51 protein-coding genes and 1 pseudogene (2 of these 52 running past the window's edge) are annotated in these 55,938 nt (G+C 73.7%); 29 read left to right on the top strand and 23 right to left on the bottom strand.

What is annotated here, in order from left to right; translation table 11 throughout:
• The 7 genes in view from ACH414_RS32265 to ACH414_RS32235 are tightly spaced (at most 20 nt apart) and all read left to right on the top strand, a layout consistent with a single transcriptional unit that may run on beyond the window.
• Positions 1–1,154, top strand: the 3' portion of a protein-coding gene (locus ACH414_RS32265) for an exopolysaccharide biosynthesis polyprenyl glycosylphosphotransferase (RefSeq protein WP_382548216.1). 277 nt of this gene lie to the left of the window's left edge; 1,154 of the gene's 1,431 nt are visible here — the last part of the coding sequence; its start codon lies off the left edge, out of view; its stop codon occupies positions 1,152–1,154.
• A gap of 2 nt (positions 1,155–1,156) precedes the next feature.
• Positions 1,157–2,476 carry an O-antigen ligase family protein gene (locus tag ACH414_RS32260; protein WP_398944577.1) on the top strand — a complete coding sequence of 440 codons (1,320 nt, stop codon included), beginning with the start codon at positions 1,157–1,159 and terminating at the stop codon, positions 2,474–2,476.
• Positions 2,469–4,829 (top strand): murein biosynthesis integral membrane protein MurJ, encoded by a 2,361-nt coding sequence (murJ, locus tag ACH414_RS32255; RefSeq protein WP_398944575.1) that lies wholly within the window; start codon positions 2,469–2,471, stop codon positions 4,827–4,829. Before ACH414_RS32260 ends, murJ begins: the two co-directional genes overlap by 8 nt.
• Positions 4,744–5,535: a polysaccharide deacetylase family protein gene (locus tag ACH414_RS32250; RefSeq protein ID WP_386568128.1), complete on the top strand. Its 792-nt coding sequence runs from the start codon at positions 4,744–4,746 to the stop codon at positions 5,533–5,535. Before murJ ends, ACH414_RS32250 begins: the two co-directional genes overlap by 86 nt.
• 20 nt (positions 5,536–5,555) lie before the next feature.
• Entirely contained in the window at positions 5,556–6,692 is a 1,137-nt protein-coding gene (locus ACH414_RS32245) for a glycosyltransferase (RefSeq protein WP_398944625.1), read from the top strand.
• Between the two features lie 12 nt (positions 6,693–6,704).
• Positions 6,705–7,355 (top strand): lipopolysaccharide biosynthesis protein, encoded by a 651-nt coding sequence (locus ACH414_RS32240; protein ID WP_382548679.1) that lies wholly within the window; start codon positions 6,705–6,707, stop codon positions 7,353–7,355.
• On the top strand, positions 7,352–8,497 hold the full coding sequence (locus ACH414_RS32235; protein ID WP_382548677.1) for a GNAT family N-acetyltransferase: 1,146 nt from the start codon (positions 7,352–7,354) through the stop codon (positions 8,495–8,497). Before ACH414_RS32240 ends, ACH414_RS32235 begins: the two co-directional genes overlap by 4 nt.
• Before the next feature lie 471 nt (positions 8,498–8,968).
• Here ACH414_RS32235 and ACH414_RS32230 read toward each other — a convergent pair.
• Positions 8,969–10,204, bottom strand: a pseudogene (locus ACH414_RS32230) (glycoside hydrolase family 26 protein); the annotation flags it as partial.
• 159 nt (positions 10,205–10,363) lie between these two features.
• Between ACH414_RS32230 and ACH414_RS32225 the strand changes: the two are divergent.
• A complete protein-coding gene (locus tag ACH414_RS32225) occupies positions 10,364–11,686 on the top strand; it encodes an ATP-grasp domain-containing protein (RefSeq protein ID WP_382548676.1) in 1,323 nt (440 codons plus the stop codon).
• 104 nt (positions 11,687–11,790) lie between these two features.
• On the top strand, positions 11,791–13,053 hold the full coding sequence (locus ACH414_RS32220; RefSeq protein WP_382548674.1) for an FAD-dependent oxidoreductase: 1,263 nt from the start codon (positions 11,791–11,793) through the stop codon (positions 13,051–13,053).
• A gap of 70 nt (positions 13,054–13,123) precedes the next feature.
• Here ACH414_RS32220 and ACH414_RS32215 read toward each other — a convergent pair whose 3' ends face one another.
• Both ACH414_RS32215 and ACH414_RS32210 read right to left on the bottom strand, forming a co-directional pair.
• Entirely contained in the window at positions 13,124–13,357 is a 234-nt protein-coding gene (locus ACH414_RS32215; protein WP_382548672.1) for a chaplin, read from the bottom strand.
• 138 nt (positions 13,358–13,495) lie between these two features.
• A complete protein-coding gene (locus tag ACH414_RS32210) occupies positions 13,496–13,669 on the bottom strand; it encodes a hypothetical protein (RefSeq protein ID WP_382548670.1) in 174 nt (57 codons plus the stop codon).
• 148 nt (positions 13,670–13,817) lie between these two features.
• On the opposite strand from ACH414_RS32210, the gene ACH414_RS32205 reads away from it, so the two are divergent.
• Complete coding sequence (locus ACH414_RS32205; RefSeq protein ID WP_398944573.1) at positions 13,818–14,840, top strand: LCP family protein; 1,023 nt, start codon at positions 13,818–13,820, stop codon at positions 14,838–14,840.
• On the opposite strand, the gene ACH414_RS32200 is transcribed toward ACH414_RS32205, so the two are convergent.
• Both ACH414_RS32200 and ACH414_RS32195 read right to left on the bottom strand, forming a co-directional pair.
• Entirely contained in the window at positions 14,837–16,873 is a 2,037-nt protein-coding gene (locus ACH414_RS32200; protein WP_382548666.1) for a thioredoxin domain-containing protein, read from the bottom strand. The two genes, ACH414_RS32205 and ACH414_RS32200, sit on opposite strands and share 4 nt — an antisense overlap.
• A 155-nt stretch (positions 16,874–17,028) precedes the next feature.
• Positions 17,029–17,424 carry a rodlin gene (locus ACH414_RS32195; RefSeq protein WP_132912798.1) on the bottom strand — a complete coding sequence of 132 codons (396 nt, stop codon included), beginning with the start codon at positions 17,422–17,424 and terminating at the stop codon, positions 17,029–17,031.
• Positions 17,425–17,718: 294 nt separating this feature from the next.
• On the opposite strand from ACH414_RS32195, the gene ACH414_RS32190 reads away from it, so the two are divergent.
• Complete coding sequence (locus ACH414_RS32190) at positions 17,719–20,895, top strand: tetratricopeptide repeat protein (RefSeq protein ID WP_398944571.1); 3,177 nt, start codon at positions 17,719–17,721, stop codon at positions 20,893–20,895.
• Between the two features lie 93 nt (positions 20,896–20,988).
• Here the strand turns inward: ACH414_RS32190 and ACH414_RS32185 are convergent, their stop codons facing one another.
• Positions 20,989–21,219, bottom strand: coding sequence for a hypothetical protein (locus ACH414_RS32185; RefSeq protein WP_398944569.1), 231 nt, complete (start codon positions 21,217–21,219; stop codon positions 20,989–20,991).
• On the bottom strand, positions 21,212–22,093 hold the full coding sequence (gene mca / locus ACH414_RS32180; protein ID WP_382548660.1) for a mycothiol conjugate amidase Mca: 882 nt from the start codon (positions 22,091–22,093) through the stop codon (positions 21,212–21,214). The genes ACH414_RS32185 and mca overlap by 8 nt, the downstream gene beginning before the upstream one ends.
• Positions 22,094–22,203: 110 nt before the next feature.
• Here mca and ACH414_RS32175 point away from each other — a divergent pair, with 110 nt between their 5' ends.
• The 4 genes from ACH414_RS32175 (at position 22,204) to ACH414_RS32160 (ending at position 28,124) form a co-directional block, all read left to right on the top strand.
• Positions 22,204–22,605 carry a DUF4307 domain-containing protein gene (locus tag ACH414_RS32175; RefSeq protein WP_382548658.1) on the top strand — a complete coding sequence of 134 codons (402 nt, stop codon included), beginning with the start codon at positions 22,204–22,206 and terminating at the stop codon, positions 22,603–22,605.
• A 190-nt stretch (positions 22,606–22,795) separates the two neighbouring features.
• A complete protein-coding gene (gene greA, locus ACH414_RS32170) occupies positions 22,796–23,293 on the top strand; it encodes a transcription elongation factor GreA (protein WP_382548656.1) in 498 nt (165 codons plus the stop codon).
• A 116-nt stretch (positions 23,294–23,409) separates the two neighbouring features.
• Positions 23,410–25,800, top strand: a complete 2,391-nt coding sequence (locus ACH414_RS32165) for a PQQ-binding-like beta-propeller repeat protein (protein ID WP_398944567.1) — start codon at positions 23,410–23,412, stop codon at positions 25,798–25,800.
• Between the two features lie 14 nt (positions 25,801–25,814).
• Complete coding sequence (locus tag ACH414_RS32160; RefSeq protein ID WP_398944566.1) at positions 25,815–28,124, top strand: protein kinase; 2,310 nt, start codon at positions 25,815–25,817, stop codon at positions 28,122–28,124.
• A 17-nt stretch (positions 28,125–28,141) separates the two neighbouring features.
• Here ACH414_RS32160 and ACH414_RS32155 read toward each other — a convergent pair whose 3' ends face one another.
• The 3 genes from ACH414_RS32155 to ilvA form a co-directional block, all read right to left on the bottom strand.
• The gene (locus ACH414_RS32155; RefSeq protein WP_386568103.1) at positions 28,142–28,987 is read right to left on the bottom strand and encodes an ABC transporter permease; all 846 of its coding nucleotides are present in this window, start codon (positions 28,985–28,987) and stop codon (positions 28,142–28,144) included.
• Entirely contained in the window at positions 28,984–30,060 is a 1,077-nt protein-coding gene (locus ACH414_RS32150) for an ATP-binding cassette domain-containing protein (protein WP_398944564.1), read from the bottom strand. Before ACH414_RS32150 ends, ACH414_RS32155 begins: the two co-directional genes overlap by 4 nt.
• A gap of 132 nt (positions 30,061–30,192) precedes the next feature.
• Positions 30,193–31,425: a threonine ammonia-lyase gene (gene ilvA / locus ACH414_RS32145; RefSeq protein ID WP_382548648.1), complete on the bottom strand. Its 1,233-nt coding sequence runs from the start codon at positions 31,423–31,425 to the stop codon at positions 30,193–30,195.
• Between the two features lie 212 nt (positions 31,426–31,637).
• Here ilvA and ACH414_RS32140 point away from each other — a divergent pair, with 212 nt between their 5' ends.
• Genes ACH414_RS32140 through ACH414_RS32130 form a run of 3 tightly spaced genes read left to right on the top strand, consistent with a single transcriptional unit; the run spans position 31,638 to position 32,957 of the window.
• Positions 31,638–32,231 (top strand): MarR family transcriptional regulator, encoded by a 594-nt coding sequence (locus ACH414_RS32140; protein WP_398944563.1) that lies wholly within the window; start codon positions 31,638–31,640, stop codon positions 32,229–32,231.
• Between the two features lie 31 nt (positions 32,232–32,262).
• On the top strand, positions 32,263–32,709 hold the full coding sequence (locus tag ACH414_RS32135) for a sigma factor-like helix-turn-helix DNA-binding protein (RefSeq protein ID WP_382548644.1): 447 nt from the start codon (positions 32,263–32,265) through the stop codon (positions 32,707–32,709).
• Entirely contained in the window at positions 32,706–32,957 is a 252-nt protein-coding gene (locus tag ACH414_RS32130) for a hypothetical protein (protein ID WP_382548642.1), read from the top strand. Before ACH414_RS32135 ends, ACH414_RS32130 begins: the two co-directional genes overlap by 4 nt.
• 260 nt (positions 32,958–33,217) lie before the next feature.
• Here the strand turns inward: ACH414_RS32130 and ACH414_RS32125 are convergent, their stop codons facing one another.
• Positions 33,218–34,372: a cystathionine gamma-synthase gene (locus ACH414_RS32125; protein ID WP_382548640.1), complete on the bottom strand. Its 1,155-nt coding sequence runs from the start codon at positions 34,370–34,372 to the stop codon at positions 33,218–33,220.
• Positions 34,373–34,445: 73 nt separating this feature from the next.
• Here ACH414_RS32125 and ACH414_RS32120 point away from each other — a divergent pair, with 73 nt between their 5' ends.
• Positions 34,446–35,552 carry a hypothetical protein gene (locus ACH414_RS32120; protein WP_382548638.1) on the top strand — a complete coding sequence of 369 codons (1,107 nt, stop codon included), beginning with the start codon at positions 34,446–34,448 and terminating at the stop codon, positions 35,550–35,552.
• A 103-nt stretch (positions 35,553–35,655) separates the two neighbouring features.
• Entirely contained in the window at positions 35,656–36,318 is a 663-nt protein-coding gene (gene msrA, locus ACH414_RS32115) for a peptide-methionine (S)-S-oxide reductase MsrA (protein WP_382548636.1), read from the top strand.
• Here the strand turns inward: msrA and ACH414_RS32110 are convergent.
• Positions 36,315–36,881, bottom strand: coding sequence for a hypothetical protein (locus tag ACH414_RS32110; RefSeq protein WP_398944562.1), 567 nt, complete (start codon positions 36,879–36,881; stop codon positions 36,315–36,317). The two genes, msrA and ACH414_RS32110, sit on opposite strands and share 4 nt — an antisense overlap.
• A gap of 266 nt (positions 36,882–37,147) precedes the next feature.
• On the opposite strand from ACH414_RS32110, the gene ACH414_RS32105 reads away from it, so the two are divergent.
• Positions 37,148–38,089, top strand: a complete 942-nt coding sequence (locus ACH414_RS32105) for an RNA polymerase sigma-70 factor (RefSeq protein ID WP_382548633.1) — start codon at positions 37,148–37,150, stop codon at positions 38,087–38,089.
• Between the two features lie 82 nt (positions 38,090–38,171).
• On the opposite strand, the gene ACH414_RS32100 is transcribed toward ACH414_RS32105, so the two are convergent.
• Together ACH414_RS32100 and ACH414_RS32095 are read right to left on the bottom strand one after the other, a co-directional pair.
• Positions 38,172–38,519 (bottom strand): DUF1330 domain-containing protein, encoded by a 348-nt coding sequence (locus tag ACH414_RS32100; protein ID WP_386568091.1) that lies wholly within the window; start codon positions 38,517–38,519, stop codon positions 38,172–38,174.
• Between the two features lie 233 nt (positions 38,520–38,752).
• Positions 38,753–39,796 carry an NAD(P)-dependent alcohol dehydrogenase gene (locus ACH414_RS32095; RefSeq protein WP_382548629.1) on the bottom strand — a complete coding sequence of 348 codons (1,044 nt, stop codon included), beginning with the start codon at positions 39,794–39,796 and terminating at the stop codon, positions 38,753–38,755.
• Between the two features lie 129 nt (positions 39,797–39,925).
• On the opposite strand from ACH414_RS32095, the gene ACH414_RS32090 reads away from it, so the two are divergent.
• A complete protein-coding gene (locus ACH414_RS32090; RefSeq protein ID WP_382548627.1) occupies positions 39,926–40,789 on the top strand; it encodes a helix-turn-helix transcriptional regulator in 864 nt (287 codons plus the stop codon).
• Between the two features lie 181 nt (positions 40,790–40,970).
• Here ACH414_RS32090 and ACH414_RS32085 read toward each other — a convergent pair whose 3' ends face one another.
• Together ACH414_RS32085 and ACH414_RS32080 are read right to left on the bottom strand one after the other, a co-directional pair.
• Positions 40,971–42,242: an Ig-like domain-containing protein gene (locus ACH414_RS32085; protein WP_382548625.1), complete on the bottom strand. Its 1,272-nt coding sequence runs from the start codon at positions 42,240–42,242 to the stop codon at positions 40,971–40,973.
• A gap of 217 nt (positions 42,243–42,459) precedes the next feature.
• Positions 42,460–42,801, bottom strand: coding sequence for a hypothetical protein (locus ACH414_RS32080; RefSeq protein WP_382548623.1), 342 nt, complete (start codon positions 42,799–42,801; stop codon positions 42,460–42,462).
• Positions 42,802–42,910: 109 nt separating this feature from the next.
• On the opposite strand from ACH414_RS32080, the gene ACH414_RS32075 reads away from it, so the two are divergent.
• Entirely contained in the window at positions 42,911–43,180 is a 270-nt protein-coding gene (locus tag ACH414_RS32075) for a hypothetical protein (RefSeq protein ID WP_382548621.1), read from the top strand.
• Positions 43,181–43,317: 137 nt separating this feature from the next.
• On the opposite strand, the gene hutH is transcribed toward ACH414_RS32075, so the two are convergent.
• Both hutH and ACH414_RS32065 read right to left on the bottom strand, forming a co-directional pair.
• The gene (gene hutH, locus ACH414_RS32070; RefSeq protein WP_382548685.1) at positions 43,318–44,859 is read right to left on the bottom strand and encodes a histidine ammonia-lyase; all 1,542 of its coding nucleotides are present in this window, start codon (positions 44,857–44,859) and stop codon (positions 43,318–43,320) included.
• 79 nt (positions 44,860–44,938) lie between these two features.
• Complete coding sequence (locus tag ACH414_RS32065; protein WP_398944558.1) at positions 44,939–45,877, bottom strand: NmrA/HSCARG family protein; 939 nt, start codon at positions 45,875–45,877, stop codon at positions 44,939–44,941.
• A gap of 183 nt (positions 45,878–46,060) precedes the next feature.
• Here ACH414_RS32065 and ACH414_RS32060 point away from each other — a divergent pair, with 183 nt between their 5' ends.
• Positions 46,061–46,606, top strand: coding sequence for a YciI family protein (locus tag ACH414_RS32060; protein ID WP_382548617.1), 546 nt, complete (start codon positions 46,061–46,063; stop codon positions 46,604–46,606).
• Between the two features lie 49 nt (positions 46,607–46,655).
• Here ACH414_RS32060 and ACH414_RS32055 read toward each other — a convergent pair whose 3' ends face one another.
• The 4 genes from ACH414_RS32055 to ACH414_RS32040 form a co-directional block, all read right to left on the bottom strand.
• Entirely contained in the window at positions 46,656–47,771 is a 1,116-nt protein-coding gene (locus ACH414_RS32055) for a diguanylate cyclase domain-containing protein (protein WP_382548615.1), read from the bottom strand.
• A 131-nt stretch (positions 47,772–47,902) separates the two neighbouring features.
• A complete protein-coding gene (locus tag ACH414_RS32050; RefSeq protein WP_382548613.1) occupies positions 47,903–48,709 on the bottom strand; it encodes an enoyl-CoA hydratase/isomerase family protein in 807 nt (268 codons plus the stop codon).
• 41 nt (positions 48,710–48,750) lie between these two features.
• Positions 48,751–49,917 (bottom strand): adenylate/guanylate cyclase domain-containing protein, encoded by a 1,167-nt coding sequence (locus tag ACH414_RS32045; protein ID WP_391770167.1) that lies wholly within the window; start codon positions 49,915–49,917, stop codon positions 48,751–48,753.
• 282 nt (positions 49,918–50,199) lie between these two features.
• The gene (locus ACH414_RS32040; RefSeq protein ID WP_398944554.1) at positions 50,200–51,051 is read right to left on the bottom strand and encodes a biotin--[acetyl-CoA-carboxylase] ligase; all 852 of its coding nucleotides are present in this window, start codon (positions 51,049–51,051) and stop codon (positions 50,200–50,202) included.
• Between the two features lie 134 nt (positions 51,052–51,185).
• Here ACH414_RS32040 and ACH414_RS32035 point away from each other — a divergent pair, with 134 nt between their 5' ends.
• Both ACH414_RS32035 and ACH414_RS32030 read left to right on the top strand, forming a co-directional pair.
• A complete protein-coding gene (locus ACH414_RS32035; RefSeq protein ID WP_386568078.1) occupies positions 51,186–52,787 on the top strand; it encodes an acyl-CoA carboxylase subunit beta in 1,602 nt (533 codons plus the stop codon).
• Between the two features lie 20 nt (positions 52,788–52,807).
• Positions 52,808–53,020 carry an acyl-CoA carboxylase epsilon subunit gene (locus ACH414_RS32030; RefSeq protein WP_382548605.1) on the top strand — a complete coding sequence of 71 codons (213 nt, stop codon included), beginning with the start codon at positions 52,808–52,810 and terminating at the stop codon, positions 53,018–53,020.
• Between the two features lie 97 nt (positions 53,021–53,117).
• On the opposite strand, the gene ACH414_RS32025 is transcribed toward ACH414_RS32030, so the two are convergent.
• Positions 53,118–54,518: an MFS transporter gene (locus ACH414_RS32025; RefSeq protein WP_398944552.1), complete on the bottom strand. Its 1,401-nt coding sequence runs from the start codon at positions 54,516–54,518 to the stop codon at positions 53,118–53,120.
• A 70-nt stretch (positions 54,519–54,588) separates the two neighbouring features.
• Between ACH414_RS32025 and ACH414_RS32020 the strand changes: the two genes are divergently transcribed.
• The 3 genes from ACH414_RS32020 to ACH414_RS32010 form a co-directional block, all read left to right on the top strand.
• Positions 54,589–55,236: a TetR/AcrR family transcriptional regulator C-terminal ligand-binding domain-containing protein gene (locus ACH414_RS32020; protein ID WP_382548601.1), complete on the top strand. Its 648-nt coding sequence runs from the start codon at positions 54,589–54,591 to the stop codon at positions 55,234–55,236.
• Positions 55,237–55,307: 71 nt separating this feature from the next.
• Positions 55,308–55,436 carry a morphogenic membrane protein MmpB gene (mmpB, locus tag ACH414_RS32015; protein WP_382548599.1) on the top strand — a complete coding sequence of 43 codons (129 nt, stop codon included), beginning with the start codon at positions 55,308–55,310 and terminating at the stop codon, positions 55,434–55,436.
• A gap of 39 nt (positions 55,437–55,475) precedes the next feature.
• A protein-coding gene (locus ACH414_RS32010) for a Maf family protein (protein ID WP_386568070.1) crosses the window boundary here: on the top strand, positions 55,476–55,938 show its 5' portion. Its footprint extends 143 nt past the window's final position; the window shows 463 of its 606 coding nt (coding positions 1–463); it begins with the start codon at positions 55,476–55,478; the stop codon falls past the right edge of the window.

Below are 55,938 nucleotides of genomic sequence, written 5' to 3'. Positions count from 1 at the left end.
GTCTGTACCGGCCGTCCGCGGTGCTCTCCGGGGTCCTCGACGAGCTGCCCGCGCTGGTCTCCCGCGCCGGAGTCGCCTGGTGCGTGACGGCGGCCGCGGTCGCCGCGTACGCCCCGGGGCTCGCGATCGGCCCGCTGCGGCTGTGCGCCGCGTACGGCACGCACCTCGTGGCGGTGGTCGCGGTGCGCGGGCTCGTGCACACGCGGCGGCGGCGGGCGGCGCGGGCGCATCCGCGGTCGGCGCTCGTGGTCGGTGCCCCGGGCCCGGCACGGCGGTTCGCCGCGGCGCTCGCGCAGCACCCCGAGTACGGCATCCGGCCGGTGGGGATCGTGGGCGGCAGGCCCGACGGCGAGCGGGGGCTCCCGGTGCTGACCTCGGCCGAGGAGATCCACCGGGCGGTCATCCAGAACACGGTCCGCGACGCCGTCTTCCTCACCGAGGACGAGGGGCTCGTGACGCTGTTCCAGCACTACGGCTGCACCACCTGGCGGGTGGGCGGCGAGCCGCGCCCGGGGGCCATGCGCGAGCACCTGTGGGGGTACGGCACCCACGAGCTGGTGCCGATCGCCGAGCGGCGCGGGCTGACCGCCAAGCGGCTCCTCGACGTGGCGCTCGCCGGTCCCGCGCTCGCGGTGGCGCTGCCGGTGCTGCTGCTCTGCGCGCTGGCGGTGCGGCTCTCCGACGGCCCCGGGGTGCTGTTCCGGCAGGAGCGGGTGGGCCAGAACGGACGCCTCTTCACCCTGCTGAAGTTCCGCACCCTGCGGCCCGCGGACGAGACGGAGTCGGCGACCCGCTGGAGCGTCGCCGACGACCACCGGATGAGCGCCGCCGGGCACTTCCTGCGGAAGACCTCGCTGGACGAGCTGCCGCAGCTGTGGAACGTGCTGCGCGGGGACATGAGCCTGGTCGGCCCGCGGCCCGAACGCCCCTACTTCGTCGCCCAGTTCAGCCGGGTGCACGCGGGGTACGCGGCCCGGCACCGGATGCCGGTGGGGCTGACCGGCCTCGCCCAGGTGCACGGCCTGCGCGGCGACACCTCGATCGAGGACCGCTGCCGCTTCGACAACCACTACATCGACCACTGGTCGCTCTGGCAGGACGTGTGCATCCTGCTGCGCACGGCGGCCGGGCTCGTGCGACCGACGGGGAGCTGACGATGGCGACGGCCGTTTCGCTGCCGAGGACCGGCCCGGCCGGTCCCGGGGTACGGGAGTGGGCGGGCAGGGCCGGGGCGCTGGCCCCGGTGCTCGCCGTGATCGCGCTGCTGCTGGTCCCGGGCGGCGGTGGCGCACAGGGCGGAACGGGCGGTACGGGCACGGTCGCCGACGCCGCGTCAGGGCTGCTCGTGCTCGTCTGCCTGGTGCGGGTGGTGCGCAGCGGGGCCCGGCCGTTGAGCCGCGCGGCGGCGGTCGTGCTCGGGCTTCCGGTGCTCGGCATCTGCCTGGCCGCGATCACCTCCCACGACCCCGGCGCCAGCCTGCCGGGCGTCGCCCGCTACGTACAGATCTTCGTGCTCGTCCCCGCGGCCGTGCTGCTGACCATCCGCGACCGGCGGGACTTCGCCCTGGTGGCGTGGGCGCTCGTCGGCCTGGCGCTGCTGGAGGGCGGGGTGGGCGTCGTGCAGTTCCTGACCGGCACCGGCGCCTCGTACCAGGGCGAGGACATCCGCGCGGTCGGCACCTTCGGGGCGACCGACGTGATGGGCATGGCGACGGTCGTCGCGTACGGCCTCGTCATCACCACCGGTCTGGCCCTCGGCGGGACGGCCGGCCGGGCCCGGACGGCGGCCCTGGTCTGCACCGGGCTGCTCTTCGTCCCGCTGGTGCTGTCCTTCAGCCGGGGTGCGTGGATCGCGACCGTGCTGACCTGCGCCCTGCTGCTGCTCCTCTCGGGGCTGCGGCGGGCCGGGCGGGTGGCGCTCGCGGCGGGCGCGCTCGGGGTCGTCCTGGTGGGCGGCCTCGGCATCGGCTCGGAGATGGTGAAGGAACGCGTCACGAGCATCACCCAGGTCGCGGCGGCGCCCGACCAGTCGGTGACCGACCGCTACACGATGTGGGCGGCGGCGGGCCGGATGTGGCGCAGCGAGCCGCTGACGGGCGTGGGCCTGAAGGGCTTCCCCGCCTACCGCGACTCCAACGCCTCGCTGGCGCTGTCCTCCGGCAGCGACACGGCGGGCGCGGGCGCCGTCTTCCAGCGGCAGCCGCTGCTGTCCCCGCACAACATGTACCTCCTGGTCCTCAGCGAGCAGGGGCTCATCGGCCTGCTCGCCCTCGCGGGCAGCTGGGCCGCGCTGCTGGTCGCGGCGGTCCGGCGGCGCCGGCACGGCGCGGACTGCGCGCTGGTCGCGGTGGGCCTGCTGTCCTGGCAGCTCATCGACTTCTTCTACGCGGACATCGGCGGCCCCTCGACGGTCCTGATGTCGGTGGTCCTCGGCCTGGCCGCCTGGTGGTCGCTGGCGGAGGTGCGCCGTGCGTGACCCGTGGTCCCGCCCACCGGACCCGACGGACGCTTCCCCGGTCCCGCCCGCCCCCGTCGACGGCGCGCGGGACCACCGCGTGCCCGTGGCGGGCGCCCCGGCCGGGTCGGCCCCGGTCGCCGCGGCCGGACCCGCGGGGGGTCCGGCCGCGCGCGGCGCGGAGGGCGGTACGACGGATCCATGGGCGGGCGGCCCGGCGGGCGACCCGCTGTGCGGGCTGCCCCCGGTCGGCGCGGACGGGCCGCCGCCGGTCGCGGCAGCCGGACCCGCGGGGGGTCCGGCTGCCCCGGGGGCGCCCGACGGCGCCACCGATCCGTGGGCGGGCGCCTCGATCGAGGACACCCTCGACCTGCTCTGCGGGCTGCCGCCCGGCGGCCCCGCCGGGACCGAGGCGCGGCGGTACGCCGGTGCCCGCGGGCACGGCGCGCGGACACAGTCCGGGACGCCCGCGGCGCGGGCCGCCACGGTGGCCGGGCGGGCGCCGCACCCGGCCGGGCCCCGGCCGCCGGCCGGGGCCCGGCCGGCGCGCAGGCCGTGGGAGCACGGGACCGCGCTCCTGGGCGGGCGCCCGCTGGCCGGCGGCGCCCGGCCGGTCCAGCCCCCCGCCCGGCCGGCCGCGGCCGCGACGGCGAACACCGCGCGCGGCTGGACGCCCTCGGCGGGCGCGCCGCGCACCGCGGCGGCCCCCCGCCGGCACGCGCGGCGCAGGAAGGCCTGGTCGCCGCCCGGCAGTTTCCTCTTCCGCGCCGCCGCCGTCACGGCGGGGCTCACGGCCGTCGGGGCGGTGCTCGGGCTCGTACGGGACCAGATCCTGGCCCGGTACTTCGGGGCGGGGGCCGAGACCGACGCGTTCCTGGTGGCGTGGACGGTGCCGGAGTTCGCCTCGACGCTGCTCATCGAGGACGCGATGGCGCTGATCCTGGTGCCCGCGTTCTCCCGGGCCCTGGCGCGGCGCGCGGGCAGCCTGTTCGGGGATCCGGTCAGGAACCTGGTGCGCGCCACCCTGCCCCGGCTCGTGCTGACCGTCGCCGCCGTCTCCGCGCTGCTCGTCGCCCTCGCACCGCTGCTGGTCTCGGCGCTCGCGCCGGGGCTGCCCGACCCGCGGCTCGCCGTCGACTGCACCCGTCTCACGGCGACCTGCGTGCTCTCCTTCGCACTCGCCGGATACTGCTCGGCCGCTCTGCGCGCGCACGGCTCGTTCCTGCCGCCGGCCGCGATCTACGTGGCGTACAACGTCGGCATCATCGGCACGATCCTCGTCCTGCGCGAGCCCTTCGGGGTGCGGGCGGCCGCCGCCGGGGTCGCCGTCGGCGGGCTCCTGATGGTGCTGGTGCAGGCGCCCACGCTGGTGCGGGAGCTGCGCCACCGGCCGGTGCCGAAGGAGGAGCCGAAACCGGTGGCCGGCGGCGACGGGCGGCTGCTCTTCCTCGGGATGATCGCCCCGGTCATCGTCTTCGCGCTCACCCGCCAGTCGCAGATCCTCATCGAGCGCTTCCTCGCCTCGCCGCTCCCGGCCGGCGCCATCTCGCATCTGAACTACGCGCAGAAGGTCGCGCAGATGCCGATGATCCTCTCGCTGATGCTGTGCACCGTCAGCTTCCCGGTCGTCGCCCGCGCCCTCGCCTCCGGCGACGCGGAGGGGGCCCGCCGCCGGGTCGAGCGGGACCTGCTGCTCGCCGCGGTGGTCGTCCTGGTCGGCGCGTCCACGGTGATCGCCGCCGCCCCGCAGATCGTCGCGCTGCTGTTCCAGCGGGGGGCGTTCGACGCCTCCGACACGGCCGCGACCGCCGCCGTGATGCGGGTGTACGCGCTCGGGCTGCTCGGCCAGACGATGGTCGGCGCCCTGGTCCGCTGCTACTTCTCCGCGGCCCGCCCGCTCTGGTACCCGGCCGCCGCCATGGCGACCGGGCTCGCCGCGACCGGGATCGCCGGGGCCGTCGGCGCCCGCCTGTGGGGCGCCACCGGCATCGCCGGCGCCAACGCGCTCGGCATCACCGTGACCGCCGTGATGCTGCTGCTCGGCGCGCACCGCCAGTCCGTGCCCATCGACGTGCGCCGGCTCGGCGAGGGCCTGCTGCGGCTCACCACCGCGGGTGCCTGGGCCACCGGCGTCGGCTGGCTCTCCTCGGTCGCGATCGACGCACCCGTGCTCTCCCTCGCCGTCGCCGTCCTGGCGGTCGTCGGCGTCTTCCTGCTCTTCATCGCCTGCGCCGCCAAGGCGCCCGAGATCCCGCCCCTCCCCCGATCCGCCTGCCGAAGGACCCCCCATGCCCGCCGCCGTGCTGCGTCGACTGCTGCCGAAGCCCCCCCTGTGGGTGGCGATGTACCACTCGATCGCGGACACCCCCGATGATCCGTACAAGGTGACCGTCTCGCCCGTGCGGTTCGCCCGCCAGCTGCACTGGCTGGGCGACCGGGGGCTGCGCGGGGTGTCCGTGCGGGAGCTGCTCGCGGCGGCCGCCGAGGGCCGGGCCCGCAATCTGGTCGGGCTCACCTTCGACGACGGCTACGCGGACTTCGTCGAGTCGGCGGTCCCGCTGCTGCGCCGGCACGGCTTCACCGCGACGGTGTACGTGCTGCCCGGGCGGCTCGGCGGCGACAACACCTGGGACGATCTCGGCCCGCGCAAGCCGCTCCTCGACGAGGACGGCATCCGGCGGGCCGCGGCCGCCGGCATGGAGATCGGCTCGCACGGCCTGCACCACGTCGACCTGGTGGAACTCGCGGACACCGACGACGAGGGCCTCGCCGCCGAGACCCGACGCAGCCGGGAGCTGATCGAGGAGATCACCGGCGACCCGGTGGACGGCTTCTGCTACCCGTACGGGAAGGTCGACGCCCGCGTCGTACGCGCCGTCCGCAAGGCCGGCTACACCCACGCCTGCGCCATCGACCCGGGCCCGCTGACCAGCGCGTACGCCCTGCCGCGTGTCCATGTCGGCGAGGAGGACACCTCGTGGCGGCTGACCGCGAAGCGGATCCTGCACCCGCTGCGGCGCAGGCAGCCGCTCGACGTGATCCCCGCGCAGAGCGGCCCGGCCCGGGCCGTCCTGTCATGAGCGCGGAACCCCGCGGCGACCTGAAGGTGCTGCACGTCATCACCGGGCTGGGCATCGGCGGTGCCGAGCAGCAGCTGCGGCTGCTGCTGCGCCATCTGCCGGTGCGCAGCCGGGTGGTGACGCTGACCAACCCCGGGGCGGTCGCCGCCGGCATCGAGGCGGACGGCACCCCGGTGACCCACCTCGGCATGAGGGGCAACCGCGACCTGGGCGCGCTCCCGAGGCTGACGCGTCTCGTCCGGCAGGGCGGCTACGACCTCGTCCACACCCATCTGTACCGGGCGTGCGTGTACGGCAGGGCGGCCGCCCGGCTCGCCGGGGTGCGCTCCGTCATCGCGACCGAGCACTCCCTGGGCGAGGCCCAGATCGAGGGCCGTCCGCTGTCGGCCGGGACCCGGGCGCTGTATCTGGCGTCCGAGCGGCTCGGCACCTCCACGGTCGCCGTCTCGGCCAGCGTGGCCCGCCGGCTCGCCCGCTGGGGGGTGGCGCCGTCCCGCATCCGGGTGGTGCCGAACGGCATCGAGACCGGCCGCTTCGCCTACGACCCGCGGGCGCGGGCCGCGACGAGGGCGGCGCTCGGCCTGCCCGAGGACGCGTTCGTGGTCGGCGGGGTGGGGCGGCTCGCGGTCGGGAAGCGCTTCGACAGGCTGGTACGGGCGGTGGCCTCGGTCCCGCAGGCGCGGCTGCTGCTCGTCGGCGAGGGCGACCGGCGGGCGGAGCTGCTGCGGGTGGCCGAGGAGTGCGGCGCCGCCGAACGGGTCCTGCTCGCGGGGGCGGTCGAGGACCCGCCGGCCCGTCCGGCGGCCGGACGCCCGGACCTTCCCTCGCTGCTCGCGGCGATGGACGTCTTCGTGTCCACCTCCCCCGACGAGACCTTCGGGCTCGCGGTCGTCGAGGCGCTGGCGGCGGGACTGCCCGTGCTGTACGCGGCGTGCCCCGCGATCGACGACCTGCCGCCGGGCGCGGCGCCCGGCGCCCGCCGCATCGGCGAGTCCGTGCCCGAGCTGATCGGCGCCCTGCGCGAGGTGCGGGGCGCCCCGACCGGCCGGCTGCCGCAGCCCGAGGCCGCCCGCCACTACGACATCGCGCACAGCGCCCGGAAGTTGCTGTCCCTCTACGACCAGGCCGTCCACGGCACCCCCCTTCCCGTGAAGTGAGAGCTGAGCACCATGACCACGACCCCGCCACGTTCCCCGTTCCTCACCCCCGCCCGCTGGATGGTGCTGCCGGCCGCCGCGCTGGCCGGCGCGGTCCTCGGCGGCGGCTACGGCGCCCTCAAGGCGCCGCAGTACGCGGCGACCAGCTATGTCATCGTCGTCCCCGCCGAGAAGTCCGACCCGGCCTCGGCGCTCGGGTTCGCCCAGGCGTACGGGCGGGTCGCCACGGACATCGCGGTGACCGGCGACGCCCAGGTGTGGGCGGGGGTGTCCGCGGACACCCTGCGGGCCAGTGTGCAGACCGCGACCTCGCCGGACGCGCCGATGATCTCGATCACGGCCCGCTCCGCGAAGCCCTCCCAGGCGGTGTCGATGGCCGACGGCGTCGCCCGCGCGCTGGTCCTGGACAGCTCGCACGTCGCCGGCAACACCGGTGTGAAGGTCGTCCAGTTCTCCCGCGCCACCAAGCCGGTCTCCCCGGTGTCGCCCTCGGCTCCGCTGTCGGCGCTGGTCGGCGCCTGTGCGGGCGGGCTGCTCGGCGGCCTCGTGCTGCTGGTCCGGCCGAAGCGCTCCGCGCGGACCGAGGCACGCCACTCGCGGCAGGGCGCCGCCGTGCCGGGTCCCGCCGGGGCGGCGCAGCAGCCGGAACCGGAGGCGGTGTGAGCGGCAGACCACCCCTGTACGCCGAGATCTGCCGGGACGGCTCGGAGTTCGGCCGGCTCGGCCCCGAGTGGGCTTCGCTGTACGCCCGTTGCGCGACGGCGACCCCGTTCCAGTCGCATGCGTGGCTGCACTCCTGGTGGCTCTCGTACGGCCGGCCGGGCGCCCTGCGCGTGGTCCTGGTCCGGCGGGCCGAGGACGGGGCGCTGGTCGCGGCGGCCCCGCTGATGCGGGCCCCGGGGCCGCTGCCCGTCCTCACCCAGCTCGGCGGCACCATCACCGACTTCACCGACGTGCTGCTCGACGACGGCTGCCCGGAAGCGGTGCCCGCGCTCGCCTCGGCGCTCGCGGGCGCCGCCCGGGGGGCGCTGATCGACCTGCGCGAGGTGCGGCCCGGCGCGGCGGCCGAGCGGGTCTTCGACGCCTGGCGCGGTCCCCGGCGGCGGCTCGCGGACTCGCTGTGCCTGGAGCTGCCCGCCGTACCGATGGAGGCCCTGCTCGAACGCATCCCGTCGGGCAAGGCCCAGCGGGTGCGGGCGAAGCTGCGCAAGCTGGACGCGCTCGGCATCGACGAGCACATCGTGACCGGGCCCGAGGTCCCGGCCGCCCTGGACCGCCTGCTCGCGCTCCATCAGCTGCAGTGGCAGGGCCGCGGGGTGACCGCCGAGCACACCAGCGAGCGGTTCGCGCAGCACCTGGCGCGGGCGGTGCGTCCGATGGTCGAGTGCGGCGACGCGATGGTCACCGAGTTCCGGTTGGCCGGGGACGTGGTGGCGGCGGACCTCACCCTCATGTCGCGGCGGCTCGCGGGCGGTTATCTGTACGGTGCCGATCCCGCGCTGCGGGCGCGCAAGGTGGACGTGGCGACGATGCTGCTGCGGCACGGGGCGCGCGAGACCAGCGCGAGCGGCCGGGCGACGCTGAGCATGCTGCGCGGCACCGAGCCGTACAAGCACCACTGGCGCCCCGAGACGGTCCCCAACCAGCGCCTGATGCTGGGCGGCCGGGGCGCGGCGCCGGTGCTGTGGCTGTGCGCGGGCGCGGCCGGCGGGCGGCGCTGGGCGGCCCGGCAGGTGCGGGAGCGCGAGTGGCTGGGCCGTGCGCTCGGCCGGGCGCCCCGGACGCCGAACGGCGGCGGAGGATGAGCTCCTCCGCCGCCGCGCGGGTCCCTCGCCTGCGGGTCAGAAGGGCCAGACCCCCTTCAGGGCGCCCTTCCAGTCGAACCCGAGACCGTTGCTCCAGCTGGGCGACTCCTTCACGGGGTCCTTCACGGGGACCTTCACGGGCTCCTTCACGGGGACCTTCACGGGCTCCTTCCAGGAGTCCTTGGGGACGCAGATCGGCCCGCCGATCCAACTCTCGACCCATGAACCGAGGTTCACGGTCCAGCAGTTGGGCTTGGGCTCAGGCTTCGGCTCCGGCTTGGGTTCCGGCTTCGGCTCGGGCTTCGGCTCCGGCTTGGGCTCAGGCTTCGGTTCCGGCTTGGGCTCGGGCTTCGGCTCCGGCTTCGGTTCCGGCTTCGGTTCCGGCTTCGGTTCCGGCTTGGGTTCCGGCTTCGGCTCGGGCTTCGGTTCCGGCTTCGGTTCCGGCTTCGGTTCCGGCTTCGGCTCGGGCTTCGGCTCAGGCTTCGGCTCCGGCTTCGGCTCAGGCTTCGGCTCAGGCTTCGGTTCCGGCTTCGGCACAGGAACCGTCGGGTCGACCGGGTCCGTGGGATCCACGGGGTCCGTCGGGTCCGTCGGGTCGACCGGGTCCGTGGGCTCGGTCGGCTCCGTCGGGTCCGTCGGCTCCGTCGGCTCCGTGGGCTCCGTCGGCTCGGTCGGGTCCACCGGATCCGTCGGGACCTGGGGGTCGACCCCGTACAGCATCTGCCGGAACACCGCGGACGACCGCGGATTCTCGTCGCACTGCCAGACGCCGTGCGGGCAGTAATCGGTGATCGTGTGATACAGCGGCTTGTGCTGCTTCATCCATTCGAGCATGCGCCGCATGTACTCGGGGTTGTCTCCGTTCCGGAACAGACCCCATTCCGGATAGGAGATCCGCTTTCCGTGCTCGGCCGCGAAATCGACCTGCGCCTGCAGCCCGTAGGGCTCGCTGACGTGTTGGTCGAAACTGGATCCGGGCGGCTGGTCGTACGAGTCCATGCCGATGATGTCGACCACGTCGTCGCCCGGATAGCATTCCGTCCACGGAACGGCGTCCCGGCCCCGGCTCGGGTTGAAGTCGAAGCGGAAGGTCTGTCCGGGCACGGAACGCATCGCGGTGACGATGCGGGTCCAGTACTTCTTCCAGGACGTCGGGTCGGGCGCGCACCGGTGGGTGTACGTCGTGCCGTTCATCTCCCAGCCGAGGACGACCACGGTGTCCGGGGCGCCGAGGTCGACGAGGCGTTCGGCGAGCTTGCGGAAGTGGTGGTCGTAGTAGCCCGCCGCGCCCAACTGCAGCTGACGGCGGACCTCGTAGTCCGAGACCCCGGCCTCGTTGCGCTCCAGCATCGGCACGTTCAGGACGAACAGCCGGTCGGTGCGCTGGTTGCGCCAGTCCGCCCAGGCGTCGAGGAAACCGGGCGGGCCCTCGATGTTCGACCACTGGTCGCCGGGCAGGTAGGTGTGGCCGACCCGGAGCTCATGGCCCCCGAGCCACCGCTCCAACTGCGCGATCCGGGCCACCCCGAGCGGGCCGGATTCCAGGAAGGCTCCCATCGCACCGGAGAGAGTCGGTTGGGGGTCTCGGGTCGTTACGGATTCGGCGGCGTGAGCGGGAGACGACAGCACGACAGAACCTGATGCGAGGAGACCGGCGGTGAACACCCCCAGCCATTGTCTCGACGTCCGTCGATTTCTATGTGCCATGACAGCTCCTCGTTTCCTCAAGCCGCTTGATGGTCCGTCAGTCTGATACTCCGAAAGTATTCCTAATAAGCCGACCGAGAACTCGGCTTGGATCCGATCAATAGCCCATTAGAGGATTCCTCATCCCCCAGTTGGGGCACACGAGACGAAGGACATGCCGTGCCGAGTTTTGACAGCCGCGTCCCCGCGGTCCTTGTGCGGCTCGACCCGAACCCGTTTCATCACGGCACACTCGGCGCCGCACGCTCCCTGGGAAGGGCGGGCATCGCGGTCCACGCCGTGGTCGAGTCGCCCTCCAGTCCGGTCGTCCGCTCCCGCTACCTCCAGGGCACCCACGTGCGTCCCGCCGAGCCCTCGCCGGCCGAGCTCACCCGGCTGCTGCTGCGCATCGCGGACCGGCTGCCCGGCTCCTCGGCGCAGCCGGCGCTGCTCGTGCCCCTCGACGACATCACCGCCCTGTTCCTGGCCGAGTGCCGCCCCGAACTCGCCGGGCGCTATCTGCTGCCGGACCAGTCCCCGGAACAGCTCACCAGGGTCGCCGACAAGGCCCAGCTCGCCGAGACCTGCCGGGCCCTGTCCCTCCCCCACCCCCGTACCGAACTGCCCACCAGCGCCGACGAGGCAGCCGCCATGGCCTGGTCGCTCGGCCTCCCGGTGATCGCCAAGTGGAGCCGGCCCTGGCTGCTCCCGGTCGGCGGCGGGCTGCGCAGCACGACGATCGTCGGCTCGCTCGGCGAGGTGCGCGAGCTGTACGCGCGCAGCCCGCAGGCCGGCAGCCGACTGCTGCTCCAGGAGCTGCTCCCGGCCGGCCGGGACCTCGACTGGTTCTTCCACGGGTACGTCGACTCCACCGGCGGCTGCTCGACCGGGGCGACCGGCCGCAAGGAGCGCTCGTGGCCCGACGGCGCCGGCCTCACCGCCGTCGGGCGCTGGACGGCGAACCCCATGGTGGACACCATGGCCAGGGAACTGCTCGGCGCGCTCGGCTACCGGGGGGTGTGCGACCTCGACTTCCGGCTCGACCGCTCGACCGGCGCCTATCACCTGCTGGACTTCAACCCGCGGCCCGGCGCCCAGTTCAGGCTCTTCGCCGACCGGGACGGGCTGGACGTGGTGCGCGCGATGCACCTGGATCTCACCGGCCGCGAAGTCCCCGCGCACTCCCCCTCGTACGGACGCCGGATCGTCGTCGAGAACTACGCGGCCTTGTCCTTCCTCGCCTCGCCGCGGCGGCGGTACCAGCCCGAGCCCGGTGTCGCCCGGCCGCTCGCCGAGCGGTTCGAGGCTGCCTGGTTCGCCGTCGACGACCTCGCCCCGGCCTTCGCGATGCTGCGCGCCTGGCTCTCCCACGCCCTGCGCAAGGGCCTGCTGGCGCTCCGTCGGGCACTGCGGAGCCGTACTCCCCGGCGGGTGGCCGGCGTGACGTCACCGCGGTCGGCCGGCACCCGCTCCGACCAGATGACCCAACACGAGCCCCTTTGAACCCCCCTCACGAACCTCCCCCTTTCCCTCCTTACGGCCCTCCCCCTTACCCCCTCACGACCCTCACGACCCTCACGACCGGAACGACGAAGGCGGAACACACGATGTACGACCTGGTGATTGTGGGCGCGGGACCCTACGGTCTTTCCGTGGCCGCCCATGCGGCGGCGCACGGTCTGAACCTGCGCGTCTTCGGGCGCCCCATGGAGTCCTGGCACGCGATGCCCTCCGCGATGTTCCTCAAGTCCGAGCCGTGGGCCTCCCACCTCTCCGACCCCCGGGGCGTCTACGGGCTCGACGCCTACGCCGCCACCCAGGGGGTCCGCGCCGAGCACGGGGTGCCGCTGCCCGTGGGCTTCTTCGCCGCGTACGGCGACTGGTTCGCCCGGCAGGCGGTGCCCGCCCTCGACGAGCGGCTGATCACCTCCGTCGCGCCCGGTGCCGGGGGCGAGGGCTTCGAGGTGACCGCGGAGGACGGCGAGACCTTCCGTACCCGCACGGTCGCGCTCGCCGTCGGCGTGCTCCCCTTCATGGAGGTCCCGGGGCCGTTGCGCGGGCTCGACCGCCGGCACGTCACCCACTCCAGCCACCACGGCGAGCTCGACGGCTTCCGGGGGCAGGACGTCACGGTGATCGGCGCCGGGCAGGCCGCCCTGGAGACCGCCGCGATCCTCACCGAACAGGGTGCGGCCGTGCGGATCCTGGCCCGCTCCGACCGGCTCAACTGGAACACCCTGCCGCCCGCGCTGGACCGCGGCGCCTGGCAGTCGCTGCGCGCACCGCACACGGGGCTCGGCTGCGGCTGGCAGAACCGGCTGTACGCGGACACCCCCGGGATCTTCCGGCGGCTTCCCGCCGCCACCCGGGAGCGGATCTTCGACTCGGCGCTCGGGCCGGCGGGCGCGTGGTGGCTGCGCGAGCGGTTCGCCGCGGTCGGGGACGTACGCCTCGGGCAGCGGGTCACGGCGGCGCGGGTGACCGGTGACGAGCGGGTGCGGCTCGACGTGGCCGGCCCCGAGGGGGCGTCCGTCGTGGAGACCGACCACGTCATCGCGGCGACCGGCTTCGTGCCGAGCCTGGACCGGGCGGAGGTGCTGGCGCCGGTGCTGCGGGACGGGCTGCGCCGGGTCGGGGTGGGCGGGGCGCCCGAGGTGGGGGCGCTGTTCGAGTCCTCCCGGCCGGGCCTCTTCCTCGCCGGCTTGCTGACGGCACCCTCGTACGGACCCTCGATGCGCTTCGTGTTCGGCGCGGGCTACACGGCCGGGCGGCTGGTCAAGGGTGTGCGGCAGCGGCTGCGGGCCGGCGGCGCGGGCCGGGTGGGCCGGCCGCGTTCGGGTACCCGGGCGCCGGTGGCCGCCGCCCGCTGACACGACGGGGGCCGGCCCCGGGGAGCGTGGTGGACACTCCCCGGGGCCGGCCCTCTGCCGTACCGGAACGTCAGGCGTTGATGCAGGTGTTGAACGCGGCCGGGTTCAGCGCGCCGATGACGTTCACGCTGTTGCCGCAGACGTTGATCGGAACGTGGATGGGAACCTGGACCACGTTGCCCGAGAGGACACCCGGCGAACCGATGGCAGCGCCCTCGGCCTCGGCGTCCGCCATCGCGGGGGTGGCGGCACCCAGCGCCATGATCAGACCGGCGACGACGGCAGCAGCCTTCTTGCACTTCATTTCGTCTGGATCCTTTCTGCGGCGAAGACCCTTCTCCGCTGCATACTCCCCAACGACACTGCCCCGAAAAGGAAACCGGCCTATCGTCGGACTTGTGCTGTTCACTCCTCTGCTTCCGCCGAATGCGGTAATCACCGCTCAGCGCGGCCAGATCGGCGTACGGGTGAGCCGTTCCCATTCACGGTCCGGAACTCCGGGGACCGCGCGCCCGGCCAGCATCCACTGTCTGGCCAGCGAGGAGTAGAGGGGGAACGGCTCCCGGTCGACCGGCTGCGGGTCGGCCACATAGCGGCTCTTCGGAATGAAGGCCATGCGCTCCCATTTCCCGGGATCGGGCGCCATATTCGCTCCTTCCGGTGTGGTCCCGGCATCATGACACAGCGTTCGCAGGAGAGTGATTCGACGTCTCGCCGTCGCGTCGCGTACTTCTGTGCGACAGCGTCCGATTTAACGTTTCGCCATGAAAATCCCCGGCAGAAGTCTGCTGCTCCTGTCCACGGCCCTGGCCACGATCGGCGCGGGCGGCGCCCTCGCCGCCGCGCCGCCCGGCCTGCCGTCCCCCGGCAAGGGCCTCAACATCCTGCTCGTCGGAGTCGACTCGCGCGCCCGGGTCAGCCCGGACGAGCGGGTGCATTTCAACCTCGGCAACGTGGAGTGCGGCTGCACCGACGTGATCATGCTCGTCCACGTCTCCGCCAAGAACGACCGGGTCAGCGTGGTGAGCCTGCCGCGCGACTCGCTCACCATCCTCCCCAAGCACCGCGACCGGCACACCGGCGAGCAGGTCCCGGCCCACCAGGCCAAGCTCAACAGCGCCTGGAAGCAGGGCGGACCGTCCTTCACCATCGAGATGGTCGAGGCGATGACGAAGCTGCCCGTGCACCGCTACCTGGAGGTCGACTTCCGCCGCTTCATGGACTCGGTCGACGTCGTCGACGGCGTGCCGATCTGCTCGAAGAAGCCGCTGAAGGACCCGGCCACCGGCCTCAACCTCCCGTCGAACGTCACCCGCAGGGTGCACGGCGGCGAGGCCCTTCAGTACGTCCGCTCCAGGAAGGCGGACGGCGAGGCGGACTTCGGCCGGATCAAGAAGCAGCAACGTTTCGTCACCAACACGCTGCGCGAGGTCCGCGCCCATCTGTACCGGGACGCCGACTGGATGCGCTGGTTCGCCGAGACCCTGCGCGGCAAGGCCGCGGCCGAGCGGGCGATCAGCGCACCCGAGCTCCTGACGCTCGCGAAGCGGCTGCGGAACCTCACCCCGGAGAAGACCGAGTTCGCCACCGTGCCGATCAAGAAGATCAACCCGCTCATCCCGGGCGTCGGCGCGACGATCTCCTGGGACGTCGACTACGCCGCCGAGGTCTTCGGACAGCTGCGGGCCGACAGGAAGCTGCCCAAGCCCAACCCGAAGAAGTACCCGACCCAGACCAAGCTGGGCGAGTACAAGCCGATGGGCGGCAAGTCGCTCCTGTGCGGTTAGGACAGCCCCTGACGGAGCCGGCGGGCCAGTTCCGCCGGGTCCGTCGTCGGCGCCTCGCAGACGAAGTGCCGGCAGACGTACGCGGCGGGCTCCCCGCCCACCAGCGGGCGGTCCTTGAGCAGCGGGAACTCCGTGCTGTCCGGGGTGCCGAAGGCGAGGACCGCGCCGGGGGTGGTGGCGTCGAGTGCGGTCCGGCACAGCGCCCGGAAGGCGTCGTCGTCGCGGTCGCCGACGACCGCGATCTCACGGGGCCCGTCCAGCAGGGCCTCGGCGACGGCCAGGCCCCAGCCGATGAAGCGGGGCGCGCGCGGCCCGAGCGCCTTCACCACGCCGAGGGCCGCCTCGGCGGCCGCCCGGTGGGGCGCGGAGCCGGTGTGCGCCGCGTACGACAGCAGCGCCCCGGCGGCGGCGGTCCAGCCGGACGGGGTGGCGTTGTCGGTGGGGTCCTGCGGGCGGCGGATCAGCGGCTCGGCGTCGTGCGCGGTGTCGTACAGCGCGCCGCCCTCGGAGGTGAACTGGTCGAGGACGATGTCCAGGAGGAAGCCGGCGAACTCCAGCCAGACGCCCTCGCCGGTGACGGAGGCGAGCGCGAGGAAGCCCTCGGCGACGTCGGCGTAGTCCTCCAGGACCCCGGCGTTGCCGCCCGCGTGGCCGTCCTTGGAGGTACGGGTCAGCCGGGCGCCGTCGTCGAGGTGGAGGCGGACCAACAGATCGGCGGCCTCGGTGGCGCGCTCGACCAGGTCGGGGCGGTCGAGCAGGGCGCCGGTCTCGGCGAGGGCGGCGATGGCGAGGCCGTTCCAGGCGGCGACGATCTTGTCGTCGCGGCCGGGCCGGGCGCGCTCCTCGCGGGCGGCGAGCAGCCGCTCCTTGATCGAGGAGATCCTCGCGGCGTCGGCGACCCCGGCGTCCTGCGGGAGCTGGAGCACGGAGGAGCCGTGCTCGAAGGTGCCCTCCTCGGTGACGCCGTAGTACCGGGCGGCGTAACGGGCGTCGTCCTCGCCGAGCGCGGCGGTCAGCTGCTCGGGGGTCCAGGCGTAGTAGGCGCCCTCGACGTGCCGCCCCGTCCCGTCGTCCGAGTCGGCGTCGAGCGCGGAGGCGAAGCCGCCCTCGGGGGTGCGCAGCTCGCGGACCATGAAGTCGGCGGTCTCCAGGGCGACCCGGCGGGCGAGGTCACTGCCGGTGGCCCGCCACAGATGGGTGTACACCCGGCACAGCAGCGCGTTGTCGTACAGCATCTTCTCGAAGTGCGGCACGACCCACTCGCGGTCCACCGCGTAGCGGGCGAAGCCGCCGCCGAGCTGGTCGTAGATGCCGCCGCGGGCCATCGCCTCGCAGGTGTCGGCGGCCATCTCCAGGGCGCCCACGGCCCCCGTACGGGCGTGGTGGCGCAGCAGGAACTCCACCACCATCGACGGCGGGAACTTGGGGGCGCCGCCGAAGCCGCCGGACGTGCTGTCGTAGTCGCGGGCGAGACCGAGCAGGGCCTGGGCGAGCTCCGGCTCGCCGGGGACGCCGTCCCCGCCGTACGCGAGGGAGCGGCCGGAGAGGTCCTTGACGATCCGGGCGGCCACCTCGGAGACCTCGCCCCGGCGCTCGGCCCAGGCGTGCGCGACACCGTCGAGGACCTCGGGGAAGGACGGCATGCCGTGCCGGGGCTCGGGCGGGAAGTAGGTGCCGAAGTAGAAGGGCTCGGCGTCCGGGGTGAGGAAGACCGTCATGGGCCAGCCGCCCTGCCCGGTGGCCGCCTGGACGGCCTCCATGTAGACGGCGTCGACGTCGGGCCGCTCCTCCCGGTCCACCTTGACGGCGACGAACCCCTCGTTGACCAGCGCGGCCGTGCCCTCGTCCTCGAAGGACTCGTGGGCCATGACGTGGCACCAGTGGCAGGAGCTGTAGCCGACGCTGAGCAGGACCGGGACATCGCGGCGCCGGGCCTCCTCGAAGGCCTCCGCCGACCACGGCCACCAGTCGACCGGGTTGTCGGCGTGCTGGAGGAGGTAGGGGGAGGTCTCATGGGCCAGTCTGTTCGGCATGTCCCCATCCTTGCGCATCGGAGGCAGGAACGACGGAGCCCCGTCCGCGCGCCATGGTAGAGCGGCGTGCGAACGGGGCACCGATAGGAGGAGCGGGCCCCGTTCCTCGCAGGTCGAATGCGAGGAACGGGGCCGCTTCACACGAGAAGCAGGCGTCAGCCGCCGACGTTCCCGTTCTGGGAGAGGACCTCGCCCAGGATGTGCGACAGGGCGTCGTCGCCCTTCTGCTGCACGGAGTTCTGGGTGCAGGTCTGGTTCGCGATCGGGTTGCCCAGGACGTCCTGGACCGCGATCGGAACACCGATGAGGGCGCCGATCGGCACCTGCGCCTCGACCTTCTGGACGTCGAAGCAGTGCAGGACACCACCGTTGACGAGACCGAAGTTCGGGCTCATGTAGCCGCCGGTGGAGTTGCTGCCGATCGACTGCTTCGACTGGTTGCCGATGATGTTGGCGCTGCCGCCATCGTTGCCGGCAGCCATGGCCGTCGACGCACCCATGCCCACGACGGAGGCGGCAACCGCAGCGGTGGCAAGAACCTTCTTGATCACGAGATCTTCCTTCTTGAGCTCGATGGCCCGGAACTGCTCCGTTGACCGAAGCGACCTGATCAACTGCCCCGGGAAGGATTGGTTCCGGGGCGTCACCCGGACGCGGTATTCGGCACATGAACGCCATCGGACGCGAGGTCGACGGGCAGCCGTTCGGGTCGTGCGGGGCGGGCCCCGACTCCCTTGCGGGCACTGGCCTTTCGCACCGCTCCCTCGCGTCGGCGGGCGTCCCGCAGGACACTTGTCCTCGGACTGTTCGGGCCGGAGGCTTCCGGCGGGCGGAGGGGGACGCACATGCGGGACGGCCACCGGGCGGAGGCCGAGCGGCTCTGGGAACGGGTCGCCGAGGAGGAGGTACGGCGCTCCGCGGGCCGCTTCGACGGGCAGGCGCTCCTGGCCCGCGGCCGGGCCGCCCTCGACACGATGGCCGCTCCGGCGGCCGAGGAGTACGCGGCCTTCCTCCGGGCCGTGGAGGCCGCCGAGGCCGCGCCGGCCGAAGGCTCCTCCCCCACCGGGCCCGGCGCGCCCGCGCTGGTGACGGCCGTCGCGGCGGTCGCCGCGGTCGGCGGCGACCTGGCCCTCGGCACCACCGCGGGCACGGCGTTCGGCGCGGGCGCCGTGGTGGCCGTGGCGGGCGCGGCGGCGACCGCGCTGAGGACGGGCGCGGAGCGCCGGGCGGCGGGCCGGCGCAGGGCCCGGGACCTGGCCGGGCCGGGCGGCGTGGAGCAACTGCGGCTGCGGTGGCTGACGGCCTTCGAGACGCGGGGCGTACGGCCCTTCCTCGAGCAGCAGCGGGTACTCCTCGGCACGGCGGGGCAGCCCCCGCGGAAGGCGGTCGAGCGGCTGCGGGGCGCCGACCGCAGCGCGGCGGCCCGGCGGCGTGCCGTCCTGGAGCAGTCCTTCGGCCATCTGCCGGACCCGGCGGGGCCGTTCGCGGGGCGGCGGGACGAGCTGGCGCGGATCACCCGGTGGGTGCAGGCGGGCCGGGCGGCGACGACGACCCGGCCGACGGTGGTGATGCTGCACGGCGCGCCCGGCTCGGGCCGTACGACGCTCGCGGTGCGGGCCGCGCACGCGCTGCCGGACCAGTTCCGCGGGGCGTGCGTGGTGGACCTGCGGGGCGGCGCCGCGCGCGGCGAGCGGCCGCTGACCACCCGGGAGGCGCTGCTCCACCTGCTCAACCGGCTCGGTGCCCCGCGCGAGCAGCTGCTCTTCCGTGAGCGCGCCTCGGCGGAGCAGCAGGTGCGGCGGCTCGCCGAGCTGTACCACCAGCATCTGACGGGGCTCGCGGTGACGGTGGTCCTCGACGACGCGGTGGACGCGGAGCAGGTGCGGACGCTGCTGCCGGAACGCTCCGACAGCCTGGTCCTGGTGACCTGCCGCAAGCCGCTGGACCTCGGCCCCGACGTGCCGGCCTCGGTGCACGTCCTGCCGGTGACGGCGCTGGACGCGGCCGGCGCCGAGGAGCTGCTGGGCGCGGCGGACGGCGCCCGGGAGCCGTACGACGCGGCGGGCGTCGAGCGGGCCCGGGAGCTGTGCGGCGGGCTGCCGCTGGCGCTGCGGGCGGCGGGCGCGCTGCTCGTCGGGCGTTCCACGGACACGGTCGTCCGGCTCCTCGACGCGGCCGGCGAGGACGCCGGGCCGGTGGAGCGGGCCCTGGCCGCCGGTTACGCCGGGGGACTGGACGACGACGGGCGGCGGCTGCTGCGCCGGCTGCCGCTCGCCGGACGGGCCTCGCTGGGGGCGGCCGCCGCGGGCGCGCTGCTCGGCGCACCGGGCGCGGAGGGGGCGCGGCTGCTGCGGGAGCTCGCCGGGGCGGGTCTGCTGGACCACGTACGCGGGGAGCGCTACCGGCTGCACGACGCGGTGCGCGGGTTCGCGGCGGCGCGGCTGGTCGAGGAGGAGGAGCAGTCGGAGATCGCGGCGGCGCAGGAGCGGCTGATCCGCAACTACGCGGAGCTCGCGGACGCGGTGATCCGGATGGTCGACGGCAAGATGTCCACGCGCGCGGGCCGCTTCGACGGGCACGGCTTCGGTTCGCTGGAGGCGGCGCTGCGCTGGCTCGACGAGGAGTCCAGCTTCATCACGGCGACGCTGCGGCACGCCGAGGGCGTGGACCAGCGGACCGTCCTCGACCTGCTCGGCGCGCTGTGCGACTACTGCCTGCTGCGCGGCGACCTGTACCGGCTGGGCGAGATCAACGAGCTCACGGACGCGGTGGGCCAGGGCCTGCTGTCCCGCTCGGTGCAGTGGCGCACCGGCATCGCGGCCCGGCAGCTCGGCGAGCTGGACAAGGCGAGGACGACGCTGACCTCGGTGGTCTCGCTCTATCAGGAGGCCCATCAGGACGCGGGGGCCGCGCTCGCGCTCTGCTCGCTCGGGATCACCCTGCACCACCAGGGGAACCTGACGGAGGCCGCGGCCCGGCTGCGCGAGGCGCTCGCCCTGCAGGAGCCGGCCTCGCTGGCCGCCGACCGGGGCTGGACCCTGCACGCGCTCGCCGCGGTGGAACGGGACCGCGCCCGACTCGCCGAGGCCCTCACCCTCCTGGACCGCGCGCTCGCCCTGCACCGGGAGAGCGAGTCGCTGCACGGCGAGGCCTGGGCGCACTTCCAGCGGGGCCAGGTGTTCCTGCGGACGGGCGAGGTGGAGCGGGCCGAGGACGAGCTGCGGCTCGCGCTCGACCAGTACGGCCGCACCCACGACGGCCGCGGCCAGGCCTGGGCGCTGACCCAGCTGGCCCGCGCCCGGCTCGTCGCCGGCGACCCGGCGGCGGCCATGGACGGCCTGCGCCAGGCCCTCGCCCTGCACCGCGAGCAGGAGGACGCGCGGGGCGAGGCCTGGACCCTCTACTACCTGGGCCACGCCCTGGAGGAGCGCGGCGACCGCGACCAGGCGGTGCGGGAGCTGGAGCGGGCGCGCACGATGTTCTCGCGGATGCGTGACGTCTACGGCCTGGCCTGCGCCCGCCACCACTCGGGCCGGGTCACCCGCGACCAGCGGGCCGCCCAGACGGGCAACCTCCGCAACTCCGGCTTCGCCCGCCAGCTCCTGGTGGACGCCCGCGCGGACTTCCGCCGCATCGGCGTGGCCCACGGCGAGGCCTGGACCTGCCTGGAACTGGCGATCGTGGACGCCGGCAACGGGCGCGTCGCCCAGGCCCTGGAGCTGTGCGAGGAGGCGACCCGCCTCTTCGCCTCGTACGGCGACCACCGCGGCACCGACTGGGCCCGCTTCCTGCGCTGCACCCTGCTCCCCGACCCGGCCGCGGCCCGCGCGGACCTCACCGCCCTGACCACGGCCCGCCACCCCGCCCGCGACCCGCGCCTCGACGACTACGCGGAGGCCTACGCCCTCGTCCTGGACCGCGGCGCGCCCCGCGAGGGGGCCGCCTGGCCGGCGTGGGACCTGGGGATGGTGCCGGGGCGGGGGGCGCGGGAGGTGATGGGGGTGGCGGTGGAGGTGGCCTGAGGCGGGCCATCCGGTGGCCCGCCGTGCCCTGAAATCGGGCAGGCCCCGTCCGGGCCCCGGCGGGCGTGCCGGGGCCCGGGCGGGGGCCGGGTGCTACTTGTCCGCCGGGCCCGAGGCCGCCGGGGCGGCCGGGTAGGGGGCCTCGGTGAAGTCGATCTTGTGCATGTGGCGGTTCATCGACTTCATCAGTCCCCAGACGGCCAGGGCGAGGACGGCGAAGACGACGAAGCCGAGGACGCCGGGGGTCACCTTGTTCTTGTCCAGCTCTTCGGCGGCGAAGGGGACAAGCTGGGTCATTGCCAGGTGTGCGCTCATGTCAGGCATTCTCGCGGATGCCCGCGAAGAGATCTTGCTCGGGGATGGAAGTGGCGACGAGGGACTTGCTGAGCTCGTACTCCTCGGTCGGCCAGACCTCCTTCTGGATCTCCATCGGGACGCGGAACCAGCCGCCGTCGGGGTCGATCTGGGTGCGGTGGGCGATCAGCGCCTTGTCGCGGATCTCGAAGAAGTCCGAGCAGGGCACGAACGTGGTGAGGGTCCGCTCCTTGCGCTCGAACTCCTTCCAGCGCTCCAGCCACTCCCCGTACGGCGACTCGAGGCCGCGCTCCAGGAGCGCGTTGTGCAGGGCCTCGGTGCGCGGGCGGTTGAAGCCCTGGTTGTAGTAGAGCTTCTGCGGCTGGTAGGGGGCGCCGAACTCGTCCTCGGGGTACTTCTCGGTGTCGGTCGCGCCGTCGAAGGCCACCATCGTGATCTTGTGGGTCATGATGTGGTCGGGGTGCGGGTACCCCCCGTTCTCGTCGTAGGTCGTGATGACCTGGGGACGGAACGAGCGGATCTTGCGCACCAGCGCGCCGGCGGCCCGGTCCACGTCCTCCAGGGCGAAGCAGCCCTCGGGGAGCGGCGGCAGCGGGTCGCCCTCGGGCAGGCCCGAGTCGACGAAGCCGAGCCACTCCTGGCCGACGCCGAGGATCTCGCGGGCCTCGTCCATCTCCTTGCGGCGGACCTCGTCGATGTTGGCCTCGATGTAGGGGTCGCCCTGGAGCTTGGGATTGAGGATCGAGCCGCGCTCGCCGCCCGTGCAGGTCACCACGAGGACCTCCACCCCCTCGGACACATACTTGGCCATCGTCGCCGCGCCCTTGCTCGACTCGTCGTCGGGGTGGGCGTGAACGGCCATCAGTCGCAGCTGCTCAGTCAAGACTCGATCCTCAGTGATTCGTCGCCTAGGGAGGTCTCTATAGTGACGGAATCGGAGGCGGGAAAAATTCCGGCCCCGTGGCCGAGGATCACGGCGGCGAGAGGACGATCATGAGCGCGGTGCGTGAGCAGCTTCCCGAGGGGCGGTACGGCCGCTCCGCGGACGAGCGCGCCGACCGGAAGCTCAAGATCGCCGGCGCCGTGCTCGGCACCCTCTTCCTGGCCATGATCGGCTGGTTCGGCTGGCACTACGTCGCCGGTACGCAGATCAGCGCCGAGATGATCAAGTTCGACGTGGTGAGCGACACCGAGGTCCAGGTCCACCTGGAGATCCGCAAGGACGCCGACGCCGAGGGCGTCTGCACCCTGCGTTCGCGCTCCGCCGACGGAGCCGAGGTGGGCCGCAAGGACGTGCCCGTCCAGGGCTCCGACACGCGGATCGACACGGTCTACTCGATCCGTACGACCGGCAAGGCGACCAACGCCGAGCTCCTGGGGTGTACGGCTCGGTAGCGGTGGGTAGGGACCCCGGGAACGGCCGGGCCGGGTCACCGCGGTGACCTGGGGCGACGCCATCTTGATGGTTTATGTCCTCCCGCTTTTCGCCACTCATTGTTAGGCTCGTGGTTTCGCCCGCCCGGGAAGGCGCATCCTTTCCGTGTAGGGCGATGCTTTGTATTCCCAGTACCTACGAGGAGCACCTGTGACCCAGACCAGCGAGAACGTCACCTGGCTCACCCAGGAGGCGTACAACAAGCTCAAGGACGAGCTTGAGTACCTGTCTGGTCCCGCGCGTACCGAGATCGCCGCCAAGATCGCCGCGGCGCGCGAGGAGGGCGACCTCCGCGAGAACGGCGGGTACCACGCGGCCAAGGAGGAGCAGGGCAAGCAGGAGCTCCGGGTCCGCCAGCTCACCCAGCTCCTGCAGAACGCCAAGGTGGGCGAGGCCCCCGAGGACACCGGCGTGGTCGGCCCCGGCATGGTCGTGACCATCGCCTTCGACGGCGACGAGGACGACACCCTGTCGTTCCTCCTCGCCTCGCGCGAGTACGCGAGCGACGACATCGAGACGTACTCCCCGCAGTCCCCGCTCGGCGTCGGCGTCATCGGCAAGGCCGTCGGTGACGAGGCGGACTACGAGCTGCCGAACGGCAAGAAGGCCATGGTGAAGATCCTCAGCGCCAAGCCGTACACCGGCTGAGCCTGTTCTTCCGAGCGAAGTCCACGAAGGCTTCCGGGCGAAGGGCCGGATCCCGTGAAGGGGTCCGGCCCTTCGTCATGCCCATGCAATGATCATCCGTCGGCCGCCGGAGGGGGATGGGACAGGTGCTCGGAGCGCTGCGCGAGGGTGCGCCACGCAGGATCGGACCGTACGAGGTGCTGGCCCGGCTCGGCGCCGGCGGCATGGGCGAGGTCTACCTGGCCCGGCGCGACACCTCCGGCGCCTTCTTCGCCGTGAAGACCGTACGGCGCGATCTGGCCGGCGACCCCGCCTTCCGCGACCGCTTCCGCCGCGAGATCAAGGTGGCCGGACTCGTCCGCAGCGCCCACGCCGCCGCACCCGAGGGCGGGGACGCCGACGCCGAGGTGCCCTGGCTGGCCACCGCCTACGTCCCCGGCCCCAGCCTCTCCCAGGCCGTACGCCGCTCCGGCCCGCTGCCGGTGCCGGCCGTACGGGTGCTCGGCGCGCGCATCGCCCGGGCCCTCGGGGACCTGCACACGGCCGGTGTGCTCCACCGCGACCTCAAGCCCGGCAACGTCATGCTCGCCGCCGACGGCCCGCGCCTGATCGACTTCGGCATCGCCCGCGCCGAGGGGGCCACCACCATGACCGCCACCGGCCTCATGGTCGGCACCCCCGCCTTCATGTCGCCCGAGCACGTGGCCGGCGCGCGCCATGTGACCGGCGCCTCGGACGTCTTCTGCCTCGGCTCGCTCCTCTGCTACGCGGCGACCGGCGAGGACCCCTTCGGCGACGGCCCCGTCGCCGCCGTCCTCTACCGCGTCTCCCAGGCCGAGGCCGACCTTGCGCGGGTGCCCGAGGAGCTGCGCGGGACCGTCGCCGCGTGCCTCGCGCCCGATCCGGCGGCCCGGCCGACGCCGGAGGCCCTCGTGGAGCTCCTCGGCGGCGAGGCCCAGGCGCCGCCGTGGCCGGTGCCCGTGCGCGAGCACATCGGCGAGTACGGGGCGGAGCTCGCCCGGCTCGTCGCCGCGGGCGGCCCGCTGCTCGCCGTCCCCGCCCCCGTCGTCACCTCGGGGCCGCCCGGGCTGCACTCCGCCCCGACCGCGGCCCCCGTGGCCGCGGCCGCTCCCCCGCCGAAGCGGCGCAGGCGCGCGCCGCTCGCCGCCGTGGTGACCCTCGCCGTCCTGGGCGGCGGCCTCGGCACCTACCTCCTGTGGCCGGAGCAGAAGCCCGCGAAGCCGGTCACCGCCGGACCCGAGGCGCCCGCCGGCCCGCGTGTCCCCGGCGTCGACGACCAGGGCCTCGCCGACGCCTCCGGGGTCGTCCCGCAGAACGCCGCCCAGCGCCCGGCCGGCTGGAAGCCGTGGCGGGCGAAGCTGACGGCGCCGGCGTTCGGCTGCTCCGGCAACGAGCGGGCTCTGGTCTGCCGGACCACGGACGGCCGGTACGAGGCGCTGGACCCGGCGAACGGGCGGAAGCTCTGGGACGCGAACCCGGTCAAGGACGCGAGGGGCGGCGAGAGCTACATAGGCCCCTCCGGCGGCGTCTTCATCGCCGGCGAGACGGCCCGGCCGGTCGTTCACGACGGGCTGGCCGTCCTGGCCTCGGGGCCCACCGTCCAGGTGCGGGACGCGCGCACCGGGGCGCTGCGGTGGGAGAAGCCGGCCTGGGTCCAGCAGGGCCAGGGCAGCCGCCCGATCGTCGCCGACGGCATGGTCTTCGTCGCCTCGCCCACCACCCCGGAGCCCAGCACCGAGCACGTCGGGATCACGGCGTACGCACTCGCGGACGGCAGGCGGCTGTGGTCGAAGGGGCTCACCAACGACGACATCCCGCGGTCCGAGATCAGGGACTTCGAGCCGGTCGCCTACGCCGAGGGCACGGTCTACGCCCTGAGCGACGGCGGTCTGATCGCGTACGACGCCAGGACCGGGACCGTGCGCGGCCAGGTCGACGCCGACGCGCGGACCTGCGAGGAGATCAAGGTCCTGGGTGCGCGGGCCTACTGCGCGGACGTCTCCCACACCGGCGGGGTCACGGAGCGGGCCCATCTGCTCGACGCCGTGACGCTGGCGTCGAAGGCGAGCCTGCCCGCGCCCCCGGCGACGCCGCGCCCGGCGGTCGTCACCGAGCGGGCGGCGGCCGGACTCGACGCGGAGAAGGGCCGGTTGAAGGTCTTCGACCCGCGCGACGGCAGGGAGCTGGGCAGCTATGCGGCGAAGGCCGCGCCCGCCGGGCTCGCCCAGGCCTGGTCGGCGCCGCTGCTCGCGGGCGACCAGGTCGTGTACGCCGACTACTCCTCGCTGTACACCGTGCGGCTCGGCGCGGACGGGAAGCCGGCCGGGCTGAAGGTCACGCCGGTGCCGGGGGCGCCGGGGCCGCGCGCCAAGACGGACTCGTACGACCCGGACTGGGGCAACACCTTCTCCAGGATGCTGCGCGCGCCCGAGGTGATCCCCGTCGGCGGCATCGCCTACCTCGTGTACGACCAGGGCGCCGTCGCCTCCGTCGAACTCCCCCGCTAGAAAGGCGCGTTCCCGTGCTGGAAGCACTGCCCGCCGGCCCCCCGCGGCTCGTCGGCCCCTACCGCCTGCTCGCCCGGCTCGGGGCGGGCGGCATGGGCGAGGTCCATCTGGCCTGCCGTGCGGACGCGCCGACGGCCGACCCGTACCGCATGGTGGCGGTGAAGACCGTACGGGCGGACCTGGAGGTCGACGGGGACTTCCGGACCCGGTTCCGGCGCGAGATCACGGCCGCGCGGACGGTGCGCAGTCCGTACGCGGCGCGGCTCGTGGACGCGGACGCCGACGCGGCCTCGCCGTGGCTGGCGACCGAGTACGTGCCCGGGCCCTCGCTCGCGGAGGCGGTCGTAAGGTCCGGGGCGCTGCCGGTCGCCGCGGTGCGGGCCCTCGGGGCCACGCTGGCACGGGCGTTGGACGCGGTGCACGGCGCGAAGGTGCTGCACCGGGACCTGAAGCCGGCGAACGTGCTGCTCGGCGCGGGCGGGCCGAAGCTGATCGACTTCGGGATCGCGCAGGCCTTCGAGGCGACCGCGCTGACCTCGACGGGCCTGGTGGTCGGCTCGCCCGGCTTCATGTCGCCGGAGCATCTGGTCGGCAGCCGGGCGGTGGTGCCCGCGTCGGACGTGTTCTGTCTGGGCGCGGTGCTCGCGTTCGCGGCGAGCGGGCGGCGTCCGTTCCATGACGACGAGATGGCGGCGGTGATCTACCGGATCAGCCGGGCCGACGCCGAACTGGACGGTGTTCCAGCGGAGTTGCGGGAGGTCGTGGCGCGGTGCCTGCGCCTCGACCCGGCCGAACGCCCGTCGGCGGAGGAGCTGGCGGGGCTGCTCGGCGGCCTTGGGGCGCCGGAGGTGTTCCCGTGGCCGGGCGGGGTGCTGTCGCTGCTCGCCGAGTACGGGGAGGCGGCGCGGCGGGTCGGCGAGGAGGCCGCTTCGGGGGCGGGCGTGGCGGATCTGCCGACGCTGGCGCCGGTGGTGCCGTACTCCCCGACGGCGGTGGGCCAACGGCCCGCCGAGGCCGCCGCTCCGGAGCCGCGACGGCGGCCGCGGCGGCGGCCGTGGGGGCGGATCGCGGCGATCGCGGTGGCGGTCGCCGTGGTGGGCGCGGCGGGGATCGTGTTTCTCGACAGGGAGGGCGGGCAGGGCGGCGCGGCGGGGCCCGGACCGTCGGCGAGCGCGTCGGGCCCGGCCGCACCGCGGACGCTGAGCCAGGTCGTCCTGCCGTACGGGGGCGAGGGCCACACCGGCGACTACGGCACGGTCGGCACCGGGCGCGCCTCGCGGCCCGCGGGCTGGTCGCCCTGGGTCCGGAGGCTCGACGAGGGGGCGGGGATCTGCGCGCTCTCCCCCGAGGTGCTGGTCTGCTCGGGTCCGGGCGGCGCGGTGTCGGCGCTCGCGGCGGCGGACGGGAGGCTGCTCTGGTCGAAGCCGGGCCGGGGCGCGGCCCCGCGCACGGCCCCGCAGTATCCGGCGGTCGTCGGCGATCTGGTGGCCGTCACCGGCGGGGACGGGGTCACCGCGTACGGCTTGAAGGACGGCGCCGAGCGGTTCAGGCGCCCGGTGCCGGAGGGGCACTGGGCGGTGAAGGGCACCGATCTGGACGACGGGGTGCTCTACTCCACGTATGTCGACCTCGCCGACGACACCAGAGGGCTGGTCACGGCGGTCGGGCTCGGCGGCGGCACCGCCAGGGAGCTGTGGCGGAGCGAGCTCGACGGGATCCCCGAGCAGCCCGTCGCCGCCGGGGGGCGGGTCTTCGTGCCGATCGGGGTGACCCCGGTCGCGCTCGACGCACGGACGGGCAAGGAGACGGCGCGGGGAACGGCCGATGTGCCGTGCGGCCGGATCGTCGCGCACGGGGAGTTCGTGCTCTGCTCGGCCGTTCAGGACGGCGGCGTCCCGGTGCTCGACGCCCGGACGCTGCGCCTGGAGCGCACCCTGGGCGAGGGCCTGGCGATCACGGGTGACCCGGCGGTCAGGAAGGACGGGGCCGTGGCCGTGGTCGGCGGGGCGACCGGCCACACGGTGGCCGTCTTCGACCTGGAGAGCGGGCGGGAGAGGTGGCGCACGGACGTGATGTTCTTCCGTGCGCCCCTGAGCCGTGTCTCCTTCGCGGGCGACCAGGTGGTGGCCCGGGGCAGGCACGAGATCCACTCCCTTCCGGTGTCCGGGCCGCCGGCGCGCGCGGAGGACATCGCGGTGTTCAGTGCCGACGTTCCGAAAGGCCTCGACGACGGCGCCCTGACCGCAGCCGACGGGGTGGTCGCCGGAGGGGCGGCCTTCCTGCCCTTCTCCGAGGGCCTCGTCGCCTCCGGCTATCTGCCCTGACCTCGTGGCACCGGACCTCAGGCCGTCGCCGAGCGGTACTTGCGCACCGCGAGGGTCCGGAAGACGACGATGATCAGGATCGACCACAGCAGCGACGCCCACACCGGGTGCTGCATCGGCCAGGCGTCGGAGGTGGAGACGCCCGGGTTGCCGAAGAGGACGCGGCAGGCCTGGACGGTGGCGCTGAACGGGTTCCACTCGGCGATCGGCTGCAGCCAGGACGCCAGGTTGCTCGAGTCCACGAAGGCGGTCGAGATGAACGTGACCGGGAAGAGCCAGATCAGTCCGCCCGAGGTGGCCGCCTCCGGGGTGCGCACCGAGAGGCCGATGAGGGCGCCGATCCAGGAGAAGGCGTAGCCGAGGAGGAGCAGCAGCCCGAAGGCGGCGAGGGCCTTGGGGACGCCCTCGTGGATGCGCCAGCCGACCAGCAGGCCGACGATCGCCAGGACGACGACGGTCAGGGTGGTCTGTACGAGGTCGGCGAGGGTGCGGCCGGTGAGGACGGCGCCGCGGGCCATCGGGAGCGAGCGGAAGCGGTCGATGAGGCCCTTGTGCATGTCGTCGGCGATGCCCGCGCCGGCGCCGGCCGTCGCGAAGGTGACGGTCTGGGCGAAGATGCCGGCCATCAGGAACTCGCGGTAGGTCTGCGGGTCCGTGGAGGTGCCGATCATCATGGAGCCGCCGAAGACGTAGCTGAACAGCACCACGAACATGATCGGCTGGATCAGCCCGAAGATGATCATCTCGGGGATGCGCATCATGCGGATCAGGTTGCGCTTGGCGACGACCAGCGAGTCGTTGACCGACTGGGCGAGCGCGCCGCGCGGCTTCGGCGGGGTGACGGTGTCGGTCAGGGTGGTCACTTGGCCGCCTCCTTCGCCATCGCGCGCTGGGCGCGGTCCTTGCCCCGGCCTTCCCTGCCCCGCCCGTCCCGGCCGCCGTCGCCGGACCCGCCGCCCTCCTCGTCGTCGGCCTCCGCCCGCTCGGCCGCGTGGCCGGTGAGGGAGATGAAGACGTCGTCGAGGGTGGGGCGGCGCAGGCCGATGTCGTCGATCTCGACGCCGGCGGCGTCCAGGTCGCGGATGACCTCGGCGAGCAGCTTGGCGCCGCCGGTGACCGGGACGGTGAGCTTGCGGGTGTGCTCCTCCACCGAGATGTCGCCGTGGCCGATTCCGGCCAGGCCGCGGCGGGCGAGGACCTCGCGGGCCGGCGGGATCATCCGGCGCTCGTGGACGACGACCTCGACGCGCTCGCCGCCGGTCTGGGCCTTGAGCTCGTCGGAGGTGCCGCGGGCGATGACCTTGCCGTGGTCGACGACGCAGATGTCGTGGGCCAGGTGGTCGGCCTCCTCCAGGTACTGCGTGGTGAGGAGGAGGGTGGTGCCGCCGGCGACGAGCTCCTGGATGACCTCCCAGAGGGCCTGGCGGTTGCGCGGGTCGAGTCCGGTGGTGGGCTCGTCCATGAACATGACGGGCGGGGAGACGACGAGGGCGGCGGCCAGGTCGAGACGGCGGCGCATGCCGCCGGAGTAGGTCTTGGCGGTGCGGTCGGCGGCGTCGGCCAGGTTGAAGCGCTCCAGGAGCTCACCGGCCCGGGCCTTCGCGCTCCGGGAGCTCATCTGGTAGAGCCGGCCCACCATCTGGAGGTTCTCCCGGCCGGTCAGGTACTCGTCGACGGCGGCGAACTGGCCGGAGAGACCGATGGAGCGCCGGACCTCGTTGGGGTGCCTCAGCACGTCGATTCCGGCGACGGAGGCCCTGCCGCTGTCGGGCTGGAGGAGGGTGGTGAGCACGCGCACGGCGGTCGTCTTCCCCGCGCCGTTGGGACCGAGGAGGCCCAGGACGGTGCCCTCGGGCACGTCGAGGTCCACGCCGTCGAGAGCTCGTACGTCGCCGAAGGTCTTCACCAGACCTTCGGCGTGGATCGCGCCTGGCATGTGGGTACTCCCAGCGATTTTGGCGGGATTTGAGCGTTTCTGTCCAAGTCTAGAGACGCCGAGCAGACAGCGCCCAGCGAATGGGTGACCCACACCACAAGCTAACGCGATGTATCGCGATACACAACCGTTTTACGCGAGCACGGTGTAGCCCGCGTCCCGCAGCGCCGCCTCCACCTCCGCGCAGTGCTCCGGCCCCTTCGTCTCCAGGTGCAGCTCGACCTCCACCTCCGTGAGACCCAGCCGCGGATCCGTCCGCACATGGCCCACGTCCAGGACGTTGGCGTCCACCACCGTCAGCACCGCAAGCAGCGTCGCGAGCGCGCCCGGCCGGTCGGTCACCTTCACCCGCAGGCTCAGATAGCGGCCCCCGGCCGCCATGCCGTGCCGCAGCACCTGCTGGAGCAGCAGCGGGTCCACGTTGCCGCCGGACAGCACCGCCACCACCGGGCCCCGCCCGAACGCGTGCGGATCGGACAGCAGCGCCGCCACCGGGGCGGCCCCCGCCGGCTCCACCACCAGCTTCGCCCGCTCCAGGCAGAGCAGCAGCGCGGAGGCGAGCTCGTCCTCCGTGACGGTGCGCACCTCGTCCACGTACTGCCGCACGAGCCCGAACGGCACGTCGCCGGGGCGCCCGACCCGGATGCCGTCCGCTATCGTCGCCGGCTTCTCCAGCGCCACCGGGTGCCCGGCCGCCAGCGAGGGCGGATAGGCCGCCGCACCCTCGGCCTGCACGCCGATCACCCGCACGTCGGGCCGCAGCGACTTCACCGCGAGGCCGATCCCCGCGACGAGCCCGCCGCCGCCGACCCCGACCAGGATCGTCCGCACCTCGGGGCACTGCTCCAGGATCTCCAGGCCGACCGTGCCCTGCCCCGCGATGACGTCGGGATGGTCGAAGGGGTGGATCAGGACCGCGCCGGTCTCCCGCGCGTACTGCTCGGCCGCCGCCAGCGTCTCGTCCACGACATGGCCCTGCAGCCGCACCTCCGCCCCGTACTCGCGGGTCGCCGCCACCTTCGGCAGCGGGGCGCCGACCGGCATGAAGACCGTGGCGTGCACCCCGAGCAGGGCGGAGGCGAGCGCCACGCCCTGGGCGTGGTTTCCGGCCGACGCGGCGACCACCCCGGCCGCCCGCTGCTCGGGCCGCAGCCCGGCGATCCTCACGTACGCGCCGCGCAGCTTGAACGAACCCGTGCGCTGCAGGTTCTCGCACTTGAGGTGCACCGGTGCCCCCACCAGCGAGGACAGATGACGGCTGCCCTCGAGCGCGGTCATCCGGGCCACCCCGGCCAGCATCTTCTGCGCCCCGCGCACATCGTCGAGGATCAGGGACTGCAAGGGGTCTGACGTACGGAAGCTCATGACGGCAAGTCTCGCAGTTCGGCCACTCCGCGGCCCAGCGGCGGGCCCCCGCGCCACCCGGTCCGGGCCGCCGGCGAGCCGGTTCCGGGCCGGTTCCGGGCCGGTTCGCATCGGGTTCGCATCCGGTTCTCGCAGCGCAGGTACGGACCCCCGCCGGTCCGCGTACTCTGTCCCCCACCAACCGACCACCGCACGAGAGAGCCCCCACAGCCATGCCCACATCTCAGGACATGACGACTGAGCTTGACCCCGGTCTCCTCGACGCCCTCCAGCACCAGGTGGCCGTCTTCGCCCGGCGGGCCGAGCAGACCCGGCTCGGCGGCACCGGGCAGCTGCGCAACTCCATGGACCGCGCCGCGTACCTGCTGCTCAACCGGCTCGACCAGGAGGGCCCCATGGGCGTCAAGGCGCTCGCCGCCGGCATGGGCATCGACTCCTCCACCGTCACCCGCCAGGTCGCCCCGCTCGTCGACACCGGCCTGGTCAAGCGGACCTCGCACCCCGAGGACGGGCGGGCCGTCGTGCTCCAGCTCTCCCCGCGCGGGCAGGCCCGCCTGGAGGAGGTGCGGCTCTCCCGCCGCCATCTGATGGCGGAGGTGACCGAAGGGTGGACGCCCGACGAGCGCGCGTCCTTCTGCACCCTGCTCACGCGCTTCAACTCGGCGCTCTCCGCGCGCCAGGCGGGCGTTCCGGCCCCCCAGGAGGCCCCGGCCCCGTCCCCGTCCCCGGTGGAGTCCGTCGCGGAGCCCGCCGTGGAGCCCGCGCAGTCCATCGCGGAGCCCGCGGAGTCCGTGCCGAGGGCTTGACCCCGTACGCGCGCTGGCCTCATATGAGGACGTGGGTGAGCGGAGAACCGGCCACAGCGGCCAAGACGCCTACCGCAACCGGGAGTTCGACGCGTTCGTCGCCGGTGCGGCGGGCCGGCTGCTGCACACCGCGACCCTGCTCACCACGGAGCCCGCGCACCGCAACCCGCGCGCCCAGGCGCTGCTGACGGCCGCCCTCGCCCACACCTACGCCCACTGGGACCGGCTGCGCGGCGAGGATCCGTACGACGTCACCCGCGCCGCGCTCGCCCTCCGTTTCGCCCGCACCGCCTGGCGGCACCACCGCGGCCTGGGCGGGCTGCTCTCCGCGCTCACCCCGCAGGAACGCCTGATCGTCGTGCTCCGGCTGTACGAGGGGGTGGCCGAGGAGCAGACGGCGGCGCTGCTCGGGCTGTCCGAGGACCGGGTACGGGCCGTCTGCGCCCGCTGTGTCACGGCCCTGCGGGCGGCCTCGTGAGCCGGCACGAGCACAAGGAGGACGAGGTCCGCAGGATGCTGGACGCCGCCCGCCCGCACGTGCCGCGCGACCTGGCCGCGCGGGCCACGGCCCGCGGGGCCCGGCTGCGGCACCGGGGCCGCGTGGTGCGGCGGCTCTGGTGGACGCTGCTGGCGCTCGCGGTCTGCGCGTTCGTCGTCTGGGCCTCGGTGGTCCGCCCGTGGGAGGTCCCGCCGGCGGGGACGACACCGCCGCTCGAAGGCTTCTGAGGCTGCTGAGCTGCGGGGGCTGCGGGGGCTTGTGGGGCCGCTGGGGCTGGAGCCGCCGCGGCGCGGAGCCGCCGGGGCGAGTGGAGCCGCCGCGGCGTGGAGCCGCCGGGACGTGTGCAGCCGCCGGGGGTGCCGCTGAGGCTTGTGGGGCCGCTGGGGCTGGGGCCGCCGGGGTGTGCGGGGCGTCCGACGGGTCGGCGAGGGCGTGAGTCCGTGGGGCCGGGCCCCGAAGGACCCGGCCCCACGGACTCACCGTGTGACTAACCGAGTGCCTGGCGCAGGTCGGCCAGCAGGTCGTCGACGTTCTCGATGCCGACCGAGAGGCGGACCAGGTCCGCCGGGACCTCCAGGGCCGAGCCCGCGACGCTCGCGTGCGTCATCCGGCCCGGGTGCTCGATCAGCGACTCGACGCCGCCGAGGGACTCGCCCAGGGTGAAGAGCTTCGCGCGGTTGCAGACCTCGACCGCCGCCTGCTCGCCGCCCTCGACGCGGAAGGAGATCATGCCGCCGAAGGAACGCATCTGCTTGGCGGCGATCTCGTGGCCCGGGTGCTCCGGCAGGCCCGGGTAGAGGACCTGGCTGACCTTCGGGTGCTGGGTCAGCATCTCGACGATCTTGGCGGCGTTCTCGCTGTGCCGGTCCATGCGGACGGCGAGCGTCTTGATGCCGCGCAGCACGATCCACGAGTCGAACGGGCCGGCCACCGCGCCCATCGCGTTCTGGTGGTAGGCCAGCTCCTCGCCGAGCTCGGCGTCGGCCGTGACCAGGGCGCCGCCGACGACGTCGGAGTGGCCGCCCATGTACTTGGTGAGGGAGTGGACGACGACGTCCGCGCCCAGCGCCAGCGGCTGCTGGAGGTAGGGCGAGGCGAAGGTGTTGTCGACGACGAGCTTCACGCCGGCCTGGCGGGCCACGCCCGCGACGGCCTCGATGTCGGTGATGCCGAGCAGCGGGTTCGAGGGGGTCTCGACCCAGATCAGCTTGGTGCGCTCGTTGAGCGCGCCGCGCACCGACTCCAGGTCGGAGGTGTCCGCGACGGAGAAGTCGACGCCCCAGCGCTGGACGACCTTGGCGAACAGGCGGAAGGTGCCGCCGTAGGCGTCGTTGGGGATGACCACGTGGTCGCCGGGGACGAGGAGGGTGCGCAGCAGGCAGTCCTCGGCGGCGAGCCCGGACGCGAAGGCGAGGCCGCGCCGGCCGCCCTCCAGCGCCGCCAGGTTCTCCTCCAGGGCGGTACGGGTCGGGTTGGCGCTGCGGCTGTACTCGTAGCCGCCGCGGAGCCCGCCCACACCGTCCTGCTTGTAGGTGGACACCTGGTAGATGGGCGGGACGACCGCGCCGGTCAGCGGGTCGGCGGTGTTGCCCGCGTGGATGGCGCGGGTCTCGAAGCTCTGGTGGGAGTGCTGGTCGCTCATGGTTCAGGAGCGTAGTGCCGTGGAGGCCCTGCCGCCGCCGTTCGTCTCACCGGGTGTCCTGGACAATGGACACATGGAGATTCTGTGGTTCCTGATCGCGCTCGGGCTGCTCTTCGGCGTCCTGGGTCCCTACGTGCTGCGCCGGCGCGGCGGCGGCATCCGGCAGGTGGCCCCCGGCGCACCCGACGCGGCCGACCCGGAGGCGTACGGCTTCCTCCGGCAGGAGCAGCAGGACGTGCGGCTGCCCGGCCCCGACCGCGATCTCCTCGACGTGCTCGACGTGGTGCAGGCGACGCAGGACTGGCGGGCCGCCTCGCAGCTCCTGAAGGGCACCGCCAAGGAGGGCGAGACGCGCTGGCAGCGGGTCCAGGCCTTCGCGGGCGCCGCCTCCCTCGAACTGGCCGAGCGGCCGGGCGTCGGCGGCGCGTGGCTGCGGTCCTGGCGGGCGGAGGCGCCGAAGGACCCCGGCGGCGCGCAGGTGTACGCGGAGTTCCTGGTGCAGCAGGCGTGGCGCTCCTCGGCGGCCGGCAGCGACGACTTCCGGATCATCCTGGAGGAGGCGCACGCGGCCTGCGAGCAGGCGGCTCTGCTGGCGCCGGGCGACCCCGTGCCGTACATCTCGGAGCTGGCCGTGGCGCGTGGACTCGGTTACGCGCACGAGGAGTTCGACCAGGTGTGGGCGAAGGTCATCGACCGCGCGCCGCAGCACATGGGGGCGCATCTGGCGGCGCTGCACTACTGGTGCGAGAAGTGGCACGGCTCGCGCGAGGAGGCCGACCACTTCGCGACGACGGCCGCGGCCCGCGCCCCGCAGGGCTCCCTGCTGGCCGCGCTGCCGCTGTTCGCGGTCTTCGAGCACCAGCCGGACCTCGTGATCGTCCAGGACTACTACCGCACGGCGGTGGTCTCCAAGGCGATGGAGGGCGCCCTGTACGCGGCCCACTCGGCCCGGCCCGACGACCCGATGCTGGCGCATGTGCGCCACCTGCTCGTGCACTTCCTGATCCGCGCGGAGCGCTGGAGCGAGGCCATGCGGCTGCTGCTGCACGTGGACGGCTATGTGGGCGCCCTGCCGTGGACGCTGAGCGCGGACCCGGCCCTGGAGTACACGGTGTACCGGAACCTGGCGGTGGCCGGGTTCGAGGCGAACGGCGGCAGCCCGGCGACGCTGTCGCACTGACGCCGGATCCGGGGCGGGGGTGCGGGAATCGGGCGGGGGTGCGGGAATCGGGCGGCGGCGCCCCGCGTTGTGCTTGTCGCCCACAGTCGAGGAGAGATGCCGCATGTTCCTGTCCCGCACCCCCGTCCTCCCCACTGCCGACCAGGCCCTGCGCGGCCGTCCCGAGCCGGAGTTCTCCGTGCCGGAGCGGCACACGGTCCTCGGCACCGCGCTCCTCGGCCCCTACCCGGAGGGTCTGGAGACCGCGGACTTCGGCCTGGGCTGTTTCTGGGGGGCCGAGCGCAAGTTCTGGCAGACCGAGGGCGTCTGGACGACGCTCGTCGGCTACCAGGGCGGTCTGACGCCGAACCCGGTGTACGAGGAGGTCTGCTCGGGCCTCACCGGTCACACCGAGGTCGTCCGGGTGGTCTTCGACCCGGCGAAGGTCTCGTACGAGCGGCTGCTCAAGCTGTTCTGGGAGTCCCACGACCCGACCCAGGGCTTCCGCCAGGGCAACGACGTGGGCACCCAGTACCGTTCGGCCGTCTACACCCACTCCCCCGAGCAGGCCGCGGCGGCCGAGGCCTCCCGCGAGGCCTACCAGAAGGTCCTGACCGGCTCCGGCTACGGCACGATCACCACCGAGCTGCTGCCCGCCGAGGGCCGCCCCTTCTACCCGGCGGAGGGCTACCACCAGCAGTACCTGGACAAGAACCCGGCCGGGTACTGCGGGATCGGCGGGACGGGCGTGTCCTGCCCGATCGGGGTGGCGAAGGCGGAGGGCTAGCCGTCGGCCGACGGGGTGCCGTGCCCGGCACGGTGCCCCACCAGCATGACGATGCCCGCCCCGGCACCGACGAGCCAGCCGCACATCATCAGCGCCTGGAGCCCGAGCCCCATCCCGACGAGGAAGCCGCCGGCCCCGGCGGTGTGCACGAGGGCGGCGGCGCGCTGGACCGGTGCTCCGGTGTCCCACGCCCGCCGGACGAAGCCGGCGGGCCGCCACACCGACCACACGGTGAAGGCCCCGACAAGGGCGACGACCCCGATGACCGGTGCGGGCAGCCGCGCCGTGTCGACGGTCAGCTGCTCGCCCCCGGCCAGCCGGCGCACGGCACCGGCCAGCGTGATCGGCCCGACCACGGCGAACACCCCGGCCACGGCGCGCAGGAACCCGACCCCCAGTCGGGGCCCCGCCCACAGGGTCCGGGCCGACCGCTCCGCCTGCAGTCGGTACAGCCGCCGCGCCGCCCCGCGGAAGTCCGTGGCGACGACCCAGCCGAACCCCGTCGCTCCGAGCCCCCAGACCAGCGAGAACAACTCCCCGCCGCCCCCGTTTCCCCCGGCCACCCCGGCTCCTCCCCCTCGTCCGGGCAGACCGTAGGGCCTGCTCGGGGTCCGCGTCGCTGCCGGACGCGGGCAGTCTTCGGGCGTTCTTCGCTGCCGCGCTCGTCCCCCCGTACCGCGCTCCGCACCGCACCGCAGCACTCCGCACCACTCCGCCGCACATGTCATGTCACAGTCGGCCGAGCCGTCTCGTCTGAGAGGTGAGTGGAGTGCAAGGGGTCCGTGGGGTGAGGGCGGGTGCCCGGCCCGGGGAACGAGGAGGAAAGCGCATGAGCCGGATCGAGGAGTTCGAGGAACTGCGACCGCTGCTGTTCTCGATCGCCTACCGGATCCTCGGCAGCGTCGGCGAGGCCGAGGACGCGGTCCAGGACAGCTGGCTGCGCTTCGAGGCGTCGACGACCGTGCCGGTCTCCACCAAGGCCTTCCTGTCGGCCACCGTCACCCGGATCTCGATCGACGTGCTGCGCTCGGCCCGGGTCCGGCGGGAGGAGTACGTCGGGGCCTGGCTGCCCGAGCCGCTGCTCTCCGACCCGTACGAGGACCCCGAGCGCTCGGCGGAGCTGGCCGACTCGGTGTCGCTGGCGGCCCTGCTGCTCCTGGAACGGCTGAGCCCGCTGGAGCGGGCCGTCTTCGTGCTGCGGGAGGTGTTCGCCTTCGGCTTCCCCGAGGTCGCGGAGGCCGTGGGGCGCTCGGAGGCCGCGTGCCGCCAGCTCGCGGTGCGGGCCCGGCGGCACATGGAGGCCGGGCGGCCCCGCTTCGAGGCCGACCGCCGGGAGCGGGAGGAGCTGGCCGCGCGCTTCATCGAGGCGGTGCGGGAGGGCGAGGTCGGGGGGCTGCGGGAGCTGCTGTCGGCCGACGTCCAGCTGGTCGGCGACGGCGGCGGCAAGACCCCGCAGCTGGCCAGGACCGTCGTCGGCGCGGACAAGGTGGTCCGCCTGCTCGGCGCCTACCTGCCGCTGCTCGACCGGGTCGACGTGACGCTGGAGCCGCACGAGGTGAACGGCCTGCCGGGCGCGGTCTTCCGCGACCGGAACGGCCGGGTGCTCAACATCTGGATGCTCGACGTGCTCGACGGGCGGATCCAGTCGATCAACTCGGTGAGCAACCCCGACAAGCTCGGGCACCTGGGGCCGGTCGCGGACGCCTGGGCGATCAACGAGGAGGCCAAGCAGGGGCTGGTGGGGCGGGGGCGGGCGAACGCGGGCGAGTGAGACCCGGGCGGGCCGGATCCTCGCCCGCCCGTCGTCGTCCTCGCCGCCGCCCGGCCCCGCCCGCTCCGCCCGGGCCGCCTCGTCAGCCGGCGCCCGAGCGCAGCAGCGCCGCCGTGGCCGCCGGGTCGTACCCCTCGGGCACGCCGTCGATCAGCAGCACGTCGCCGGCCATGTGCCGGGTGCGCAGCGGTACGAGGGCCCGGTAGGCGGCGGAGTCGTACCAGCCGCGGGCGTCCTCGTACGTCGGGAAGCCGATGATCACGAGGGCGCCGGGCCACTCGCCCTCGCGGACCTCGCGCGTCGGGCGGCCGTGGACCAGGAAGCGGCCGCCGAAGGGGTCCAGGGTGTCCTGGATGCGCTCCATGTAGACGAAGACCTCCTCGTCGAGGACGGGCTTCGGGTGCAGGTTTCCGATGGCGTATGCGGTCATGGGAACAGCGTGCCGGGGCACGGCTCCGGGGTCGATTACCCCGGACGTCATGCCCCGGCGCCGCTCGGCTGACGGCCGCCGTCTGCCTGCCGCCGGCCGCCTGCCGATGGCCAGCCGGCCGTCAGCCGTCAGGCGTCAGCCGTCAGGCGTCAGCCGTCAGGCGTCAGCCGTCAGGCGTCAGCCGTAAGCCGTCAGCCGTCAGCCGTCAGCCGTCAGCCGTCAGCCGTCAGCCGTCAGATCGTCGACGCGTCGATCACGAAGCGGTAGCGCACGTCCGAGGCGATGACCCGCTCGTAGGCCTCGTTGATCTGGTCGGCGGAGATCAGCTCGATCTCCGAGCCCAGGCCGTGCTCGGCGCAGAAGTCCAGCATCTCCTGCGTCTCGCCGATGCTGCCGATCATCGAGCCGGCCAGGGTCTTGCGGCCGCCGATGAGGGAGAAGAGGCCGACCTTGACCGGCTCCTCGGGGGCGCCGACGTTCACCAGGGCGCCGTCGGTCTTGACCAGGCTCAGGTAGGCGTCGAAGTCCAGCGGCGCGGAGACCGTGGAGATCACCAGGTCGAAGCTGCCGCGGAGGGCCGAGAAGGTCTCCGGGTCGCTGGTGGCGTAGTAGTGGTCGGCGCCCAGCTTGAGGGCGTCCTCCTGCTTCTTCAGGGACTGGCTGAGCACCGTCACCTCGGCGCCGAGCGCGTGGGCGATCTTGACGCCCATGTGGCCGAGGCCGCCGAGGCCGACGATGGCGACCTTCTTGCCGGGGCCGGCCTGCCAGTGGGCGAGCGGCGAGTAGAGGGTGATGCCGGCGCACAGCAGCGGGGCGGCGACGTCGAGGGCGATGCCCTCGGGGATGCGCAGGGTGTAGTTCTCGTCGACGACGATGTGGGTGGAGTAGCCGCCGTAGGTCGGCTCGCCGTTCTTGTCGAGGGCGTTGTACGTGCCGGTGCCGCCGGTGACGCAGTACTGCTCCAGACCCTGCTCGCAGTACTCGCACTCACGGCAGGAGTCGACGAAGCAGCCGACGCCGACGCGGTCGCCGACCTGGTGCTTGGTGACCCCGGAGCCGACCTCGGTGACGATTCCGGCGATCTCGTGGCCCGGCACCATGGGGAAGATGCCCTCGCCCCAGCCGTTGCGGGCCTGGTGGATGTCGGAGTGGCAGATGCCGGCGTACTTGATCTCGATGAGGACGTCGTGCTCGCCGACGGCCCGGCGCGGCACGGTGGTGCGCTCCAGCGGGGCGTTGGCGGCGGGTGCGGCGAAAGCGGAAACGTTCGTGGTCATGGTGGCAAGCCTGCCCCGGTACGGCGGCGCCACCCAGCCCCCTGCTCTGCCTACGACCGGCGTGCCTACCACTGGCAGGGACAGGAACGTACGTCCGTCCGCGGCCCCGAGCGGGAATACTGGGGAGGCATGGACCTCAGTTCCGAACTCAGCGAGTTCCTCCGCTCCCGCCGGGCCCGGCTGAAGCCGCAGGACGTGGGGCTGCCCGAGTTCGGGCGGCACCGCCGGGTGCCCGGCCTGCGCCGGGAGGAGCTGGCGCAGCTGGCCGGGGTGTCGGTCGCGTACTACACCCGCCTCGAACAGGGCAACGGCCGCAACGTGTCCATGGAGGTGCTCGACTCGATCGCGCGGGCCCTGCGGCTCAGCGACACCGAGCGGGCCCATCTGACGCATCTGGCGAAGCCGACGGTGAAGAAGCGGCAGCGGGCGCAGGCCCGCCCGCAGCGGGTCCGTCCCGGCCTCGTGCAGCTGCTCGACTCCATGGAGGGCGTGCCGGCCTTCGTCCTGGGGCGGCGGGGCGACATCCTGGCCTGGAACCGGATGGCGCGGGCCCTGATGGGCGACCTCGCCGCGATGGAGCCCCGCGAGCGCAACATGGCCCGGATGGTCTTCCTCGATCCGAACACCCGCGATCTGTACGTCGACTGGGAGTGCAAGGCGACCGAGGTCGTGAGCGTGCTGCGGCTGTACGCGGGGCTCCACCCGGACGACCAGGAGCTGCTGGCGCTGGTCGGCGAGCTGTCGGTCAGGAGCGAGGAGTTCCGCTCGCTGTGGGCGGCGCACACGGTGACCGACAAGGGGCACGGGGAGAAGCAGGTGCGGCATCCGCTGGTGGGCGAGATGACGCTGTCGTACGAGTCGCTCAGGATCTCGGGCGACGACCCCGACCTGATGCTCGTGACCTACCACGCGGAGCCGGGGACGCCGTCGGCGGACGCGCTGCGGCTGCTGGCCCAGTGGGGCGTGGACGAGCCCGCCGACGTACGGAAGTAGCAGGGCACGCGGACGGACGGGCATACGGGCAGCCGGCCACCGGGGCGCCCGGGCAACCGCCGGGCAAGCGGGCAAGCGGGCCACCGGGCAACCGACAACCGGACGCAAACGCGCGGAGGAGACGCAGAAGCGGCCCTCTCGTCTCCGAGAGGGCCGCTTCTGCGCGCGGGTACGGGCCGGGTCAGACCGCGGAGCCGGCCTTCCACTCCGACCAGCTCATGTTCCAGCCGTTGAGGCCGTTGTCGGGAGCGATCGTCTTGTCCTTGGAGTTCTTGACGATGACGACGTCGCCGATGATCGAGTGGTCGTAGAGCCAGGCCGCCTGCTGGTTCGGATCGCCGGCGCCCTTGACGTCGGCGAGGCCCACGCAGCCGTGACTGGTGTTCACGGAGCCGAAGATGGAGCGCGAGCCCCAGTAGTTGCCGTGGATGAAGGTGCCGGAGGTGGACAGGCGCATGGCGTGCGGCACGTCCTTGATGTCGTACTCGCCCTTGCCGTCGGAGTCGGTGAAGCCGACGGTGGCGCCGTTCATCCGGGTCTCCTTGAACTTCTCGGAGATCACCATCTGACCGTTGTAGGTGGTGTTCTCCGGGGAGCCGGCGGAGATCGGGATCGTCTTGATCGTCTGGCCGTCCTGCTTGACGGTCATCGTCTTGGTGGCCACGTCGACCGTGGAGACCTGGTTGCGGCCGATCTTGAAGGTGATCGTCTTCTGCTGGACGCCGTAGATGCCGTCCGCGCCCTCGACGCCGTCGAGGTCGAGCTTCATCGTGACGGTGGAGTTCTCGGTCCAGTACTTCTCGGGGCGGAAGTCGAGCCGCTGCGAGTTGAACCAGTGGCCGACGACCTCCTGGCCGGAGCTGGAGGAGACCGTGATGCCGCCCTGGACGGCCTTCTTGTCGGTGATCGCCTTGTTGAAGTTGATCGAGACCGGCATGCCGACGCCGACGACGGAGCCGTCCTCCGGCGTGAAGTTGCCGATGAAGCTGTTGGCCTGCGAGACGGTGGTGAACGAGGAGTTCTCGTGGGCCTCGAGACCGTCGGTGTCCTGGGCGGTCGCCGCGATCTTGTAGACGGTGGAGCGCTTGAGCGGCCCGCTCGGCTTCCAGCTCAGGCCGTCGGCCGATATCTGCCCCTCGACCTTGGCGCCCTCGGCGGAGGTCATGGTGACGTCGGTGAGCTTGCCGTCGGTGACGGTGACCTTGGCGTCGTTGTTGATCGACGCGTTCTGGGCACCGTTCTTCGGCGAGATGGTGATCTGCGCCTTGGAGGTCTTCTGCGCGGCTGCCTCGTCGACCTGGGCCTGTGACTGTGCGCTCTGGGAGGCGTCCGAGGCGCTGCCGCCCTTGTCGCCGTCGTTGCACGCCGTGAGCACCAGCACGCCGCCGAGCACCGCGGCCGCGGCCGCCAGGCTCTTACGACGCTTGCCGTCCGTCATCACACGCTTCTCCATCGTCGCCGAATACCCTGACTTCCTACTGAAACACCCTTGGCCGCCCCTCCGGTTCCGTAACCGGGGGGTTTGTGGGGAACACCACTGTCCGACACGCACGATCGGAGCGTCCGGTTCCCGCCCCCGTCCTGCCTGGGCCGGGTACGCGGCTCCGGACGCGGCGCGGGGGCCCCGGGACGCCGCCGTCCCGAGGCCCCGCGGTGCGGGGCGCGCGGGGTCAGGCGGTGTCCTCGTCGTCCTCCCGCGCACCATCTTCGTCGTCGAGGTCCCACTCCATCGCATCGGGGTCGTACTCGATCTCCTCGCTGCTCCAGGAGGCCTGCACCATCTCGACGCCGGGGACGGTGCCGACCAGGTCGAAGGGCTCGACGAGGTACGCGAGGGCCTCGGCGCTGTCCTCCTCCACGGCGCCCCGGGCGTGCGCCCGTTCCTCCTCGGGCATGAACTCGTCGGCGTCGATCCGGCCCACGGCGGCCTCGGCGAGCTCGGCGGGCCCGTCGATCTCCAGGACCAGGTCGACGCGAAGCCGTACATAGCGTGATGTCTCGGAAGTGCTCATGGCCGGAGCGTAGAGCCCGGAGCGCTCTCGGCTTTCCCACGACCCGGTGTGTTCATTAGCATCTGCCCACCTGCCAATTCGCGGTTTCCGCAAGGGGGATCACCACACCGTGTCCGTCGCCCGACGTCCGCTGCTCACCGCCACCGCCGCGGGGACCCTCCTGTGTGCCCTGTGGTTCGTCCCGTCGGCGAACGCCACCGGCGAGCAGTCCGCGGGAGGTCTCCCGCAGTCCTCCGTCACCGAGGAGGAACAGGAGCCGCGGCTCGCGGAGACCGGCGGCTTCGACACCACCCCGTACCTGCTGGGCGGGACGGCGTTCCTGGGTGTCGGGGCGGGCTTCGTGACGTTGGCGATGCGCCGTGGCGGCCGGGCGAGCTGAGCAGCCCGGGCGCGGACGCGGGCTCCTGCGCACCCGCCCGCACGCACCCCTACGCGAAAGGGCCGCCCCCGGTCTCGGGGGCGGCCCTTTTCCGTACCGCTGCTCGCCTACTCGCCCGCTCGCCTGCTGTTCGCTGGTTACGCGAGCGGTCCGGTGACCGGCTCGACGGCGGCGACGAGCTTGCCCTCGCGCACGAAGGCGTCGGCGGCGGCCAGGTCGGGGGCGAGGAAACGATCCGGCCCAGGACCCTCGACACCGGCGGCACGCAGCGCCTCGATGACGGCGACGGAGGCGGGGGCCGGGGCCAGGCCGTGGCGGAGCTCGATGCCGCGGGTGGCGGCGTAGAGCTCGACGGCGATGATCCGGTTGAGGTTGCCGATCGCGGTGCGCAGCTTGCGGGCGGCGGACCAGCCCATGGAGACGTGGTCCTCCTGCATGGCCGAGGACGGGATGGAGTCGGCGGAGGCCGGGACGGCGAGCCGCTTCATCTCGCTGACCAGGGCGGCCTGCGTGTACTGGGCGATCATCAGGCCGGAGTCGACGCCGGCGTCGTCGGCGAGGAACGGCGGCAGGCCGTGGGAACGGTTCTTGTCGAGGAGCCGGTCGGTGCGGCGCTCGGCGATGGAGCCGAGGTCGGCGGCGGCGATCGCCAGGAAGTCGAGGACGTACGCGACGGGGGCGCCGTGGAAGTTGCCGTTGGAGCGGACCTCGCCGTTGCCGAGGACCACCGGGTTGTCGACGGCGGCGGCGAGCTCGCGCTCGGCGACGAGGCGGGCGTGGGCCATGGTGTCGCGGCCGGCGCCGGCGACCTGCGGGGCGCAGCGCACCGAGTAGGCGTCCTGGACGCGGGGGGCCTCGCCGCTCTGGAAGTGGCCGGTGAGCTCGGAGCCCTGGAGCACGGCCAGCATGTTGGCGGCGGAGGCGGCCTGGCCCGGGTGCGGGCGGATGGCGTGCAGCTCGGGCTCGAGGACCTTCTCGGTGCCGAGGAGGGCCTCCAGGGAGAGGGCCGCGGTGATGTCGGCCGACTTGTAGAGGGTGTCGAGGTCGGCGAGGGCCATGACGAGCATGCCGAGCATGCCGTCGGTGCCGTTGAGGAGGGCGAGGCCCTCCTTCTCCTTGAGCTCGACGGGCGCGATGCCGGCGGCGGCGAGCAGCTCGCCGGCGGGCTTGACGACCCCGTCGGGACCCTCGGCGTCACCCTCGCCCATGAGCGCGAGCGCGCAGTGGGAGAGCGGCGCGAGGTCGCCGGAGCAGCCGAGCGAGCCGTACTCGTGGACGACGGGGGTGATGCCCGCGTTGAGCACGTCGGCCATGGTCTGCGCGACCTCGGGCCGGACGCCGGTGTGACCGGACGCGACGGTCTTCAGGCGCAGGAACATCAGCGCGCGCACGACCTCGCGCTCGACGCGCGGGCCCATGCCGGCGGCGTGCGACCGGACGATGTTGCGCTGGAGCTGCGCGCGCAGCTCGTGGCCGATGTGCCGGGTGGCGAGGGCACCGAAGCCGGTGGAGACGCCGTAGACCGGCTCGGGCTTCGCGGCGAGCGCGTCCACGGTGGCCCGCGCGGCGGCGAGCGCCTGGACGGCCTCGGATGACAGCTCGACGCGCGCGCCGTGGCGGGCGACGTCGATGACGTCCTGCGGGGTGGTGCCGGACGTCCCAAGGACGACAGTCTGCATATCCATATTCAGCACCCTACGGACTGAAGAGCGACCTGTCACTAGGTGATTCGTCACCGGCTCGGACGCGCTGGGCCCCTTACCGGCGCGGGGGCGCCTCCGCGGCGGACACCGCGGTTCCAGTCTCGCCTGCGGGGCGCCCGGCGGCGAGGAGGGCCGTCCAGTCCTGTGTCGCCGCCCAGTCGGCGAACGTGTGCCAGCCGACCTCCGGGTACGCCCGGCGCAGGGCGGCGACGTCGACGTCGAGGCCGTGGGTGGCGAAGTACGCGAACATGGCGGCCAGGTCGGCGGAGTGGCCGCGCACCACGTCCAGCGGGACCTCCTGGTGGGCCATCGGGCGGCCGGTGGCCTCGGCCAGGACGCGGGCGATGGCGGCGGGGTCGAGTGCGTCGGAGGCGATGTCGATGCGGCGGCCGGCGAACTCCTCGCGACGCCGGAGGGCGAGTGCGGCGAAGGCGCCGATGTCGGCGGCGGGGATGAGGGTGAGCGGCACCCCTGACGGCATGGGCCAGGCGAAGGAGCCGTCGCGCAGGCCCTCCAGGGTCCAGCCGTCGGCGTAGTTGTCCATGAAGGCGGCCGGGGCGATCACCGTCCACGGCAGGTCGGAGGCGGCCAGGTGCCGCTCGATCTCGTACTTGCTGTCGTAGTGCGGGATGCCGGTGGCGCGGTCGGCGTGGGCGGCGGAGGCGAAGACCACGTGGCCGAGGTCTGCGGCCGCGGCCGCGTCGACGAGCGTCCTGCCCTGGCGGACCTCCGTGGCGGTGTCGGTGCCGAACGGGGTGGTGACGGCGAACAGCGCGTCCGCGCCCGCCAGCGCGGCGTCCAGCGAGGCGCGGTCGTCGAAGTCGGCGCGGCACAGCTCGGCGCCGAGGGCGCGCAGGGCCTCGGCGGTGGGCGCGGCGGGGTCGCGGGTGAGGGCGCGGACGTGGTGGCCGGCCGCGAGCAGGGCGCGGGCGGTGGCTCCGCCCTGGGCGCCGGTGGCACCGGTGACGGCGACGGTGAGCGGGGGGCGGCTCAAGGGGACTCCCGAATTTCTCTGCGTGACGCAACCTTTGTGATGTGCAGAGAGTAGCCCACCTCTCTGCGCCGCGCAGGGTTTTTCGGCGCGGGGGCAGGCCGGTGGCGGGGCGGCGGCGGAGGCGGGTTCGGTCCGCGAGAAAGCCCGTCGACGTCCACCCGGACCCTCGCGCATGCTCTCCGCATGGAATTCCTCGTCTACCACCGCGACCGCCCCGGATCCCTGCCGCTCCGCCAGGAACTGCTCGAAGCGCACTGGGCCTACATGGACCGCTTCGAGAAGGAACTCGTCGCCCGCGGCCCCGCCTTCGAGGGCGAGAGCCTCGCGGGCAGCGTGCACATCGTCGACCTGCCCGATCCCTCCGCCGCCCGCGCCTTCGCGTTCGACGAGCCGAACTACCAGGCCGGCGCCTACCGGGACGTGCTGGTGCGGCGGTGGCGCAACGCGCTGGGGCGCACCATGTGGGACTTCCCCGGCAGCCGGACCGAGGGGCGGCGGTACCTGGTGCTCGGCCTCGGCCAGGGCGAGGCGGTCGACCTGGCGGTCCCGGCGGACCGGGAGGACGAGCTCATCGCGTACGGGCCGCTGCTCTCCGACGACGGCACCGCCTGGCTCGGCACCGCGGCGCTGCTGCGGGCGCCGGACGCGGCGGCGGCGCGGGGCGTGCTGAGCGTCGAGCGGTACGCCGATGTCGAGGTGTACGAGTGGGAGTTCGGCGGGCGGCGTTAGCCGCGGCTGCGGATCGGGCCCCGCCCCCCGGCACCACCCGTGGCCCCCCCTACACCGGCGGCGCGTCCCGGAACCTGCGCCGGTCCCTCGCCCCCGGCGGGGCGTCGGCGAGGCGGATGACCGTGCCGTCGCGGCCCGCCACCACGGGCTTCACCGAGCGGGCCGCCTTCGCCTGGTACTGGGCCGCGTCGGCGAGGCGGAAGAGGCGGCGGGCCGACTTCAGGGGGCCGATGGGGTCGCCGGTCGACGCGACCCCGCAGGCGACGCCCTCGCCCAGTTCCAGCTCGTGGGCGCGGACGCACAGCTCCTCGGCGACGCCCACGACCTCGTCGGCCGTCGGGCCGACGGTCAGGAGGCAGAACTCGTCGCCGCCCAGGCGCGCGGCGAGCGCCCCGGGCAGTCTCGCCGCGCACCGGGAGAGAACGGAGCCGAATCGTTCCAGCAGGCGGTCGCCGACCGCGTGGCCATGGGTGTCGTTGACCCGCTTCAGACCGTTGAGGTCGCAGACCACCAGGCTCACCACCGAGCCGTCGGCCCGATAGCGCTCGATCGCCTCGTCCAGGCGGGTGTCGACCGCCCTGCGGTTGGCCAGCCCCGTCAGCGGGTCGGTGAAGGCCAGCTTGCGGACCTCCTCCAGGCGCTCCGCCTGCGCGATCCCGGCCGCGACCACGGCGGCCAGCACGGTCGCGAAGTCCGCGTCGTCCCGCCCGAACGGCGTCGCCCCGGCCGGCCTGGCCACGTACAGCTCGCCCCAGGCCCGCCCGTGCAGCACGATCGGGGCGACCACGCAGCAGCCCCGGCCGCGCCGGCGCAGCCCGGCGACCCGGCCGGTGGGGACCCGGTCGCCGGCGGTCTCCACCCAGGCGTCCGGCTCGCCGCCGCCGGCCCACTGCTCGTGCAGGAACTCGGTGATCTCGGGGAACTCGTGCACGGGATACGTCTCGGAGTCCGGGAACTCCTCCTCCCCCGCCGCCCGCTCCCCGGCGTTCACCAGGACCTTCAGCCGCCCCAGGTCCCGCTGCCAGACGGACAGCGCGGCGAAGCTGCCGCCGAGCGCCTCACAGGCACCCAGCGCCGCGGCGCGCCAGAACTCGCGCGGGGTGTGTGCCGCCGCCATCGCCTGAGCCAACGCCACTACGGCCCGCAACCGCACATCCTCGCCCATTCCTCCAGCTTAGGGAGGTTTGGCCCGATTTCCCTTTCGAGACGTCACATAAAGTTACATATAGTGAAAATCGGGATGGATCGGAGCGCCGGTCGGGCCGGGAGCCGGGTGTTCCCGGCACCCTCGTCGGCCTACTCGCCCGGCCAGTTCGGCTTGCGCTTCTCGTTGAACGCGGCCACGCCCTCCGCCCGGTCACCCGAAAAGGCCACCGAACGCCAGGCCGCGTCCTCGACCTCCAGGCCCGCCCGCAGGTCCAGGCCCTGACCGAGGCGCATGGCCTTCTTGGCGGCGCGCAGGCCGACCGGCGAGTTGGCCGCGATCCGCCCCGCCAGCTCCAGGGCGGCCGTACGGGCGTCCTCCCCGAGCAGGTCCACCAGGCCGAGCTCGGCGGCCTCGGCGGCCTCCACCCGGCGGGCCGTGAAGACCAGCTCGGCCGCGCGGGCCGCACCCACCCGGCGCGGCAGCAGCTGCGTACCGCCGCCGCCGGGGATGACGCCCACGGAGACCTCGGGCAGTCCGACGACGGCGGTCGCGTCGGCCACGATCACATCGCAGGCGAGGGCCAGCTCGAAGCCGCCGCCGAGGGCGAAGCCGTGCACGGCGGCGACGGTCGGCATCGGCAGCTCCAGCACGCCGGTGTAGGCGGCGCGGGCGGTCGGCCGCTGCCGGACCAGCTCGGCGTCGCTGAAGGAGTTGCGCTCCTTGAGGTCGGCGCCGACGCAGAAGGCCCGGTCGTTGGAGGAGGTCAGCACGGTGACCCGTACGGAGGGGTCGGCGGCGAGCGCGTCGCAGGCGGCGCCGATGGAGCGGGCCATCTCGGAGGAGACCGCGTTCATCGCCTTGGGCCGGTCGAGGACCAGCTCGGCGACGAACCCCTCCCTGCGGACCGCGACGAACTCACCAAAGCGCTGCTCAGACTGCCCAGACTGCTCGGCCATGACCGACACACCCTCCCGGTTAACGACTGTTCACCGGGATCCTAGGTCGGGCGGCGCCCCAGCAGCCAGGGCTCCACGACCCCGAGTCCGCGGACGGGCCGCTGCCACATCGGCTGGAGCGCGAAGCGGTACGTGGGGGCCCGCTCGCCCTCCTTCTCCGCGCGGGCCGCCTCCTCCGCCGCCCGCGTCTCGGAGACGGGCGCCTCTCCGGTCCTGGTCAGCTCCTCGGCGAGGGCGCTGTCGACCAGGACGGCGTCCTTGGGGGCTATCGAGGTGAGCCGGCTGGCCAGGTTCACCGTGGTGCCGAAGACGTCGCCCATCCGGGTCGTGACCGTGCCGAAGGCGATGCCGACCCGCAGCGCGGGCATGGTCTCGTCGTGGCTGAGCGTCTCGATGAGCCGCAGCGCGATCTCGGCGGCGGTGCCCGCGTCGTCGGCGGCGTACAGGACCTCGTCGCCGAGGGTCTTGATGAGCCGGCCGCCGTGGGCGGCGACCAGGTCGGCGCAGGTGGTCTCGAAGGCCTCGACGAGCTCGCCGAGCTCCTCCTCCTCCAGGCGGCGGGTGAGCCGGGTGAAGCCGACCAGGTCAGCGAAGCCGACCGCGAGCCGCCGGTCCACCATCTCCTCGTCGTCGGCGGCCTGCACGACCCGGCCGGTGGCGGCGGCGAGCTGGCGGCGCCACACGTAGATCAGGAACTCCTCCAGCTCGGGCAGGAGCAGCTCGACGAGGGGGTACGTGACCTCGGTGCGGGTCATGCCGGGCTCGGGCGGCTCGGTCAGCCCCTCCAGGAAGGAGTCGATCTGCCATTCGGCCAGTCGGGCGGTGGTCTGGCCGGTGGAACGGGCGACCTGGACCGCCATCGGCTCGCTGAGCAGCCCGGCCTCGACGAGACCGGCGAGCCGGCGCAGCGCGAGCACGTCGGCCTCGGTGAGCGCCTTGGCCTGGCCGATGTCGGCGAAGCCCATGGCGCGCCAGAAGCGGGAGGCGAGCTCCATGGAGACGCCGGCGGTGCGGGCGGCCTGGAAGGGCGTGTAGCGGCGGTCGGCGCCCAGGATGAGCTGTTCGAGGCGGATGGCCAGGGGGTCGTCGGTGGGCTCGGCCGTGTGGTCCACGACGTGGTGCGGCGTGGGGTAGGCCGAGGGCTCGGACGGTGCGGCCGAACCGGTCGGCTCCGCCTCGCCGTCCTGGTTCGCGTCGTCGACGGTCACCGGCCGCCTCCTGCCCGTTCCCTGCCCACTGTCCTGCCGATCTGTCGCGCGTGGATCGCGCTCCACGATACGACAGGTGTGTGCTGGCTCACGCCCGAACCGGCCGCGGGGGCCGGTCCGGGCGGGTGACCCGCGCGGCGGCGCACCGGCGGACCGCCCGCGGCGACGCCGCCCAGCGGACCGCGGGCGGCGGCCGGGCTCAGCCGGGCGCGCACGGTCGGCCCCGTCCGGTCGGCCGCCGGCGAAGGCCCCGACGAGCCGCCCGGGATCAGCCGGCCCCGTTCACCCGGCCGCCCGCAGGTGGACGATGTCCCCGGCCGCGACCGCCTCCGTGCCGCCGCCCTCGGTGGCGACGACGAGGCGTCCGTCGCCGTCGATGCCGACGGCGTCGCCCTCCAGCATCCGCTCGCCCGGCAGGTCGGCGCGGACCCGGCGGCCGAGGGTGGCGCACTGGGTCTCGTACGCCTCCAGGAGCCCCGAGGCGGCCGGGTCGCCGTCGGCGCGCACCCAGTCCCCGTACCACTGCCCCAGGGAGCGCAGGACCGCCCGCAGCAGGGTGTCGCGGTCGGTGGAGACCGCGTCGGCGAGGAGCAGGGAGCCGGCCGTCGGGACGGGCAGCTCGGCGGCGTTCAGGGTGACGTTGATGCCGAGGCCGACGACGACGCCGTCCGCGCCGGCCCGCTCGGCGAGGATGCCGCCGGTCTTGCGCTCCTCGCCCCCGACACGCACGAGCAGGTCGTTGGGCCACTTGAGGGTCAGGTCGGTGCCGGCGGCCTTGCCGAGACCGGTCACGGCGGCGACGCCGGTGAGCAGCGGCAGCCAGCCCCAGCGGTGCACCGGCACGTCCGGCTTGAGCAGCACGGAGAGGAAGAGTCCCGAGCGGGCGGGGGCGGTCCAGGTGCGGTCCAGCCGGCCGCGGCCGGAGGTCTGCTCCTCGGCGACGAGCACGGCCCCCTCGGGGAGTTCGTCGGCACGGGCGGCGAGGTCGGAGTTGGTGGAGCCGGTGGACTCGACCACGTCGAGGGAGGTCCACAGTCCGTCGGGGAGCACGAGCGCGTGGCGGAGGGCGGGAGCGTTGAGCGGCGGCCGGTCGAGGTCCGACCAGCGTCCCGGAGAGCCTTGGGAGGACGTCATGCAAGCCAGCGTAGGTGTGGCAAACGCCGCACTGCCGAACCGTATCGACGCCGATACGCTACGGGTCAGTAGCCCAGCGCTAGCCCATTCGTAGTCAACGAACCCCCCGTGACCAGGCAGGGAGCCGCATCCCGATGTCCGAGCCGGCAGAGCACGACCAGATCGACATTCACACGACCGCGGGCAAGATCGCGGACCTGCAGCGCCGGATCGGCGAGGCCACGCACGCCGGGTCCGAACGGGCGGTCGAGAAGCAGCACGCGAAGGGAAAGCTCACCGCCCGCGAGCGGATCGCACTCCTGCTCGACGAAGGTTCGTTCGTGGAGCTGGACGAGCTGGCCCGGCACCGCTCGACCAACTTCGGCCTGGAGAAGAACCGCCCGTACGGCGACGGCGTCGTGACCGGCTACGGCACGGTCGACGGACGCCCGGTGGCCGTCTTCTCCCAGGACTTCACCGTCTTCGGCGGCGCCCTCGGCGAGGTCTTCGGCCAGAAGATCATCAAGGTGATGGACTTCGCGCTGAAGACCGGCTGCCCGGTGATCGGCATCAACGACTCCGGCGGCGCCCGCATCCAGGAGGGCGTGAGCGCGCTCGGCATGTACGGCGAGATCTTCCGCCGCAACACCCACGCCTCCGGTGTCATCCCGCAGATCTCGCTGGTCGTCGGCCCGTGCGCCGGCGGCGCGGTCTACTCCCCCGCGATCACCGACTTCACGGTGATGGTGGACCAGACCTCGCACATGTTCATCACCGGGCCCGACGTCATCAAGACGGTCACCGGCGAGGACGTGGGCTTCGAGGAGCTGGGCGGTGCCCGCACCCACAACACGACCTCGGGCGTGGCCCACCACATGGCGGGCGACGAGAAGGACGCGATCGAGTACGTCAAGTCCCTTCTGTCCTACCTGCCTTCGAACAACCTCTCCGAGCCGCCGGCCTTCCCGGAGACCGCGGAGACCGAGGCGACGGACGAGGACCGCGAGCTCGACACGCTCATCCCGGACTCGGCGAACCAGCCGTACGACATGCACACCGTGATCGAGCACGTCCTCGACGACGGCGAGTTCCTGGAGACCCAGGCCCTGTTCGCGCCGAACATCCTGACCGGTTTCGGCCGGGTCGAGGGCTTCCCGGTCGGCGTGGTCGCCAACCAGCCGATGCAGTTCGCCGGTTGCCTCGACATCAACGCGAGCGAGAAGGCGGCGCGCTTCGTGCGCACCTGCGACGCCTTCAACATCCCGGTGCTCACCTTCGTCGACGTGCCGGGCTTCCTGCCGGGCGTGGACCAGGAGTACGGCGGCATCATCCGGCGCGGCGCGAAGCTGATCTACGCGTACGCCGAGGCGACCGTCCCGCTGATCACCGTCATCACCCGCAAGGCCTTCGGCGGCGCGTACGACGTCATGGGCTCCAAGCACCTGGGCGCCGACCTCAACCTGGCCTGGCCGACCGCGCAGATCGCCGTCATGGGCGCGCAGGGCGCGGTCAACATCCTGCACCGCCGCACGATCGCGGAGGCGGAGGAGGCCGGCAACGCGGACGCCGAGCGGGCCCGCCTCATCCAGGAGTACGAGGACGCCCTGCTCAACCCGTACATCGCGGCCGAGCGCGGGTACGTCGACGGGGTGATCCTGCCGTCCGACACGCGCCCGCAGATCGTCAAGGGTCTGCGTCAGCTGCGGACGAAGCGGGAATCCCTGCCCCCGAAGAAGCACGGCAACATCCCGCTCTAGGCGCTGGGAGGCAGCACACGATGATCAAGGTCGTACGAGGCAACCCGACCCCCGAGGAGCTGGCCGCCGCACTGGCGGTGGTCCAGGCCCGGGCCGCGGCCACGGCGGCGGCCGCCGCCCAGGGCGGCGGCCCCGGCACCCCTGAGGGCTGGTCGGACCCGGCGCGGATCGCCCTGGGCGTGCGCCACCGGCCGGGGCCGCGCGCGTGGGCCCGGTCCTACTGGCCGGTCTGAGGCCGGGCCGCGGAAGCGGCGGACGGAAGAGACGGACACGACAGAAGGCCGGACCCTGTGCGGGGGTCCGGCCTTCGCCGTACGCGGGGGACACGCTCTAGGTGCGGCGCAGGAACAGCGCCGAGGCGAGGGCCCCGACGAGGACCACCGCCGCGTTGACGAGGACGGCCCGGCCGATGCCGTCGGGGAGGGCGGCGGAGGTGACGACGACGGCGCTCATGACGGGGGTGCCGAGGGTGATGCCGACCTGCTGGGTCATCGTGGCGATGCCGGTCGCCATGCCCTGCTCGGCGTCGGGCAGCCCGGAGGTGGCGGTGACCATGAAGCCGACGATGGCGAGCATGTTGCCGACACCGCCGGCGAAGGTGGCGGCGAGCAGCAGTCCGTACGGGGGGTCGACGAGGCAGAGGGTGGCGCCGGCCTGCAGCACTCCCCCGGCGACCAGCGCGGTCCGGGCGGAGAAGCGCCCGATGAACCGGGCGGCGAACAGTCCGCCGAGGACCGTGCCGGCGCCCAGGACGCCGAAGGAGAGACCGGCGGCGAGCGGGGAGAAGTCCAGCACGTCCTGGAGGTGCAGCGTCATCAGGAAGACCAGCGAGGTCTCGGTGGCGAAGGCGACCAGCCCGGCGAGGTTGCCCCAGACGACGGTCCGGCGCTTGAGGACGCGTACGGGGACCAGGGGTGCGGCGGCCCGGCGCTCCACCAGCGGGAAGGCGGCCAGCAGGACGAGGGCGGCGGCGAGGGCGGCGAGGACGGCCGGGTCGCTCCAGCCCCGCTCGCCGGCGGCGGTGAGCCCGTAGACGAGGGCGAGGAGCCCGCCGGTGACGGTGACGGCACCGGGCACGTCGAGCCGGGGCCGTTCGGCCGGGCGGCTCTCCTGGAGGACGGCGGGGGCGACGAGCAGGACGGCGAGGGCGACGGGCACGTTGACGAAGAAGGCCCAGCGCCAGGAGAGCAGGTCGGTGAGGACGCCGCCGAGGACGGCGCCGGTGGTGAACCCGGCGGACATCAGGGCCCCGTTGAGGCCGAGCGCCCTGGCGCGCAGCGGCCCCTCGGGGAACGAGGAGGTCAGCAGCGAGAGCCCGGCGGGGGTGACGGCGGCGGTGGCGAGGCCCTGCGCGACGCGGGCGGCCAGGAGCATCTCGGGCCCGGTGGCGAGCCCGCCGGCCAGGGAGGCGGCGCCGAGGACGCCCATGCCGCCGAGGAAGATCCGGCGGCGGCCCACGAGGTCGGCGACGCGCCCGAAGAGCAGGGTGAAGCCGGCGGCGGCGAGAGCGAAGCCGGTGGCGATCCACTGGAGGCCGCCGAGGGCGAAGCCGAGTCCCTGGCCGATGACGGGCAGGGCGACGTTCAGGATCGAGAAGTCGACGGCGAGCATGAACTGGGAGACGAGGAGGACGAGGAGGACGAGCCGCATCCGCCCGTCCATCCTGGTGGGCGTGGTGGGCGTGGTGGGCGCGACGGCGGGGACGGGAGCGGAGACATCGAGGGCAGCCACGAGCAGGACCCCTTAATGGGACGGAGATTCCGTTAAGATGAGACAGACGCTAGCAGACCGCCCCGCATTAATGGAACAGGAGACCCGTTTGAGTGAGAGCCCGTCGGCCGTGCCCGGCACCGTGCGCCCCGGAGGCCGTACCGCGAAGGTGCGCCGGGCCGTCCTCGACGCCACCGAGGACGCCCTCGCGGCAGCCGCCTTCCACACCCTGAACATGGACCAGATCGCGGCGAGCGCCGGCGTCGGCAAGACGACCGTCTACCGCCGCTGGGGCTCCCCCGTCGGCCTCGTCGCCGACCTGCTGCGGGACATGGCGGACCAGTCGCTGCCGGCCGCCGACACCGGGACCCTCGCGGGCGACCTGCGCGCCAACGCGAGGCTCGTCCACCGCACCCTCACCGACCCCCGGATGGGCGCCGTCTTCCGTGCCGTGATCGCCGCGGCGGCCTGCGACGAGGAGTGCGCGCGGGCCCTGAACGGCTTCTACCGCACCCGGCTCACGGAATGGGCCCCGGTCGTGGCCCGGGCCGCGGCCCGCGGCGAACTCCCCGCGGACACCGACGCCCTCGAACTGCTGCGGGCGGTCTCGGCCCCGCTCTACTACCGCTTCGCCGTCACCCGCGAGGAGCTGACCGAGGCCGACGCCGAACGGGCGGTGACGGCGGCACTGGCCGCGGCGGCGGCGGGCGCCTTCGCCGGCGGCACCACGGCCGAATAGTCCCTCCACGCGGGCGCGCCTGAGTATCCGTACTCAGGCGCCCACCCCGCCTTGCCGCCAGCATCGTGACCATGCTGTGGTCCGACCCCGACGACGAGCCGCCCAAGGAACTGCGCGACATGCAGGCCATGGTGCGGCGCGCGGGCGTCGTACTCGCGGTGGCCATGGTGGTCTTGATGTTCGTCGTCGGCGCACGCTGACGAGCTGAGGACCGGGTCCCGGCTCGATACGCTGCCCCCATGACTGCTGATCGCCGCCGCCTCGTACTCGCCTCCGCCTCCCCCGCCCGGCTCGGGCTGCTCCGCCAGGCCGGGCTCGCCCCGGAGGTGATCGTGAGCGGCGTCGACGAGGACAAGGTGCACGCCCCCACCCCCGCCGAGCTGGCGCTCGCCCTGGCCGAGGCCAAGGCCGCCCATGTCGCCGCCCGCCCCGAGGTCTTCGGCGCCCTGGTGATCGGCTGCGACTCGGTCCTGGAGCTCGACAAGCAGGCCCTCGGCAAGCCGGCCGACGCCGAGGAGGCCACCGCCCGCTGGAAGGCCATGCGCGGCCGGGTCGGCATCCTCCAGACGGGCCACTGCGTCTACGACACGGCTGCCAAGCGCTACGAATCGGCCACCGCCTCCACCGTCGTCCGCTTCGGCGAGCCCACCGACGCCGAGATCGCCGCCTACGTCGCCAGCGGCGAACCGCTGCACGTGGCGG

Source organism: Streptomyces sp. NPDC020422 (genome assembly GCF_044386705.1).
GTDB lineage: Bacteria > Actinomycetota > Actinomycetes > Streptomycetales > Streptomycetaceae > Streptomyces.
This window is presented reverse-complemented; position numbering and strand designations above follow the sequence as displayed.

Excerpts from the sequence above, each read along its gene's own strand:
- ACH414_RS32260 (WP_398944577.1), top strand. The coding sequence starts at position 1,157 with ATGGCGACGGCCGTTTCGCTGCCGAGGACCGGCCCGGCCGGTCCCGGG.
- ACH414_RS32250 (WP_386568128.1), top strand. The coding sequence starts at position 4,744 with ATGCCCGCCGCCGTGCTGCGTCGACTGCTGCCGAAGCCCCCCCTGTGG.
- ACH414_RS32240 (WP_382548679.1), top strand. The coding sequence starts at position 6,705 with ATGACCACGACCCCGCCACGTTCCCCGTTCCTCACCCCCGCCCGCTGG.
- ACH414_RS32220 (WP_382548674.1), top strand. The coding sequence starts at position 11,791 with ATGTACGACCTGGTGATTGTGGGCGCGGGACCCTACGGTCTTTCCGTG.
- ACH414_RS32215 (WP_382548672.1), bottom strand. The coding sequence starts at position 13,357 with ATGAAGTGCAAGAAGGCTGCTGCCGTCGTCGCCGGTCTGATCATGGCG.
- ACH414_RS32210 (WP_382548670.1), bottom strand. The coding sequence starts at position 13,669 with ATGGCCTTCATTCCGAAGAGCCGCTATGTGGCCGACCCGCAGCCGGTC.
- ACH414_RS32205 (WP_398944573.1), top strand. The coding sequence starts at position 13,818 with ATGAAAATCCCCGGCAGAAGTCTGCTGCTCCTGTCCACGGCCCTGGCC.
- ACH414_RS32200 (WP_382548666.1), bottom strand. The coding sequence starts at position 16,873 with ATGCCGAACAGACTGGCCCATGAGACCTCCCCCTACCTCCTCCAGCAC.
- ACH414_RS32190 (WP_398944571.1), top strand. The coding sequence starts at position 17,719 with ATGCGGGACGGCCACCGGGCGGAGGCCGAGCGGCTCTGGGAACGGGTC.
- ACH414_RS32185 (WP_398944569.1), bottom strand. The coding sequence starts at position 21,219 with ATGCCTGACATGAGCGCACACCTGGCAATGACCCAGCTTGTCCCCTTC.
- ACH414_RS32175 (WP_382548658.1), top strand. The coding sequence starts at position 22,204 with ATGAGCGCGGTGCGTGAGCAGCTTCCCGAGGGGCGGTACGGCCGCTCC.
- ACH414_RS32165 (WP_398944567.1), top strand. The coding sequence starts at position 23,410 with ATGGGACAGGTGCTCGGAGCGCTGCGCGAGGGTGCGCCACGCAGGATC.
- ACH414_RS32150 (WP_398944564.1), bottom strand. The coding sequence starts at position 30,060 with ATGCCAGGCGCGATCCACGCCGAAGGTCTGGTGAAGACCTTCGGCGAC.
- ilvA (WP_382548648.1), bottom strand. The coding sequence starts at position 31,425 with ATGAGCTTCCGTACGTCAGACCCCTTGCAGTCCCTGATCCTCGACGAT.
- ACH414_RS32140 (WP_398944563.1), top strand. The coding sequence starts at position 31,638 with ATGCCCACATCTCAGGACATGACGACTGAGCTTGACCCCGGTCTCCTC.
- ACH414_RS32125 (WP_382548640.1), bottom strand. The coding sequence starts at position 34,372 with ATGAGCGACCAGCACTCCCACCAGAGCTTCGAGACCCGCGCCATCCAC.
- ACH414_RS32120 (WP_382548638.1), top strand. The coding sequence starts at position 34,446 with ATGGAGATTCTGTGGTTCCTGATCGCGCTCGGGCTGCTCTTCGGCGTC.
- msrA (WP_382548636.1), top strand. The coding sequence starts at position 35,656 with ATGTTCCTGTCCCGCACCCCCGTCCTCCCCACTGCCGACCAGGCCCTG.
- ACH414_RS32105 (WP_382548633.1), top strand. The coding sequence starts at position 37,148 with ATGAGCCGGATCGAGGAGTTCGAGGAACTGCGACCGCTGCTGTTCTCG.
- ACH414_RS32100 (WP_386568091.1), bottom strand. The coding sequence starts at position 38,519 with ATGACCGCATACGCCATCGGAAACCTGCACCCGAAGCCCGTCCTCGAC.
- ACH414_RS32095 (WP_382548629.1), bottom strand. The coding sequence starts at position 39,796 with ATGACCACGAACGTTTCCGCTTTCGCCGCACCCGCCGCCAACGCCCCG.
- ACH414_RS32090 (WP_382548627.1), top strand. The coding sequence starts at position 39,926 with ATGGACCTCAGTTCCGAACTCAGCGAGTTCCTCCGCTCCCGCCGGGCC.
- ACH414_RS32085 (WP_382548625.1), bottom strand. The coding sequence starts at position 42,242 with ATGGAGAAGCGTGTGATGACGGACGGCAAGCGTCGTAAGAGCCTGGCG.
- ACH414_RS32080 (WP_382548623.1), bottom strand. The coding sequence starts at position 42,801 with ATGAGCACTTCCGAGACATCACGCTATGTACGGCTTCGCGTCGACCTG.
- hutH (WP_382548685.1), bottom strand. The coding sequence starts at position 44,859 with ATGCAGACTGTCGTCCTTGGGACGTCCGGCACCACCCCGCAGGACGTC.
- ACH414_RS32060 (WP_382548617.1), top strand. The coding sequence starts at position 46,061 with ATGGAATTCCTCGTCTACCACCGCGACCGCCCCGGATCCCTGCCGCTC.
- ACH414_RS32055 (WP_382548615.1), bottom strand. The coding sequence starts at position 47,771 with ATGGGCGAGGATGTGCGGTTGCGGGCCGTAGTGGCGTTGGCTCAGGCG.
- ACH414_RS32050 (WP_382548613.1), bottom strand. The coding sequence starts at position 48,709 with ATGGCCGAGCAGTCTGGGCAGTCTGAGCAGCGCTTTGGTGAGTTCGTC.
- ACH414_RS32040 (WP_398944554.1), bottom strand. The coding sequence starts at position 51,051 with ATGACGTCCTCCCAAGGCTCTCCGGGACGCTGGTCGGACCTCGACCGG.
- ACH414_RS32035 (WP_386568078.1), top strand. The coding sequence starts at position 51,186 with ATGTCCGAGCCGGCAGAGCACGACCAGATCGACATTCACACGACCGCG.
- ACH414_RS32030 (WP_382548605.1), top strand. The coding sequence starts at position 52,808 with ATGATCAAGGTCGTACGAGGCAACCCGACCCCCGAGGAGCTGGCCGCC.
- ACH414_RS32020 (WP_382548601.1), top strand. The coding sequence starts at position 54,589 with ATGGAACAGGAGACCCGTTTGAGTGAGAGCCCGTCGGCCGTGCCCGGC.
- mmpB (WP_382548599.1), top strand. The coding sequence starts at position 55,308 with ATGCTGTGGTCCGACCCCGACGACGAGCCGCCCAAGGAACTGCGCGAC.